This is a genomic window from Nostoc sp. ChiQUE01b, from assembly GCF_034531255.1.
Lineage (GTDB): Bacteria > Cyanobacteriota > Cyanobacteriia > Cyanobacteriales > Nostocaceae > Nostoc.
The window spans coordinates 82,078-123,739 of record NZ_JAVRBM010000009.1 but is presented as its reverse complement, the minus strand read 5'-3'; the positions used below and the strand labels follow the sequence as shown (position 1 = coordinate 123,739).

The following is a 41,662-nucleotide window of genomic DNA, read 5'->3' as shown; positions in this document are numbered from 1 at the left end:
AGCGCTGATAATCAGGTTGCCAGTACCTTGTCTGCTTCAGCAGGGTCAAATTCAAAAGGGAATGCGGGTAATTTGAGCATTACAACTAATACCTTGCTAGTGCAAGATGGAGCTGGAATAACCGTGGGGAGTTTGGGAACAGGAACCGCAGGTATCATGACATTAAATTCTCGCTCCATTCGTTTAGATAACAACGCCTTACTTAGCAGTAACACACAAAGCGCTATTGACCCTAATGGGGAGCAGGCGACAATTAACATTAACTCACGAGATTTGTTAATGAGTCGCAATAGCAAGATCTTCACCAACGCCAGAGGCGAAAACGTCATCGGCGGCAACATCAACATTAACACTGATTTCCTCATTGGTTTTGAAAATAGTGATATCAGAGCCGATTCTACTAACTTCCGTGGCGGAAATGTGCGAATCAATGCCCAAGGTATCTTTGGTATACAGTTCCGAGACGTAGAATCTGATACAACAAGTGACATCACTGCAACAGGAGCAAGTTCTGAGTTAAGTGGTAATGTAGAACTTAACACGCCGGATATTGACCCTAACAGTGGCTTAGTTAACTTGCCAACCGTACCAGTTGATACGCAAGTAGCACAGACTTGTCAAGCTGGTGGAACTTTAGCTAAGAGCAGTTTTACTATAACTGGTCGAGGTGGCTTGCCCCCTAATCCAGATGAAGCTCTTAACACTGATGCAGTGCAGGTAGATTTAGTGACTCTCAATCCAAACGGTGATAACCGCGATCGCTCCTTTGTTCCCAGCAAAATAACTACTCCCGCACCAGAACGTATCATAGAAGCTACTGGTTTGGCGCTAAACGAAAAAGGGGAAGTCGTTCTGACAGCAAATCTTCCCACCACTACGCCCCATAGTCCTTGGTTGAAGTCTGCATCTTGTAGAGCAATTCGTAATTCGTAATTCGTAATTTCACAAAGTCAGATTGCAATCTGGTTTTTTTCATCGATCTGCAATTCGATTGTATCGGCTGACAATGCCATTGTTTTGACTAACAATTCGATTGTATCGGCTGACAATGCCATTGTTTTGACTAACAATTCGATTGTATCGGCTGACAATGCGATCGCATCGATTTACAATGCGATTGTATCGCCTGACAATGCCATTGCCTCGGCTTGCATAATTTACAGGAGTTTTCATGTTTTTAGACCACACTCTTGATTCCTCTGTGCGCCTGGAGCGGCTTTGCGTGAGATAAAAAAGATGTAGTACATTTACCCGAAAATAGCTGTAAAAGTCTCCTGTTCGCTTTAGAGTTGTAATGGGCATATTAAATGTATACTTTATTACGGTATACATCTATGCCTATCCAAGATACAACACGCCGTTTGCCTCCTCAATCAATTAGTCAAGATATTACTTCATTGCACGGTTTTCAAACCATCAGCACCTATGAAACAACCCGTGCTGATGCCTCTGCTGCAAACTTACAGCAAGCTTATCAAACTATGTTGAGTTTTCAACAAGCCGAAATCGAGAAACTAACTTTATACCGTGCTGCCTCTGATGCTGCGCGATTAGCAGAATGGGAATTTCACAATGCTGTATTAGCGATGAAAGAAGTTGTGCGCGGGCAATATGGGTCAGACAGCGATCAAGCTCAAGCAGTTGGACTAAAGAAAAAATCAGAGCGCAAGCGTTCTAACCGTAAAAAGTCAGTTGCGGCTGCAAGTTAATCAACTTAACCATTAAGTAAGCATAGAGCATCGCTGACTTTTCTCCAAAGGCGATCGCTCTTCACTGCTAATTCTGGCGTTGCTCCCGTTGCGGGATTTATCTGGCGCAAAGGCGCAAAGACAAGGCAGTGCGCCCTTGCAGTTCTGCCGACAGCCAAGCAACTGCGGTGCAAAGGAAACTCTATAAAATCATCCCACATTTATGCAACGCCCTAATTCTCTAAATTGCAGCACTCCACCCTTGGTTCAGTTATAAAATTATTCAAACCAACAGCTTGCAACAACGCCGTCCAAGAAGGATCTTGCAAATTGGGGCGACGCAATTCACTAGCAGCACTCAGCGCTTCATACCAAATACCATTAGCCGCATAAAGGTTTACTTGCTGGCGTAGTGTTGCTTTTTCTAATTGAGTTTTTAAAGCAAGCTTTAGTTGCTCTCGTTTTACATAACCTTCAACATTAGCAATAATTTGGTTATCCTTCTGACAGTAAATGTTGAAATACCAACGATACCGCTTACCTGTCTCTAAAGGTGCTGCTTTTGAGGGCAAACGAAAGCTAACTATTCCTGGTGTCTCCCTTAAAGAAATTTTATAAGTAGTTTGATGTTCTGCTTCATCTTCTAGCACAAACTCTCCAGATGTAAAGTCCGATGCATAAGGAACATAAAATAAGAAACTAGGATGCTCTCTGATCGTTGTTCCAAAGACCAATTCTGAGTTTGAATAAATAGGTACTAAAGCTGTGAGCCGCTTTTGAGAAGAAGTCATGCGCTTATTTATATCCTGACCACAGCCACGGCTACCTGCTTCCCCTCGCTTGCCTGGTTCCCCGATGTCTGATGGTGGGGGCGGCGCAGCGAAAATCAGTGATTGATTTAATTGTCCTTTGGGGTTTTCAGGCTGTGCCTGCACTTGTGTACAGCTAAGGAGTGTTAAACCCATGACGAGGAAAAGTTGAATCCTTTGTACAAACAATTTCATTTGTTTTATACCTCAAGTTGTAGAAATCAGTTGTCGCTGACCAAAGAAAAAAGGATACAGAGCCAATGAATTTATTTATGGAAAAGAAAAAATGCAAAGCAACATTAATTCAAGCCCCCGGATTTATCCTGGTCGTGCTTCAATGCGTGAATTTTGAATTTTGAATTTTGAATTCCCCGCAGGGGTTGACCTTGTTGTGTAGATAGATAAATCGCTACTGTGCCACCAGTAAGCACTAAAACTAAGGTTGACGGAACTAGGGGAACCCAAATGCCCTGATAAAAGAGAATTAAGCAAAGAATGTATAAGCCTCCAAGTACACCTCCTGCTGTTAGCAATAGATATAGTCTCGAACGATAGCGCCAAGTAACTGTCTGCGACACGGCGTAGCCGATCGCACCTCCAACCACAGACCAACTCCAAACCCATAACACTTCAACCCAAACAGGCAAAACTGATATCAAAGGTCGGCCATCAAGCACAGCACTCACCAGCTGACTCACCATTTGCGCTTGCAGAATCACTCCTGGTACTTCCTGAGAAAAACCCTGTTCAGTGATGTAGGGAGTAGGACTATAATCACGGAAGCTTTGGGCAGTAGTACCAATGAGGATAATTCGGTCTTTAACTTGTTCGGGGTTGACCTTTCCTCTAAGAACATCTGTGAGTGTGACTTGAGGGGCAATTTCTAAAGGTGAACCTTGGAAAGAGCGGTAATTCAGCAATATTTGATAGCCCCCGATATCTACTTTTTGATAGCCGCCCATCTGCGATTCTGTTTTAGAGCCATTTCGCGATCGCAAACGTTTGAAAACGATCTTACCTAGCTGTAAATCTCCTTGGGGCGTGTATTTCGCAAAAATCCCTTTTTTCTCCAAATAGTGGAATGCCAGTTGGGCATTAAGGGCGTAGCGTGCAGTACAAGGAGACGTTGGGTTAGCTGGCTGCATTGCTAATAAATGACGACGCAAAACATTATCTGAGTCGGGAACAATATCACTAAATCCTTGGCGTTCTGGTGGTACTCCTTTTGGAGGTGAAACTCCGGGATAGTTTTGGGTGCGATCGCTAACTTTGCAAATTGCAAAGAAATTCTCATCAGTTTTCCAACGAGTAGTTAAAGAAGCCTGGTTAGGTTGTACTGGTTCAGCACGATAAATATCCAAGCCAATGGTTCGCGCTTGGAACTGTGCAAGTTTATCTAATAGTCGCGCCAGTGCAAGATTTGACAATGAGCCACTTCTTTGCTTCTGCTCTGGGAGGTAAAGATCGTCTTCAGTGACAGTGACGATCAATAGGCGCGAATCTTGCTTTTCCTGTGGACGCGATCGCATAAATTGGTCATATAAGAGCAACTCCCATGTTTGCAATCCTCCTTGATGTCTTACCCCCATTACACCAACAGTTATCAGCAGGCTCAACAATAGCAAGGTTCCAAGGCGACGAATGTTGGGAATTCGAGACTTTGCCCAAGTCATTGGCACTACGGCAGGATGTTCGCTAATTACTGGCAACCAACTTGCACCTGGATATTCCTTTTCTATTCCTTTGAGCCTTTGTCTGGCAGTACGAACCGCAGCATATATAGATTGTCCTGCTGAAAAAACCTCTAGAAAATGCTTTAAAAATTTTTGAGCTACCTTATCTGGTACTGGTTCCCGCATGACAATAATTTGCGGAATCTGTAAATCTTGTAGTTCTTGCGCTAATCCTAATCCATCACAAGAGTTGAAAATCGCCAATTGTAACCCGTTGGCAACAGCATTTCTCAAGGCATATCTGAGTTCATCAATTGTTAATTTATCTGTTTTATTAATATAGATACAACTAGCTTCACCCTCACTCTTGCTATGACCAGCAAAAAATAAGATATTCCAAGGTTGTTGCCACAATTTGTCGTCGATGTCTGAATATTCAGGTTCTACTAAAAAAGTTGTAATGGCATCAGGTAATTTCTCTAGTAACTGGCGGTCTTGCTCTACATCAATACCGTCACTATTGCCTAAAATTGCCAAAATTCTAATTTTATTTCTACTTATGGATGTCTGCAATGCGGCTGTTACTGGTTCTGATTCTGGAACACTGAAAACAACTTCAGCTTTGAGGTAATCTCGATCTATCAAATCCCACAAATGCCAGGGAAGTTTTTTGAGTTGCAAACAATGAGTGCGAATCAACACCCGTACTTCTTCATCTGGCATCAAGTGTTTGAGCCATTTTTCCCGCACGGGACGAAAAGACTCTGATAGCAACCAGTTATTCAGATGCTCCCGTACCTCACTAGCTTTTGTATTGCACTCCTGACGTCGCTGGGAAATAGAACCATCGTAAATAATTTTTTTGGCTTTGATGCGGGTAAATTTCCACAAGCTGCGATATGTGGACTGCCATTGGTCAATTGCTATTGCCATATCTGGATTGGAGGGTAGCTTGCCAGTAATTTCTGTAGTCGGGCGTTTGCCCTCTTCTCCAATCTCCAGCGTTACCTGCACGCCTAAGTGCAAATCGCCATCTAGCTTCAGCACAACTAACTTTCTCATTGGCAGCACCCCTGCTGTTGTTTTTAACAAATGACAAAATTTTCTGTGATGCTGATATCTCCCAGAACAAGTTTAACGCTGAAACGTTCTCCCACTTCACAACTAAATTCCAATTGAATATTCTTATTGCTGCTTCTTGTTTGAGCTTCCATCACAGATGCTCCCTCAAAATCCAGCACCATTAGATGGAGATTTGGTGGCAGATAATTTTGTCCATTTGTCGGATGTACTTCTACAATAATGTCCATTTCTTCCTCGTTGTCCGCAGGTAAGGTAACAACTAAAACCACTGCTTGAGCAGTTAAAAGTTTTCCTAAATCAATTAGCTTACCCCTGCTAAGAAAAGCGCCTGCTTTACTTCTCATACTCCAAGCTGGATTGACACCTTGAGTGCCTAAAAGAGTCTCAACCTCTTGCCACCCAGCTTCAAAAATATTCTCTAACCATTGCTTCAAATTAACTAAATTATGATTATAGTCCAGCGAATTATCAGCTATTTCAGCAACCTGTAATTGAGAAAGTTCTTCTAAATACTCTAAGAGATTGTCTAAAGGTTGCAATTGGTTAATGGGTAATAAATCAGTTTGTACTTGCTTGATAAATCCCAGTAGAGTTGCTTCTCTAAATGATTTGCCAATTTGCACAGCTACATAGCCAATTCGATTTGACTGTACTTCCGGCGGCACATAAACAAATTGTGCATTTTCTAATACTGGACGACATTCTAATAAGCCCAAGTTTTTTAGCGACAAATCAGCAATATCCATAAGTGTCTGTTGGATGACATTCCAACTATCACTTTTATTCAAGTCTGTCTCAAATCCCATGCAACATAGATAATAATTTACGAAAGACACAGACAAAGTATTGAGATAAACTTGTTCACCTTTTGCTTGTGTGGCTTGTTGTCTGCGTAACTCTTCTGCTCGATGCCTTCCATTCACAGGGATCGGGGCTGAAAATGTTAAACTGTTGATGATTTTGCTCATATTTTTGCCTAACTGATTAGATGAAATTAAACATTAAATATATAAATATTCATGGAATTTAGTAGCAAATTTTTTCAAACTACGTTGGTAAAAATTATGGAGAGATGTAATTCCAATACCCCATTCTGCTGAAATCTCTTTCCAGGAAACGCCAGAACATCTTCTTTTAGCTATAGCTTGAAAATTTGCCTCTGGATGACCTTTGATGTGTTCATTACAAAAAATTAATTCTGGGTCAGTTTCTATACATTCTCTTACTTGTTCAAATAAAGACATAGGTTGAGATGAAGGTATATTTTCTAGATGAGAGTTTTCGAGATTTATTTCATTTTCTTTCCCGATAACTTTGGGGATAGCCTCTGGAAAAAAACGTTTATTTAATAGCATATTTACCCAAGTCATCACTTCGCCACGTTCTGGGTCGTACTTATTAATATTGTTGTCTTGACAAAGATAGAAAAATAAATTTTGTACTGCTTCATCATAGATATCTTGATAAAGTAGTTGAAATTGACCTTTATAAGGATGAACAAGCTTACCTGACTGCCAAATAGCATTAATCAAACGTGTTAAGGCTATCCGCTTTTCCTTCGTTAGGTGTGTGTATTGTTGGGCTGCGATCGCTAAGTCTTTAAGTTGTTCATCTAGTTGTTTTCTCCAGTCATTACTCATAAAAGACCTCGAATCAGAACGCACCAAGTTGCAAATTCATCTATATCTCAATGTATTGAGCGCAACTTTTACACAAACCAGCCACAATTGTTACAAAACTTTGTGCTTATGCATTGAACTGAGGACTGAGAAGATTTGGCTAGACGACAGGCGGCGTTATAAATTAATAAGTGTATCTGCAATACCGGACTTGTTCTGGCTTAGTCTCAATAGCAAAGGTTTGGAGATGTTCACTTTATCAGAAACTTCTATCCTGGCGGCAATCCTACTGGTAGCTTTAGGCATTCTAGGCTGGGGCTTTTATCGCGCCAGACCTTTTGGTAAGCTGGGAATCTTAGCCTGGTTACAGTCGGTAGTATTGATGACTCCTTGGCTCTTGTTTTTTGGATTGTTTGCCGCAGGGATTTACATCAATATAGCGGGTATATTGTTCTTAGTGGTGACATCCGCCGGATTGTACGTCTATTTGGGCAGACAGTTACGCGCAGCTGGGCAAGATGCCATCCTCAAGCAACGCGCAACCGAAAGACTTGCTGCTGCTGACTCACTTGAAGCAAATTCCCCACAATTAGCAGTCGCAGAATTGAAGGCGGAGATACCGCCGATACCAGAAGAGGACTTGAATGCAATTAAAGGCATTTTTGGTATCGATACATTTTTTGCCACAGAAACCATCGCCTACCAAGATGGAGCCATTTTCAAAGGCAATTTACGGGGAGAACCAGAAGAGACTCACAACCGTCTAACTGCAAGTTTACAGCAACGCCTTGGCGATCGCTATCGCCTGTTTTTAGTGGAAAACACAGACGGCAAACCTGTGGTGGTTGTCCTACCGAGCCGTAACGATCCCCGGCCGATGTTGTTATCGCAAAAAGCCTTTGCAGGTATTCTGTTGATAGCAACTATTGCCACAAATCTAGAAGCTGGGGGCTTATTGCTGAATTTTGATTTTTTTGGCAATCCAGGGCGGTTTCAAGAAGCTTTGCCCATAGGCGCTGGCATATTTTCGATTTTAGTAGCTCACGAAATTGGTCATTGGTTACTTGCCCAGCGTCACCAAATTCGCCTTAGCTGGCCCTTTTTTCTACCCGCAGTGCAAATTGGCTCTTTTGGTGCAATTACCCGCTTTGAGTCTCTCTTACCCAACCGCAAGGTATTATTTGATATCGCCTTAGCTGGGCCAGCCGCAGGTGGTATTGTCTCTTTGGTAATGTTGGTAACGGGCTTGCTGCTTTCTCATCCAGGTAGTTTATTTCAATTACCCAATCAGTTTTTCCAAGGGTCGATTTTGGTGGGAAGTTTGGCGCGAGTTGTCCTTGGTTCGGCGTTGCAGTCACCGTTGGTAAGTGTTCATCCTCTAGTGGTGATTGGTTGGTTGGGGTTAGTAATTACCGCTTTAAACTTGATGCCCGCAGGACAACTAGATGGTGGGCGGATTGTTCAGGCGATTTATGGACGCAAAACCGCAAAACTGGCAACGATCGCAACTTTAATTTTACTGGCAGTAGTATCTCTCGGTAATATAATTGCCATGTACTGGGCGATCGTCATTTTCGTTTTGCAACGGGATCAAGAACGCCCTAGCTTGAATGAAGTCACTGAACCTGATGATGCTAGAGCCGCTTTGGGGCTTTTGGCTCTATTCTTGATGATTACCACGCTTCTACCCCTAACTCCCGCCTTGGCTGGGCGTTTGGGAATAGGATAGTGCCTATGGAGCCAACACCCGAATAAGCACATAAAGGAGGATATGGAACCAACACCACAGCAGCTAAGAACGGTGTATATAGCCTGCTACTGGCTAACAAAAATGTATTTACCCGTCTATCTTGTAACGCTTGATTCTAGAAACACGAGAATAGTAATCATCGCGGGTGAAGAGTCAGTAATTGTCATTAATAAGCAAGGAGAATTGAGCTATGACCAGCCCGAATTATGAAGCAATGACCACAAAGGAGTTGCGGGCTTATGTTTTAGCACACCGAGATGATCAAAACGCCATCAACGCTCTAGCAAACCGAGTTGAAACAAATGGAGTAAAGTTAGATTTTCCAGAACAACTGCCAGATGTAATACGTAGACATCAAGAACAGCAAGAGTAAAACTAAATCCAAATCTTTAATAAAGTGTTGTGCTGCAAACACAACGCTTTGTGTACAGAACATAGAGCAAGCTTGATGGACTTCGTTCAAAAGTATCAGCAAAACCAGAGATGACAAAACCTAACTTTCAACAAATGCCTTTAGAGTAGTTAAGAGCTTATATTTTGGAGCATCGCAACGACGATGAAGCATTCCATGTCTATATTGACAGGAGACGTGCCCAATCTCCAAAACAGGTTCCAATGACAATTGAGGAAGCGGAGGCTGATTTCCAGAGACGGTTTGGACAGCAAGCTAGTTAAAATACCATGATAGATTTTTAAGTGATTGTCGATGAACATTCACTGAAATTAAGCGATGTGTTCACCGACAGTTTGTGAAGAAAATTAACTGAACGGCTTCCAACCTGCTAGCAAATTCGGGTAAGCTGTTGGTGTGGGGAAAATTTTCTGGAACCCAGTTTGACGATCTTGTGGCTTTTCTTTGCTCATATTCCAAAGGGTTTCATAGAAAAAGAAAGAAACTCCAGCGAAATTGCGATCGCGTACTTTTTGCACTTGTGTTTGAATCTGTTGTATCGGTACAGATTTGTTTTTCAACCCAGCCAAAATGCCTACACTCACGGGAATATGGCTTTTTGCTGCTTTCACTTCTGGGTATTCTAATTCGCTGATAAACACATTTAAGTCATCCCGATAGATTTGCAAAACTAAGTCTTCAACAATTCCTAGCCGTTCCCACTTCTGCCAATCTGCTAAAAAGAACTCATAGGAAAAACGTTGAGGATTGGGTGCAACGGAGACTATACAATCTTTTTTAGTGGCTTTGATAGCTGTGAAAACCCGTTTCATAAACTCGGTGATTTTGTTAGCTCTCCAACGTACCCATTCTGGATCTTTAGAGTTTTTGGAGGGAGCTTTACCCCGGTGTTCTTTTTTGTAAAGTGCCACTGTATAAGCATCGTAGCCTAATTCTGATGGTAAGCCAAAATGATCGTCAAATTGAATACCATCGATATTGTAGTTTCTAACAATTTCAACAATTAAATCTTGGATGAACTGTTGCACTTCTGGGCGAAAGGGATTTAGCCAAACGCGATTATGTGTGCCTTCTTTGACAATCCGAGTCCCATCACTGCGACTAGTGAGCCATTGGGGACGATTTTTAGCTAATAGAGAATCCGCTGGTGCCATGAAGCCAAATTCAAACCAGGGAATCACTGTTAACCCTTTTTGATGTCCCACATCAACAATTTCTTTGAGAATATCTCGCCCTTTGAGTCCGGGAGTGGGATCGAGCGATCGCCCGATAACCTTGGCTGCAACTTTGCTAGGATACAATGTATACCCCCAATTCCAAACCGCCGGATATATGGTGTTAAAATTGAGTTCATCAAGGCGTTGCAAAGATCCCTTGAGGCGATCGCGCTCAAATAACACATCACTATCAATATTTGTTAACCACACTCCCCTTAACTCAGATGCTGACGCTAGCGGCAGATTTATTTGAGCTTTCAATGGGAACGACAACATCAACGTAGCGATCGCACTCAAGGTAAGCATAACGACAAACAAAAGAGACTTTCTACTTTGGCGAATATTCCACCAAGAAGAAAACTCAACACACCACTTTACAAACCTTTTCATCATTATTTAAAATGTCTATGTCACTGAAGGAAATATCGGCATGATAACTAATATTAATGCTTAACCTTTATTTCCTGCTCTAAAAACAGATTGCCAATATCAAATAAAAGTTGCATAGTACCTCGATAGCCAACCTTGGTGAACTGACCATAATCTAAGCGGTCAAAAATGGGAATCCCTTGACGGTAGAGAGGAATTTGTAAGCGTTGAGCGATCGCTACTCCATGAGAGTTGGTAATTAGTAAATCAGATCCAACTGCCAATTGCTCAAAGTCTTCCAAATCGCCGATAGTAACGCTAGGAATCGGAAGTTTTTCCAAAAGAGGAAAGCGTGTTGTTGTCACTGCTGAGTGAATCTCAACTCCTAGCGATCGCAAAAAAGAAACTGTTGACCAAAGTAAATCAGGTTCCAGCGCCAAAGAAACTCGCTTGCAACCAAAGTAAAAATGATTCTCCAACATTACATATTGTAACTGACGGCGTTGACGGCGGTATTTCTCTGGTACGTTGACACCACTGATATCCGCCAATGCTTGCAAGAATTTATCTACTGCTGCTAGCCCCGTCAGTTCATCAAATACCTCATAAGGTATATTGAATCTCTGCTCCAAAATTTGCGCCCCAGCCCGCATACTATCACCTAGTGCCAAAGTGAATACAGAACTACCAATTGAGCGCAACTTTGCCAAAGACGTGCCATTAGTTGTAATGGCACTACAAGAATCTTCTATATGACCATCTACTGAGCCAGAAAGGTCAGGTACAACAATAGGTACGAGTCCAAAAGAGGTGACAATCTCTTTGATTTCCTGTATATCCCCTGGTGTGAAGGCAGAACTAGCCAAAATAGTAATTTGTGTGCCACAAGCGTCTTGCTTAGAGCTTTTTTGAGGAATTTCCCTGACTATACTCTCAACTGCACCAGCAAAGCCATCTTGTAATGTACCTTTGAAATCAGGTGTAGAGACAAGTACAATTGGTAAATAATCCAATTCTGGGTGACGGTGGCGAATCTCCTTGACAAAGCGTCCCATATCATCGCCTCTAGTTTCCACCAATCCAGTGCTACAAAGACCGATAATTTCTGGTTTGGATCTCTGCACTAAAGTCAAGATTGCTTGTTCAACTCTTTCCTCGCCACCCAAAATGGTTGCAACTTCAGTCATTGCTGTACTAGAAAGGGGAATCGTCTGACGGAAGTGCTGTACCAATACTGCCTTAGTTAAAGCAGTACAGCCTTGAGAACCGTGTAATAAAGGCATCATTCCCTTCAACCCCAAAAAGGCTAAAACTGCACCCACAGTTTGACTTTGCTTCAGGGGATTAACTGCAACAGATGTACTCGTAACGCTAATAATTGCCATTAGATGTCCTCCTCTAAAGAAGATGAGGGGGATGAGGGGGATGAGGGAGAATTTACTTCCCCATCTCCCCCATCCTCTGACCACGGGGCTGGCTGGTATACTTGCTGCCACACAGGGTTGTAAAAAGCGGCATACAGTTCTCGTGCTACCTCTAAGATTCCTATATAGCCTGCATAGGCATGATTGCGTTCTTGATTAATATCTAGGAATGAAATTCTAGCTGTGAGAGAGGTATCTTGATAGTGTTTATCAGCAATTAACATATCAGCTTGATTTTCGTTAATTATCTGTAAAATTTCTTGAGGAGTATTTTGCTCTAGAATTATGCCATCTTGACCCAACAAACTTTTGATTCTAATTTTGTCCTCTTCAGTATTATTCTTAGTACTAATAGCAATAACTTCCATTCCCAATTTCTTAGTAGCAAAGATAATCAACCAACTCTTGAAACTTCCAATAGAAAGGATAATGCGCTTACCTTGCAATCGGGTAATATACAGAGCGAGTTTTTCATCTATTGCAGCAGTTTCTTCTACAATTAACTTTTCTGTACGTTCCTGCAAATCAGGATTACCTAACTTTGCAGCAATATTCCTTAGACATTGATTGATTGACTCTATACCATAGATAGACTCTTCAATATAGGGAATGCCATATTTTTTTTCCATCCCTTTTGCCACGTTGATTAGTGCTTTGGAGGAGAGTATGACGTTAAGTTGGGCACGATGAGCATAGCGAACTTCTTTGTAGACAGCATCGCCTGTAATTTTTGCCAAAACTCTGATACCTAATTTCTCCAATAACGGTAGAATATTCCATATTGCACCTGCAATATTATGTTCACCAATTAGGTTGATGTCATAGAGTGTACTAGTCTCTGGTTCAGCTGTTCCAATAACGTGTTCTAGCAACGCTTCACCAGCAACACGGTTGCCCAAATTTTGGTTTCCAATGAATCCAGGACAATGTACAGGGATAGTAGGTATTCCTGTTTTGTCGGTGGCATCTTTGCAAACTCCCTCAATGTCATCTCCAATCAGGGCGGTGATGCAAGTGGAGTAAACAAATACCGCCGCCGGTTTGTAGCGTCTTGTTAATTCTAAAATACCTTTATACAGCTTTTTGGCTCCACCAAAGATGATATCGTTCTCATCAATGTCGCTGGTAAAACGTGTCTTGTACAGCATCGAACCAGAGGAGAGACTACTGTAACTTCCCCAAATACTGGCAGCACAGCCACTTGGCCCGTGAACTACATGAGCAGCATCGGTGATTGGTACTAGGGTAATCATTGCACTATCAAAAGCGCAACTCCCTTGAGTAGTTCCAGGTTGGGGTAATTGTGTGGAGGACTTTTTTTTATGCAGTTTCTGCTGCTGAGGAGCATCTTCAGAATTGGAGTCACTGAGCGAATCGTTAATTTTTCCTGGGGTGGGATTCATTGGTTTGGTGACAATAGGTAGAAGTTATTAGGTGTTAAGTGAATGTCAAAAAGCTTTCATAGGATTTTCATTTATTAACCGTGTATCTAAAGAATGGAATAAAAGGGAATGAGAAAGATAATTTTTCATCCCCTAAAATATAAACACCAACTAGGTTAGAGAAGGAGAAAACAAAAACACGAACTAGACTATTAAAGTATTAATGTTGCTGTGTAGACCTTGAAAGATTAGTGTTAGCACGGTGAATTTGAAACAAACAAAAGTTAAGATTGGCTATTCGATTACCTCCATTTTAAAGGATTTTTCAGGAGTGATGAGTGCTGAGTCCTGAGTAAGAAGTAATGAATAAGTAGTATTAATGAATCTTCCCATTCTTAGCCGAGGTATTCGCTACTCAAAACTAATTTGATGCTTAGTCAGTCTAATTTTACTTTTTACTCAGCACGGGCTAAACCTTAGCTATCCGCTAATGTTACTCAGCACTCAGAACTGTTTTGGTGAGAGGGTGGGCTATTTTTTCCCACCTGATATTTACTCTGGATTTAGCACCTGAATCTAAATAAGAACCTTACTTCTTCTCACTAGCAGAAACTATTTCTACGTTTCCTTTTTTCAGCGCTTCTAGTGCTTCGCCTTGAGCATCTTCTAGCTTCTTCTCACCATCTGCTTGAGCGTTGGCGGCACCTATCAGTTTTGCAGCATTTTCTTCGCTTTCGAGAATACCAAATTCAATCAACAAATCTTCTAGCTCGTCCATCTCAATAGGTGTGGGAACGGCAAGATTTGTATTGTTGATAATCTTGTCCGCTAATGTCCGGTATTGATTAGCTTGATTGCTATCGGGTGCGTACTCGTTGACAGTCATCCGACGTAATTCGGCGTGTTGCACGATATTGTCACGGGGGACGAAGTGAATCATCTGAGTACTTAATCTAGCTGCTAGAGTGCTAATCAGTTCGTCTTCTCTGTCAGTATTACGACTATTACAAATTAGACCTCCCAAGCGCACGCCGCCAGTATGGGCGTACTTGAGAACACCGCGAGAGATGTTATTAGCAGCAAACATCGCCATCATTTCACCGGAGGTAACAATGTAGATTTCTTGGGCTTTACCTTCACGGATTGGCATAGCGAAACCACCGCACACAACGTCGCCCAATACGTCGTAGGATACGAAATCTACATCTGAGTAAGCGCCGTTTTCTTCGAGGAAGTTGATGGCGGTGATGATACCGCGACCGGCGCAACCTACACCAGGTTCAGGGCCACCAGATTCCACACATTTGATATCTCGGAAACCATTGATAACCACTTCTTCAAGTTCGATATCTTCCACAGCACCTCGTTCAGCAGCGAGGTGCAACACGGTAGTTTGAGCTTTACAGTGCAGAATCAAACGCGTAGAGTCAGCTTTCGGGTCACATCCCACAATCAAAATCCGCTTACCCACTTCTGCCATAGCAGCAAGGGTATTTTGGGAAGTGGTAGATTTACCGATACCGCCTTTACCGTAGAAAGCAATTTGTCTAATTTTTTCGTCGGACATGATGATTGATCCTGCAATTATTTGTTTGGTGGGTCTGTCGGTTTATCAGGCGATTGTGCTGTCAAGTTACAGCAGTTACCATCTGTAGAACGTCGTTGGAGGCGCTCGTTCTACAGCAAAAAGAGTCCGAAGAAAGAACATATTCAAGTTTTGGTCAGTTTTTGTTGGCCATTAGTCATTGTTTTTTCTGACTAATGGCTAGAGCGATAAGATATCACTCAAGGGATATTGCGAGTATTACCATCCGCTCACTCAAATGATTTCTCTGGCGGTAATAATACCAATTAGAAAAAAGAAAGCTACAGATTCTAAACTCGAAATCCCAATTACGAATTACGAATTACGAATTACGAATTATCAAAGGTTGCTCATACCTAAAGAGTGGTTGCAGCAGGATTTAAATTTACGCCAAGTTTTCCTTTAACCACACAACCAACCATTGCAATCCACTCTAAACAGTCGCTACAACTTCCCCAATCTTGCTGATATCGTAACCGCCGAGAATTTCAAATTGTGAGTGAACCATCCGATGTCCCAACGTACTGAGCAACTGCTGTACAGGTGCTTCTTCTAAATATTCCTTGAGAATCACCAAATCATATCGTGACTGATTTAAAGGGATAAATCCCAGCCCAAAAGCGGTAGCTACAGATCCCGTACTCATACCAGCATCTGCAATTCCTCCTACTACAGCTTGGGCAACATCTTGGTGACTTTTGAGTATATTGTCAAAGCCCTGAACAGCATCGAACGGTATCTGCTCTTTTTGGAGTGTTTGTTCCAAAAGCATCCGACTACCGGAACCTATTTCGCGGTTGACAATAGTCACTCCCCCTGCAACTAAGTCAGTAACTGTTCTAATTCCCATTGGGTTCCCTGACTTCAATAAAAGTCCCTCCTCCCAGACACCAAGGGTAATCAGAACTGCTTCCCTGCCAGCCAGAACATCTCGAACAAAGGGAGTATTATACTGACCAGTCTCAGGATCGTACAAATGCATTCCAGCGATGTGCGCCTCACCTCTGCATAGACTGTGCAATGCAGCCATACTATTGGCGAAGTTATATTGAACTCGCAGTTGGGGATGCCAGCGTTCGGTGGCTCTTGCCCATAGTGAAATCACAGGGGCACAACCAGCAATCACAACAGTGTTGTGAAGTGTATCGAGATTATCGTCTAGTAACCTGACTCGAATTTTATTTGTACCTGTGCAAGTCTCACCCTCACCATCAGCCGGAATCATATCTTGGCGAAAAGCATCCTTACCAATCAAGGGATAAGCTATCCATTGTCCTCCCACACGAGCCATACTAACTCGCAGTTGCTGACCATTAGGAACAGGTTTGGCAAGAACGGCTTCTATTTCAGGTAAATCCCGCTCTAACCAGAATAGATCCTCAACTTGACAGCCAAGCGCTTTGGCCAAGCGAAGTGTTATGGCTACTGAGGGAGCATATAGTCCCGACTCTACACCACTAATAGTCTGACGAGTCACATTAGCGATGTTAGCCAAATCTTGTTGGCTCATGCCTAAGCGAGTTCTAATCGACTTCAAGTTATTACGGAGGTCACTATCCTGCTTCATTGGCTTTGTCTCTTAGTTTCAAAAAGCCGTAGCGGATTTAAACATTGCATCTGCCAAGGCGAAAGTCTTGTCTTTGAGTTTATATCATTTCTCTTTGAAGACTTTTTGTGCTCTCGCTGTCTTGATTCCCCATATAAAAAGACTATCACAGAAATTGCCAATTTGCTTGCGAAGTGCAAATTATTTTTGCGGATGTTTGCTTTTTACTTGCTATCTTGGCTTAAAAGCTCTAAATTCCAAGAAACAGAGCATTTATTTAGCAGCTAGTTTTTACCAACTAAATTGGTAAATAGTAGCGTTTAATACAGTTTTAGAGATTAGTTTCAGCTTTGATGCTTGATAGACGAGTAATACAAACAGTAGAAAACATACCAACCAATGAGAGTTATTTGGGGTAAATTTTGCCCTGACGAAAAATTACCTATTTGACTAAAGTGAATATGCACATAGCATCAGCAAAGAATTGCTGTTTTAAGTTTTTGCACAATCAATTAGGTATTTACCAAAGTATGCGATCGCAACAAAGCAATGGAGAGAGTAATGATTACTGAAGAAGACTTAGCCCAGCAATTTAACGTAATTATTGAACACACTCATCCACGGGTATGGAAACTGTTAAGCCAATGTTATGTGAAGATAATCAATCCTCATCCTCACTTAACAAGAGTGAATATAAAAACATGCATCCGTCAGTCAAAATACATTGGTATTTATTGCCCTGACAGACTAATTAGTGCGGTAGTCGAACAAAAAAACTTACTCAAAGAAGTAGCAGAATACTTGGGGCTAGTTGAAGTTGTTTGCTTGAATGCCAATAACTTGATGCGCGATCCACTTTCAAATATCAAGCAAGCTTATCCCCAGTTGTGGTTAGACTTGTTGTGGATTGTTACTCAAGAAAAATAATCTATCAAACTCGATTTTTCTGCAATATTCAATCTGCAAAAAATCAAAAGTACCAATCTTCACCGCAGCTTCGTTACTTTTGAAGCTTGCCAAAACCTTATGAATCAACCATGCTTACATCCAGACGATTTGCCTTCACCTCAAACAATTAAGCTGAGTGAAATACTATTCAGACAGCTTGAAGAAGCAACTAAAAAAAGCTTTTTCTTAGCGTGCGATCGCATGACACGGATTTTGTTATCGGGTTGTCATTGGTATTTCCAAATCAATAGTGGCGTTTTGACGTTGATTGTGATTTGTAATAATATGGAAAGTTATCGCAATATCATGAAAACTGTTCCTCAATTTGCCGATCGCTTAAAACAGTTTGCCAATAGAGCTAAAATTACTGTCAGTTCTCCAATTGACAAAGGTATACCGTGGGTACTCAGCATAGATAATGTCTTACCTGAAGGGGATTTGCCCAGTACCTGAGAGATAAACCAGAAAAATCGCGATCGCCTCTTTTCTTGAACATTGGCGATCGCACCGAAAAATTCCGTCAATCTTGTCCCAAACCAGGACAAGGTGTTTAAGCGCTTTGTATCTGCTTATTTGCCTGATTAAGAGGATAGGGATGAAAATACTTTAGGAAAAACAACTTGAGCTAGAAAGAGCCATATTTATTGGTATCTAATCCTTGTGATTCCAGTTGTGAGATGTTGGAGAAATATTTGGGGTAAAACTGGGGTAATGTAAAGGGGTCAAGATGTTTACAAAGCAGCTGTGTTAAACAAAAATTATGTCGTCCGATCAAAGTAGATTTTATCCCAAGACGACGATGGTCTTCTAAATAAGCATTAGCTTCTATAATTGCCATTTGACACACGGGTGTAGATCCGTTAACGGGTTTTGCGCTCCCTTGTACCCTATATTGTCAAGTTAGGCGCTTATATCTTGCATATAGATAACTTTTACCCTCACGACTGGAGAGCAAAATCTTGGGCATAGAATTACGCAGTTTCGTATTTCTCGACAGCCTGCAACCTCAACATGCAGCATATATGGGAACAGTAGCCCAAGGCTTCTTACCATTACCAGGAGATACATCACTGTGGATTGAAATCTCTCCTGGTATCGAAATTAATAAGATTACGGATATAGCCCTGAAATCTGCCTCTGTCCGTCCGGGAGTACAGGTAGTTGAACGATTATACGGACTGTTGGAAGTTCATTCTAGCTCCCAAGGCGAAACCAGAGCTGCTGGTCAAGCTATTTTGGCGGCACTGGGAGTCAAAAGAGAGGAATGTCTGAAACCGCGTGTTATTTCTAGTCAGATTATCCGCAACATTGATGCTTATCAAACACAACTGATTAATCGCACCCGCCGGGGACAGCTACTACTAGCAGGTCAAACGCTGTATGTATTAGAAGTGGAGCCTGCTGCTTACGCCGCACTGGCTGCCAATGAAGCGGAGAAAGCAGCGAGGATTAACATTCTTGAAGTTCAAGCTGTAGGTAGTTTTGGACGGCTTTACTTAGGTGGACAAGAACAGGATATTCTAGCAGGAGCAGCCGGAGCATTAACGGCGATTGAAAGTGTCGCTGGTCGGATAAATTCTCTGGGTGGGCGTCAGGAGTAAAGGAGAGAAAATGGCAAATCGAGAGCATCTAACTTTACTCAAAGCAGGTGCAGTTAAATGGATTGAGTGGAGAAAGAAAAATCCGCAGATTGAACCAGACCTCAGCGCCGCTAATTTGCAAGGCGATAACCTTAGAGGCGCAAACCTCCAAGGGGTAAACTTGAGAAAAGTTGATTTGGGTAATGCTTTACTTGTGCGGGCAAACCTCAGTGGTGCTGACCTCAGTAGTGCCAACCTCTATAAAGCCTTCCTGAATGAAGCTAACCTGAGTGCGGCTAACTTCAGTGTTGCTAACTTGAGTGGCGCTATACTTACGCAGGCAGATTTGAGTTATGCTAATTTGATTGGAGCTGACTTAAGTCAAGTGGATCTTAGAGGTGCTGCGATCGCATCTGCTAATCTAATTGGCACTGACTTAAGAGACGCTAACTTGAGAGATGCCGATTTAGGTACAGCGAAGTTGATTCGCGCTAACCTCACTTTTGCCAACCTGATTGAAGCTAACTTGATTGCGGCTGACCTCAGTGAGGCGAGTTTGTACAAAGCAGAAGTTTTAGGGGCTTATCTTTACAAAGCTGACCTATACAAAGCTAATCTGACCAAAGCTCACCTCAGTGGTGCATACCTATTGCGGGCTAACCTAAGTGAAGCTGACTTGAGCCAAGCTGACTTAAGTTGGACTAACCTTAGAGGCGCAAATCTGGCAGGGGCGAATCTCAGAGGAACTAACCTTAGAGGAGCCGACATTCGGGGAGCTAACCTCAGCGGCGTAAATCTTCAAGAAACAATTATGCCTAACACTTCAACACACCATTAGTTTACAAGAACAAGGAATTAACGTTTAGATTCATTTTTTGGGGCATTTCTTTCCACAAGAACTATAGCAAAGTGCTGAGTGCTGAGTGCTGTTAGCGGTAGCGGGGCGTTTAGCCCGTGCTGAGTAGAAACTCAGTATTATCAAAGGTTTCAGCAACCAACATAGTCCTAACCTATGCTTCGACTGCTATATATAAAATTTATGTAAAGCTTAACTGTTATTCATCTGAAAATGTTTTGGATAATCTATCAATTTAACTTATGTATTTTCAGATGTATTTCCTTAATAGAAAAAGTATTTTTTTTCCAAACTAAAATTGATATTGAAACCTAACTTAACGAAAATATCGTATTTAGCTAAAAAATCTTGTAGTTTTTACTAAAAAAATACTAGATTTTCACAAAAATTAATTAAAGGTTACAAATCTTTTTAAAATTATTAAAAATTAAAGAATTTGCATTTTTAATATTTGGTAAAGGATTTGACGTAACCTTTCACTCATGATAATAAATAATTATAATGGAGAGTTGAAAATCAAAAAGTCTGGTGAAAATAAGTAATTAAATATAAATTAATTTTGAACCAATTACTTATCATTAATCGCATAATCAACTAACCAAATCAATAACTAGTATTTTCTCAGTGTATTACTATTAATTAGGTTAGCCAAGCCATCTGTATTTAAACTTACGGTTGTAATTAATCAATATTGAACTTATGAAGGGTTCTTTACAAAATTAACTGACTATTTTATCCAAAAAATCATGAATAACACTAAATTATCTAACTACATGAAAGGCAAGTTTATCAGTAAGTTTGCTACTAAAACGCTGTTATTTACAATAACACTGTTATTGACAATAGTTTTATTAAATCATAGCACTACTGGAGTAAATATTCTACCAAAAACCCTGCGTCCTGATATTAAGGTTCGCAATATTATTAATACATTATCAGTCTCTCCTTCTGTTCGGATTGTAAAAGATCCACGAAACAATACCCTTTATTACCTCAAACGAAATGGTGAGATTTATCAAGTCGATTTAGATTCTTCTACTAAAACACTTGCGTACAATTCTAGTAATCATAATTTAAGTGAAACTCAAGGTATGGCCATTGGCCCTAACGGCACAATTTATTTAGTTGGCAATGCAGACCTTGTGAATAACCAAACTAAAGCAATTATTGTTAAAGGTGTAATTAATTCGAGTACAGGAAAGCGTATCTGGTCTATTTTAGCTAAAAGTGCAGGCTATCCCAAAAGCAAAACAGCTTATGACCATCGGTTCAACGGTGTAGTTGTTAGCCTGGATGGTAACTTTATCTATGTGAATAGCGGTTCTCGTACCGATCATGGTGAAGTTCAGTCTGTTGATGGTCTATATCCCAATACTCGCGAAGTCGGATTAACCGCCTGTATACTTCGTCTTCCTAGTAATGGTAACAATCTCTTGCTGGCAAACAATCGAGCAACTTTAAAGACATCTGGCTATATTTTTGCAGAAGGAATACGCAATACTTTCGATATGGCTTTTGCGCCCAATGGGGATTTATTTGGCACAGAAAATGGCCCAGATCGCGACATGTCAGAAGAATTAAATTGGCTACGTTTAGGTGGTAATTATGGCTTTCCCTGGCGTATTGGTGGGACAGACAATCCACAGCAATTTCCCAATTATAATCCTGCCACTGACCGATTGTTAAGTCCTCAATTTAATGCCGTCCAAAAAGGTTACTATCGTAACGATCCAACCTTTCCTATTCGACCTACTGAAAATTTGATTGAACCAATTCCTAATTTTGGCCCGGACGCAGATAAGTACCGCGATCCTGTAGATGGAAAAATCAAAGATGCTAGTGTTCTTGGACAAAGTTTGAGCACTTTTACAACACACCGTTCTCCTTTAGGATTAGTTTTTGATGCACAAGGAGTAATGAGTCGAGAATTCAACAGAGATGGATTTATGTTGAGTTGGACAGCAGGCGACCCTACTGGCGAAACACTAGTAGGCCCTTTTAAAGATGCTAGCCAAGACTTACTGCATTTAAAGTTAACTAAAGTAGGAAATACTAACTATAAACTTAACGCTACGCGCCTTGTCACAGGTTTTAGTAATCCCATTGATGCTGAGATTATTGGCAATAAGATTTATGTTCTGGAATATGGTGGAAATCAAGGAATTTGGGAAGTCTCTATGCCTACCAAGTAAAAGAAATTAGGTAGCATGAAAGCTAGGAATAGTAATAGTTTTACCTGCTGCCTTCTGCCTCCTGACTTGAAAGTGCAGGGGGAGCAGGGGAGGCAGGGGAAGCAGGGGAAGCAGGGGGAGAAAGAGACTTTCATGCTTGCCGGTGAAACTTGTTTCATTGGGACTGCCTCCTGCCTCCTGCTATAAAATGTCCAACCCACAAAAAATGTCTACAATTTCAACTTTTCACCGCGAATCGAATAATCTAACAACTCCATCGGGTGAATAACTGAAATCTTCTTACCTTGCAACTGCAAATGTTTCGTAATTTGCAAAGTACACCCAGGATTAGCAGAAGCAATTAACTCAGCACCAGTATTCAACAAATTCTGCACTTTTTGTTGACCCAATTCTTCAGAAACTTCTGGTTGCAGCATATTATAAACCCCGGCACTGCCACAACACAAAGCTGCATCTATTGGTTCTCTCAACTTCACTCCTGGAATTTGTCGCAATACCTGACGCGGTTGGACGCTAATCTTTTGTCCGTGCAATAAATGACAAGCATCTTGATAAACTAAATTCAATGGTTTATCAGTCAGTGGCGATAGTTTTGCTGTTAACCCAACAGTTGCTAAAAACTCTTGAGCATCTTTAACCTTAGCTGCAAAATCCTTTGCCTTTTCCCGATATTCTAGGTCATCTTCTAAAATATGACCGTACTCTTTTAAAGTATGACCGCAACCAGCAGCATTAATAATCACGAAATCTACATCTGTTTTAGCAAAACTATCAATCATTTGTCTTGCTAAAGCTTTCGCCTGTTCTGTTTGTCCTTGGTGTTCGGGAAGTGCTGCACAACAACCTTGAGATTTGGGAATCACAACTTCACAACCATTCGCTGTTAAAACGCGAACTGTCGCTTCATTCACGGGTGAGAAAAACAGCCGTTGGACGCAACCCAAAATCACCCCAACGCGATACCGCTTTTCACCTTTAGCAGGAATCACAGTAGGCAAATTATCTTGAAAAGATTTGAGAGTAATTTCTGGCAGAATTGATTCCATTGCTGCCAAACGGGGCGATATTTTATTCAGTAAACCTGTAGCCCGAAAGAATTTAGGCAACCCCAACTTTTGATAAACCAATAATGGAACTAATAAAACTCGTAAAAGATTGGGATAGGGAAACAGAGAAAATATCAGTTGACGAAAAAATTGATCTGGCAAACTGCGGGGATAATTTCGTTCAATTTGATGACGAGTTGTAGAAATTAATTTGTCGTACTGCACACCAGAAGGACAGGTACTCACACAAGCAAGACACCCTAAACAAGAATCAAAATGTTCTACTGTTGCCGTATTGAGAGCAATTTCACCCTCATTAATTGCATCCATTAAATAGATGCGTCCTCTAGGAGAATCCATCTCCTTGCCAAGTACTCGATAACTAGGACAAGTCGAGAGACAAAATCCACAATGGACACAACTATCAATCAACTTCGGGTCAGGTGGATGATTAACATCAAACCCTTTTAAATTTTTTAAACTAGCTGTATTATTAACAGAATTTTTTGAAACTTGCATATTTTTCCCTTTCCCCTCTCTATCTCAGCGTCCTCTGTGTCTCTGCGGTTTGTTTCTTAAATTCCACCCACAAACCGACCAGGACTTAAAATATTCTTACTATCAAACTGTTCCTTAATACGGCGCATCAACGGCAAAGCATTCCCCGTATAACCCCAAACATCTATGTGTTCTTTAACCACAACTGGTGCTGACAGAATTGTTAAAAAACCTATATTAGCTTGAGTGCGTAGGCGCAGCCCGCTGTAGGCATCGCTTCCAGCAGAGCCTAGCTGATCGCGGATTTGCAAAACTTGATTTTTACTCTCTAATTGTAACAAACCTAAACCACTACTAATATGAATTAAACCTAACTCCACCTGAGTCAAAATCTCCACAGCAGCAGTAGGTAACACTCCTATTTTGCAGGTAATTACTGTTTCTGTAGCAGTAGTATGTATTCGTTTTTGCAATCTCTGCCATAGATTAGCTTCATCACCATCAGCAAAAATTGCCCCCTCTAAACCCAACTTTTGCCCAACTTCCAAAACTCGGTTTGATTGTTCCTTAACACTTTCACTAATACTTTGAAAGCGGGCAATTAATCCCAGTCCTTGACCCAATCCTAAACTAGACACCAATTTAGTTGATAGTAAATCAGCCTGCACTGGTGTTAACGCCGAACCTCGAAGGATATCAGCCGCCTGAGATACAGCCTCAGCTTTACCAGTTAGTACCACCGTCCCCGATGCCTCTGCTAGCGGATACACGCGAAAAGTTAGTTGACTAATAACTCCTAATGTGCCATAAGACCCTGTAAGCAACTTCATCAAGTCATATCCGGCGACATTTTTAACTACTCTTCCCCCAGCTTTGGCGATTTGTCCATCAGCACGGACAAAGGTAATACCTAGTAACTGGTCGCGCACACTACCATAGCGTTGCCGCAAAGAACCTGTATCACCTGTGGCAACAATACCGCCAATGGTTGCTGACTCTGGTGCTGTGGGATCGACGGCAAGAAATTGCCGCGATTTTGCCAAAAGTGCTTGCAAATCGGAGAACTTCATGCCAGCTTCTACTGTGACAGTCAAATCGCCAACAGCGTGTTCAATCAGTTGGTTGATGCGTTCTGTACTAACTACAACATCAATGCCTTTAACTAAACCGCCCCAGGTGAGTTTACTACCACTACCACAGGGGAGGACACGCCAGTTTTTTGTGTGAGCTGTGGTAATGACTGTGGCTAGCTGTTCTTGGCTGCGGGGATAGACAATACAACTGGGTGAATTTCCAGAAGCTATAGCCTGTTGGATACGTTTTTGCTGACCAAGTTCGATATTTTCCCAAAGACAAATAGCATTTTCTTCACCGACGATAGATGCAAGTTCAGAAGCGCAGACGCCTTGTGGCTTGTCGTTAGACATCGCTTTCATTGAGTTTATTTTTTTACGCCCTACTTCTAATTTACTGGCTAACCTGACCAAAAAAATGACCAAGCCACTAGGATACTACACGGCTGTGATTACCAAAATCGAAATCAACGGTCGATTGCCATCTAATCCCAACAGATGATTGATTCTGGGCAAATTCCAGGAGGGAAGCGCATCCTAATTGACGGGCCGCAATCTGTCCCTGTTGCTTATGTGATTGCCCATAAATTAGCCCACTTGTATCAACTCGTCCGATGGTAAAAGCTTTGGCTGAAATGTTAATTTATTTAACGAAGTATTGAATAAATTTAACCCAGTATTTTTGGCGATCAAAACGCTGTTTTAGGGAATAATATCACGTAATTATGATCTTTTCTTCTCTATATCGTGAATCTAACTGTCCAATCTAAAGAATGGACTATTATTCTACCTATGACGAACCAAGTCTACACTGCCATCACGTTTGCACCTGTTCAAGGATTTATCGAAAAATCTCGAAAGTTGCGGGACTTATATGGAAGCTCTTATCTGCTTTCCTATTTGTCGTGGGTTATTTGCAATGATGCAAAAAGCAAGCATTGTGAAGTCATCTCTCCAGCTTCGCCAAACGTTACTCAGGGAATGCCCAACCAGATAATAATTAAGGGAGATTACAAGAAAAAGGATGCCGAAGCTGCTTTTAATACAGCTTGGAAATGCATAACACACACTTGTCGAGAGTGGATTGAAAAAGAGATTAAAGATGGATGGGAGTATAAATTTTGGAAAAGAGATTGGGGATCGTGGACAAAGTATGCTTGGGAGTTTTTCTGGGTTCAAAGTGATGCAGTTGCAGACGATCTAGGTAAAGGTATTAACAATGTTCGTCAACGTTTGAATGAGGAAAAACGCTCTCGTGCTTGGACTGGAATTAACTGGCAAGGAGAGAGTTCTACACTCTCTGGTGCAGATGGTATTGCTTACCCTTACCAAAGCGATCGCCAAATAGAAAAAGCATACGAACCCAAGAAATACAATTACCAGATTGAAAAAACTACTGTTGACAAGTTTTACGAACAGCTGAGTCAGAAATTAGGGGAAAGTTTTATCGATTCAAATGAGCAATTGAGCATTCCTGAATTAATCAAGCGGTTAATTACCCATGAAGTAATTACAGAAAAGCTCAAGCAGTGTTTAGAGGATAATTTCTCAAATGTTACTCAACTAATTGAGCAATTGACAAAATTATCAAAAGACCTGAATCCCAGATCGTTTAAGTATTTAAGCCGACAGGATGAAGAAAAATATTGGACATGCTGGTTTCAAGGGGATGGAGACAAAGCAGGTGATTATCTCCAAAAATATCCAGAGAGAACCTACGAGTTCAGTAAAATGATGCGGGAATGGGGTGAAAAATTTCAAAACCAAAATAAGTCACCTTTTTGTCGTGTGATTTATGCAGGCGGCGATGATTTTTTGGGTGTCTTTTATGACGTAAAATCAGAAAGAGAACTCAAATCAAACTATTGTGTTAGTCAGTTTTCTAAATTTAAATCTGAGATTTGGAACGAGTCAGGAAAAGAACCAAAACCGATTACTGCTAGCGTTGGTTTTGTTTGGGCTGCACCTGGTATCCCGCAACGCGATGTATTGCAACATTGCCGGGAAGCGGAGAAATCTGCCAAAAATAATGGGCGCGATCGCATTGCCTTCCGCGTTCTATTTAACAACGGTAATCACTTAGAATGGGTTTGTCCTTGGTGGCTTTTAGAAGCAGGGCTGCTTTCTAGTTATGGCGATCGCGAAGGAAAACAAAACTGGACGCATATATACAATGATGTCGCGGTTCTAGAATCACGCCATGCTTTGAACAAAGAAAGCACCAAAATAGCGTTAGGGCTGTTGGAGATTTATTTTCCAACGCAGATGTCCATCATACAACAACAGGACAACAGGTGGAATATTTATGATGCAGACAAAAAACTCATCAAAACAGGAATATTAGGCGATCGCCAGAATTACTACACAGATGACACCACAGAAATAGATATTACCAAAGTCAATAAAGCACTCAACGACTGGATTATTAACCTTGCCAAAGTGGGATTTCACCTATGTCAACAATAGAAACGTCGAGTTCTGCCCCACAATCAGAACAGTCTCATCGTCCGCCATTCAAATATTTGATAATCATTGAACCTCTGGGACTTCTCTACGGTAGTGCCGGAAAATTTCTCTCACCAGAAAATTTAGTGGGGCGTTCTGGCAGTTATTTTCCTCCTAGTACTGCAACTTTATCAGGTTTATTTGCAGCCTCCTACAAAGATGCAGAAATTCGTGATTTACTTTTGGCTGGCCCTTTCTGGGGAATAATAGATGAGTTGAAGCCAACTGAACAAAACTTTTATGTTCCCACTCCACGTAACTATTTAGTTAAAGATGGCAAAATCAAGTGCCAACTAACTTGGAAAAAATATTATCAGGAGGGGAAGGAATCTTACGGTTGGCGAGATGGAGATCGGGAACCTCCGAATGACAAATTTGAGAGTAACACTTGGTTAGCCATCAATCAGTGGGATGAAGCCAAAGAAGTTAAAAAAAATCCTTGGAAGTTTTTACCTCACTTACATCCCCGTTTGGAATTAGATGAACGGCGTGTTGTGAGAAAGAATGAGAACCAAGAAGCACCCCAGGGAAGCTTATTTCTGGAGAACTCCGTGCAGATGGAACCCGGTAGTTGCTTGGTTTATCTTTCTAACACCAAACTTGAGTCTGGTTGGTATCGCTTTGGTGGTGAGGGACACATGGTAGATGTCAGCTGTCAAGAAATAGCTCAAAATGTCACCACTTTACTCACTCGCACGATTGCAAAGAGTTTTGCCTTAATTACCCCGGCGATTTGGGGTTCTAATCGTCTATCCTATCGAGAGCCTGTTTATTTACAAAAGGGCGATCAACAAAAATACTCTAAACCAGATCCAGAAAGCGACGAACGGAAAGTTTGGTCATTAGAAGCCCTTTTGACTGAACGTCCTATACCCTTTCGTTACCGCTTGGGAAATCGTGAAAATCAGCAATCGCAAGCACAACAGCAGGAAACTGACAAGAAACAGCATTCTCAAACACCAAAACTCCTGTCTCGTGGACGTTATGCCGTTCCTGCGGGTAGTGTCTACGTTGTCACAGAAGCAATAAATCAATCTTGGCAAGAATGGCCTGATGAATGGTTTCCCAAAGAAGGCCCATCCCTCAAACGCTGGGGATGCGGACTAGCGCTACCGTTACCTAGTGCGATCGCCTAAAACTCCTCTGTGGGTGAACTTTCATTTCAACATCAATCATGGAGTAATATAAATGTACCAAAAAGCCTACGGCATCATCGAAACTCTGGCTCCTTTGCATATAGGTGCAAGTGCAGGAGAAGAAACTGGCAATCTTAACTTAATCTTCCGTGACCAGTTTACCCTGACTGGGATTATTCCTGGTAGCTCAATTCGTGGTCGGTTTCGTGCAGATATGCGTCTAGAAGAAAAAGCTCAAGCAAAAAATGGTAATGCATCTGAACAAGATGATCAGCAAGAAACTCAAGAAAAACTTAGTTTAGTTGAATATTGGTATGGAAAAGATGCAAAACCAGGAAAAGCTGATAGCACAAGTGAAGGTCTGGTCAAAATAGAATATGCTTCTCTTCTTTGGCTTCCTATTTATTGTCCAGGTCAGCCTGTTGTTCTGGTAACTTGCCCAGCTTTACTCAAAAGATATCAAAAGTTAGCTGGAAAATCCATACAGAAAATTGAACCTTATAGCTATTATGTACCTCGTGGTATTAAAAAGCCTGAACGTCCTGCTTTGTTTTTTAACTTAGGTTGTTTACCTTTGAAAAAAGAAGAAGCCAAACTGGAAGAATATACTAAAGAAGTTGAATCTATTCAAGAGTATTTGGTATTTGTGGTCAAAGATACCGAAATGGCAACCATTCATGATATGGGACTCTATCGTCAAAGTCGGGTAGCCCTAAAACCAGATGAAAAAACTGTCGCAGGAACATCATTTTTTAACGTAGAGGCACTTCCAGAAGGAAGTATTTTAGTTTTTCCCATAGCTTTGCGAACTAGCACTACAGATAGTAATCCTTGGGATAAATTTGTCAACGATTCCCAAATCAATTCGAGCAAAGAGCTTTATTTTGGAGGATTAGAATCTGTAGGTTTTGGTCGCACTAATGTCATTTTAAAGAAAACAACATAAACGCCCTCAAAGGAGCAAAAAGCATGACTCAAGCAGAATCAAATCAACCTCAAGAATTAAAGGAATGGCAGTCTTATAATTTAGACCACTATGCTCAAAAGCTAGTCAGTGATTTTCGAGACAAAAAAAATGTATTAAATGAATCACATAGAATGCGAATGACTGTTGCGTATGGTCTAGAGCGCTTTTGGGGGGAACATTTACGCTTTGAACGAGAGAGCAAGCAAGAAATTAAAGAGAAGGGAAAATATTGGAAAAAAGTTTGGGATACTTTGGCTAACGATATACTCAAGCCAATAGGAATTAGCTTGCCAAATGAAAAGCTGACATTTGAGGATACTAAGAAAATTCAAGAAATGACCGATAGGATTTGGAATATGACACAAGAAGACAGAACTATAGTTTTAATGGTACTAACTCAGTTTTGTGATTCTTTAGTTTGGTGGACTCAGAGATACAGGAAGAAAGATGAGAATTGAATATTTAGGAACTAAAAAATATGAGTTTTGCTAAAGCATTTCAAAGAGCATCGCAAGAGCAGGGACAAAATATGGGAGTACCGGAAATAATCGAAACCGATCCACAACTCGTTCCTCACATGTATCGCGCTCAAGTACAACCTCGGTGTAGCTTGCAGTTTGCAGGCGATCGCACTCATCGAGATATATGGATCGAACAGTGGGTAAATCCAAGAGAAGAGGACGGAAAACCTACTTATCAATACCCAGAAACCCAAAATGTTTTAGAAGAAGGCTATTTTTGCCGCTTTCGTGTCAAATTTCCTTATAGATTGTTTAGTAATTGCGGACAGGATAGCATTTTTCGTCCCATGCTAGGTAAAAATGGAATTCCTTTTATTCCCGGTAGCGGGGTAAAAGGAGTTTTTCTGCGGTACTGTAAAAAGAGCGATCGCGCTCTAGCTATTAGATACTGTGGAGATAAAGAACCTCTAACTCAAGGCATTTTGCGGTTTCATGGAGCATATCCTGTAGGAGATTGGGCTGGTACTGCGGTTAAAGAAGAGAAAAACTACTATCGCATAGTAGACGTAGTACATCCTCAAGAAAAAAGACAAATTGGGATAGAGGAAAAATCTACTAGCGCTTTCGCTTTGATTAGTTTCTACCAACCAGAGTTAGTTTTTGAAATTAGTAGCACTGAATTACTATCTCAAGAAGAATGGAGAAACATATCAGGGAAATTAAAGAGTGCTTTGGTACAAGGTTTAGGAGGAAAAACTAGTACTGGCTACGGTCTACCTTTTATTACTAAGAACCAATATGATATAAATTTATCTTTACATGGAGTGGGAATAACGCCAGTTTTGCTGTCAGGAGAACCAGAATTTCGCCCCAATGTTTTTAAAGCAACTTTAAGAGGTCATGCTAAACGTCTTTTGGGAGGATGTTGTCAAAATCAGCAAGATAACCAGCGAGTAGAGAAAAAAATTGGCGAACTATTTGGTAACACTCAAGCCCCTGGTAAAGTAGAGATTTATTGGGAGTTGCGAAACCCTTCATCAAACACAGATTGGCAACCTACTTATGATATCAGAGGAAATCTGCATATTAGCGCCCCTAATGCTGATGTAAATTTTATCAAATATTTGATTAAATTTGCTTACACAATGGGTGGTTTTGGCAAATCTTGGCGCAGAGTATGGCACAAGAATTTTTATCATCAAAATCTTCGTTATGATAAGTTAATTGGCTGTCATTGGGAATGCAAAGATTCAGGCTGGAAAAATGATATTTCTGAGTGGGTAGATGATATCAGAACTCCAGAACAGCTAGATAATTTTCTCAAAAATTTAGAGAATGAATGTAAGAAATATTTTCAGGTTAAAGAACCTCAATCTTTAAACTGGCGAGAAGCTTGGTATAAAAAACGTGTTGCTGTTTACAGTAAACCTGTTAGTCAATCTCAAGTTATTGAATTGTTTCACAAGCGGATTTATAAACAAACTCAAGCCATTGGTGGAAGAAAAACAATAATAAGACAAAAAAATGGCAGAGAGGAAGAAACAGAAGTTTTAGTAGTTAGTTCTGTCTGGCATAGAATGTTACCTATTGAGGGAAATAAATATTTAGAAATTGTCACAGTGTTTCATGGCGATCGCACACCCAATTCGCCTTGGCAGCACCGAACTGAGGGAGACCAACTTCAACCATTCATTCAAAACTTAGAGAATGCACAATTAAAGTTAACTTGGGGAACCCGACCAGTTTTTAATACTTGAGAATCCGCTCTCCCTTGGAAATCTCTGTTTCCACTGCTATGTGATACTGCAATCACAAACAGTAATTACATAGCAGTTTGGAGCAGATGATGATGAAGAAAGTCAACAAAACAACCATCACTTCACAAGCAGCAGAGTCGGGAATTTTAAACTTTCATCCCTCTCTAGTCAAAATTTTAGTTGAAAATTTTCTCTGGCATCTGCTGCTAATTCTTCTATTTTGGACAATTCTACCTCTGCCTTATTTTTATTGGAAATATATTCAGATTCGCTCCACCAGTTATATTTTAACTACCCAAAGGTTAATTACCAAATCTGGTGTTTTTTGGAAGGAAGTCAATTTTATTGAACTTTATCGTGTGCTGGATATTCAGGTAGAAAGAGGGCCGCTATACCAATTGTTAGATTTTGGGAGAACCTGCTTAGGTAGGAAACCGCTTTTATTAGGAGATATTCGGGTATTCTCTAGTGATTATTCTCATGCAAAACTTTTTCTCTATACTATTCCTAACGCTCTCGGAGTTGCTGAAAAGATTAGAAAAGCCTTCAATGATGATAAAAATATCAAACGAGTCATGCGTCGAGATTAAAATAATTCGTAATGTGTAATGACGCTATCTACTTTCGCTTTCTCGTGTCGCAGACAGACGCTCTTGCCAGCAAGATCCCTGGAAAGCTACGCAACTGAATTCTGAATGCTGATTGGATAAACAATGTTTAAATAGGAGAAAATTATGCCAAGTGATACATCTTTCGGTTTTAATTTTAATTCAAGTAATGAATCTACCACTGAAGAAAGCTTAGAGCGGATCGAGGAGCAATGCGATCGCCAAACTGAAAATTACCTTTGGGGTGCATATAAAGTTGAAAATGTAGACTGTCCCGAACCCGATTCTAGTGATGAAGAATTAGATCCAGATGATGATGATGATTTCGATGACGATTGATTGCTGATAATTCTCGCAAAAGTCAAAAATCTAACCCTCAATATGATAAATTAGGACTTTTGTCAGAGAAATTACAAGATGCGATGGGTTTCGCCTGGGTTAGGGTGATACCTTCTGTCAGCGTAGATCGCAACTAAAGATAAAATATTTCTTATCTTCACCCTATTTTCCAAAATATCATGCATCAAGTTATTATTTCTAGCATTGGTACCAGTTTATTAACCAATCAAATCAACCGAGCTAATCCTGACGAAAAAGATTGGTATTCGCGCTTGCGAGATACAGCAAATCTGAATGAAGAGAAAACACCAGAGGATGTCAAGCAGATTATTGCAATTCTCAAACAAAGAGCCGACGAACAACTTTTAGGTGCTAAAATTTCCCAGATTCGTCGTGCTAGTGCAGAGTTGAATGGAATTTATGGCATTTATCAAGATAATTTAAGTCAGGGAAAAGAAGATATTCACTTTCTCATTGTTACTGATACAGCCCAAGGTAAAACTACTGCTAAAATTGTTGAAGATTTTCTCAGAAAACAAGGATTAAATAATGCTAGTACTTTTGCTCCTAGTGGGCTTTCTACTGCTAGTACTGAAGCTTTTTCTCTGGGAATTGATGCGTTAATTGTTTGGTTAGAAAATACCATACCACAATTGAAACGGGATAAATACAAAATTTATTTTAATTTGGTTGGTAGTTTCAAGAGTTTACAAGGTTATCTCAATACCATTGGGATGTTTTATGCTGATGAAATAATTTATATTTTTGAAGGTGAAAAATCTGATTTAATTACGATTCCGCGCTTACCTATAGCTGTAGATGTTTCGTTAATTAAACCTTATGCACGTCAACTGGCATTATTGGATGCTGGTGCTGGACTTTCTGCAAGTGAAACAGTCGGAATTCCTGAAGCTATGCTTGCAGAAATTGACGGGAAAATGACACTTTCGACTTGGGGACAGCTAATTTGGAATCAGTGTAAAGATGATTTGCTCTCAGAAGGTTTACTCCCCTTCTTGAATTTAGAGTATCAAGATTCCTTTGAAGCTGACTACAAAAAGGTAAAGGAGAAGCAATCAAGGGTAAAGTTACAAGAGACTTTAGCTAAAGTTTCTTATCTCTTAGAAGATTATGATGGTGATACTGCTATTCTCAAAAAGCATGGGGGATTGCAGTATGATAAGTATACTAATATGGGAGATATTGACCACTTTCGCGTGACTCAAGGAGTGCGGGTTAGTTGTCGTTCTTCTCAAGGGAAATTAATTCTATATCGCTATGGTAAAGAGGAAGAAGTTAATAAAAATCCTTAAATAAGCGAATAATTACCAATCGTTGTTTGATTAAATATTTTATTATCATTAAAAATTACCTCCTGTTCCCAGTTACGGATACAGGAGGTTTTTCATTGTTTTCAACTAATCCGATTTAACCCAATCGGTAGGGGTTACATAGGTAACCAACAGTTCAACGGCATTGCTGTTACTGTTTCCAACTAATCCGATTTAACCCAATCGGTAGGGTTGTTTCAACTTTTCTTAAAGGATATGAAAGATTACTCACTTGAACGTTTTCAACTAATCCGATTTAACCCAATCGGTAGGGTTTTATATGGAGGAGGATTAGGAATCGGGTATACAACGTTTTCAACTAATCCGATTTAACCCAATCGGTAGGGTCTCAGTATGACAATCTGGTAAAAAACGGCCAACTATACGGTTTTCAACTAATCCGATTTAACCCAATCGGTAGGGTACTGACGACAGCAGAGTATTGCAAGCAAGGATCGCTAAAAGTTTTCAACTAATCCGATTTAACCCAATCGGTAGGGATGCTCAAGGTGGAACCATCAATCTTCACCCTAACGTTTTCAACTAATCCGATTTAACCCAATCGGTAGGGCTGGAAACCGTAACGAAGTTGAAGCACTCAAGGTTTTGTTTTCAACTAATCCGATTTAACCCAATCGGTAGGGCTTTGAGGAATTTTCATTATGTCCCTTCTCAAAGTTTTCAACTAATCCGATTTAACCCAATCGGTAGGGAGTTCGTCTAGGAGCCTTTACCCAGTAAGGGTTTCAGCCGCCAAATCGACACCAGTCTAAAAATCATTATACACGTCGCTCGAAATTGAGCCAAACACATACCTCAAACCCGCTCCCTGTAAGCAATCGACACCCCTCAACGAAAAACATAGGGTTTGGGCGATTCCGGGAGTGGTGTCGATGAAGCTGATACAAAACTCCTACAATTTGCCTCAAACCTAGATATAACAATACTTTTAGTGAAATCGAGTAAAATATTCACCGATCGCCATCATCTGTAAACTTAAATAGTAAGTATAAATATAGACTTTGATAAAAATTTACTTAGTTTGTCTCTCCGCGAAACTGCTGCTTGAGAGTAATTTTAATGGGATTGAGAGAATAACCACTAGGTTGTCCATTTTTAGATTCAGCTGGGGTGTATTGCAAGGGACTTTGTACAGACAACGAAGCAAGTACCATTCCTACACTACCTTGGGCAGTCATGCCAGTAAAATCAGCGATCGCATCTTCTATTGTCCATCCTGGAGGGAGATTTTTGTAGATTTTTTTCACAACTTGATAGAATTCTAGAGGATCGTAGATATCGTTAACCACAATTGGTTCTGCGATTTTTAACTTAGGAAAATCCTGTTTTAACTTTTTGGCTAAATCAAGAGACTGGGAAGAACAAATTAACCAACAATATTCTAGTTCTGGCAGATGATATTCTATTGCTTTCTTACAAGGTTCATCCCGGCTGACTAACAATATTAGTCCTTTGTGTTTTTTGGGAGGCAATTTACCTAAATCGATTTCAGGCGATCGTATTTTGCTTAATGACTTAGCCAAAAACCACACTGAAAACATAAAAATCAATACAGAACCGAAAGCAATTCCCACAGCAGCAGTTGTGGTAGTGCCAAAAACATTAAACAATATTTGGGTGAGAGCATTCCCCAAAACAGATAAAAAAATCGTGCCGATAATGAAAGGAACGAGGGTTTCCGGGTTAAAAAATATCTTAGCGGCTTGAAAAAAGTAGTTTTTCATGAGGATTGGGGATTGGGTAAAAGAGTGCTGAGTTAGGAGTTAGGAGTTAGGAGTTAGGAGTTTGGAATTAGGAGTTAGGAGTTAGGAGTGAGGAGTTAGGAGTGAGGAGTTAGGAATATTAAATTTTTTTCCCCTGCTCCCCCTGCTCCCCCTGCTCCCCCTGCTCCCCCTGCTCCCCCTGCTTCCTCATTCCCCTCCACCCCTCTGCCCCTCCGCTCCCCAGGCGCGGTCTTCTTGCCAGATGCGAAAGGCAGCTTGATAGTTAGCACGAGCTTGGCTAATCCGTTCTTCGCATTGCTGTTTGAGGCTATTATATCTGCCTGCAATTAATTGAACTTCGTCATCGCAGATTGCTTCTCGTTTCCTGGTTTCTTGCTCTTGATATTGTTGAATTTTATCCCGTACCATATAATCTGGCCCGACTAAGCTGATAGCCAATTCAGGCGGTTTGTCCGTTTTAATTTCTTGTATCTCTTCTTGCAACTGAAGCTTTCGCTGACGAATATGCCTTTCTTTTTCTTGTTCTAATTCTTGCTGGCGAGACACAAAAAAATCTATCTCACTTTGAGAGTCAACCATGCTAAAGTTCTTCAGAGGATTGTGGGGGTCATTTTCGGAAATCCACTTGAGACGAGCATCAATGATCTGTTCTTTGTAGTCTCGTTCATCAGGAATTATTTGCAGTGTAAATACAGATTCTAGGCTAATTTTTTCAGGATGATTCTTGAACTGTTCCATAATATTTTTCTACTAATTCGTCGTAAGCTTCTGGTAATTCTACTTTCTCGGCATTGTAGTTAGCGATCGCCCAAAGCAAAGCTACAGGAAATAAGCTGACCATTGAAGCAATAAAAACACCAGCCGAGGCAATCATATAAAAGGCAACTGCTGCTTCAATAATACTGAGGGATACACTAATAATAAGTGCCTCTTTCTCAGGTTTACTATCATGAATTCCCTCGATTTCATTAAGCCTTTCACTTTGACTTTGAGTATATACGTCTTCAGGGGTTTCCTCAAAATGATTAAAATTCTCTTCTAGCATAAAATATCCTTACTTTTTGTTATCTAAAATGGCTTTACGAGTATTTTGGGTGCTGTTTTTCAGCTTAATTCCTGTTAACACTTTAGTTGCATTACTATGAGCATAAAAGCTGGCTAATCCGCCGCCTAACAAACCCGCCGATATTGCCCAAGGGCCTCTTCCTGCCTGTTTTGCAAGTAATTGAGGGGCTACAGAAAAAGTCAAAGACCCTGCCAAAATAACAATAAATTGGGTAATCTGTCGGTGATTACGTGATAAACGGCGAGAGCGCACGGCATCATATTTAGCAATTTGCGATTTCGCTAAATTATATTTGGCATATTCTTGAATTGCTGCTATGATATTTGCTTTATCAAAGTCTGGCATTCTGAAGAAAATTCTTGGTGTAATTTTCAGCCAGCGCTCAAGTCTATCTTTGCGTTTTGGTGGGATTTCAGGTATCATTTCTCTGTTCCTACAACTACTAAAATCATCTTAATCACTACTAGGAAAGGTCTATTTCCGCGCGATTTGGAATAGCCAATCGAGACAAGCTTGACTGTCAGAGTAGGTACAAATTTGAGTATTTTTAACCGAACTAAGCTCGTGGCTCAATTGGTTCTGTAAATCGATATCCGGGCCAATAATCGCTACTGCACCACCTTTGTGGATAATGGCCTCAATCTTTGATTTAATCACAGTAAAATCTTGTTGTTGGTGATTAACAAGTTCGGCAGCTTGGATAACGACTACCGCCGCCACAGGTCGAGTATTACCTTGGTTTTGTTGGTGTCCAATCTCCGTTTCTAAACGAGAGAGCGCGTCAACTAACGATGTTCCTGGAATTCGACCAATTCCTGATGGTTGCATGGTAATCTGTTTGCATTGGTTTTGTATCGACAGGCGATCGCGCTCTTGAAACTCCTGATTGTTCAATATTTGTACCCGATCTGCAAACTTCCCTAAAATACGGATATCACCCTCCACCAAATGCTCAACATATTGGCGACAAAGCGCCTCTAAGGAAGTTTGGTAAGGTTGGTTTGACCGAGATACATCCATGAACAAGGCACTATTTACCCGATGGGTTAAGCCGTCCATAAGCAGAGGAACTCCAATCAGCAACGCACTACTACTAGCGCAAAGCCAAATTAACGGAGATTTCCACAAAGGTGGTTCTTGCTGCACCTGCTCAACAGAGACAGGAGAACGTTCTTTTGATTGTTTATGCAAAGAGTATTTCAAAATTGCTATCTCCTAAACTTTGAGAATTCTGAATTATTCTTCAACTTTGACATCCTCTAGGAAACAGGAATTTCCATCACCAATCAGAAGAATTCTCTGCAAAAAGTAATTTGTACAACTCGATTTGTCCTTATTCAAAAGCTTCTAATTGCTTAACAATTCGTCTTAATTCTTCTACAAGCCTGGAATCTGTCAATGTTTGTGCCACTGCTATAACTGAGCGATAAAACCAAAGAGTTCTCTGGCGTTGTTCTTTATTCCAAGCTTTATCTCCATAAAGATCCCATTCAATCAAATTTGAGCGTGCGTTGTGTACTTTGTCAGCGAGTGCTACCCTGAGAACTTCTGGTGAACCCTGAGAAATGTTTTCAAGATATTTTTGTTTACGTTCTTTCCATGAGGGTTGAGGAACAACATCAGATTCAGTGCAACTTTCAACAATATCTGCTACTTTGTCGCCAAACTTTTGACGAATAATTTCACCAGTTATTCTCCCTCCTTGATCTTCTATGGCATCATGTAGTAAGGCTGCGATCGCTTCATCTTCACTTCCCCCATCTTCTATAACCAATGCAGTAACACTGAGCAAATGACTAACGTAAGGAACACCGCTAATTCTTCTCACTTGTTGAGCATGAAGTTGAGTTGCATACACTAATGCTTCTTCAAAACGAGTAGTTAGCTTTGGTTTGTTAATAGAATTCAAATTCATCTCTCTAGCCTCTTACCTGTACATATTATCTATTTCTCTTGATACTGTTTCATCATAGATTCAATCTCTTGAAAGATTTTGTCTTTCAACTCAAAAGGTAAAATAACCTTGACATTTTTACCCCAACTTAAAAGTCGCAAAAAAACATCAATATCATCTTCGTAATAATTGGCTATACAAAAGACATATTTTTCACTTATCTGTCCCCGCAAAGACTGTAAGATTAGGGTAATCTCTTTGTTATTAAAAAAATTATCTAAATCGCTATTAAGTTCCTGAAAATTTTTGAAATTAATTTCTTTAAATATTTTCTGCCGCGAAGTATCCTGGATATAATTTCTATAATGATTGCGTTCAAATCTCACAAACATCATTTTTTGAATTTTCCAAAAGGCATAACCCAAAGTATCTGCATATAAAGAATCTTCCACTTCTTCAGGAGTGGGTAGTTCATTTTCATCCTTGAGTTCGCGTAACTTTACTGGAATCTGTTCATTATCCCAATCTAATATTTCCACATCCAGAATTCGATCTAAGCGATAACCTTCCCAGTAGTATCTTGGCTCCTCAAATTCTGTTGTACGAATGGCATAAAGGTAAGGGCCGCGTTTGATGTAGTAAAAAATTACCGGAAAAATGATAGTTGTGATTACTGGAGAGGTTTGAAATTTCTTGTAGGTTATCTTTAAAGGCTTGACGCAATCAGATTTAGACCAATTCAATTCTAATGTGTTAATCAGAGCATTATATTTTTGCTTTTTAATACTTGCTGGCATAATAAACTCAGCTGCAAAAAGCAGTCTTTTTTGAGTACCTTTGGCAAATTTATTAATAAAATCTGCAAGTTCTTCATTAGTTATATATTCAGAATTGACTTCGCCATTGAATCCTTGATTATTATTTTGCTCTAATGATTCAGGAATTAGTTGTAACCAAGAATTGACCTTACAATAATTTCCTGTTAGTTTTTGATTAGAATCAGAAATTGGTTGAAGCCAATGAGTTTTTTGAGCATTAGCCAGACTATTTTGGAAGTCTAACCGATAAAGACGAGTCTGATTTGTGAAATTGCCGCCTTGACTATCGAAAGGACGAAGCTGTAATAATTGCTGAATTTCTGTCTCTGAAGTTTTGTAGAAATATTTAAAATCATCGATCCATTTGTCTCGTTCTTCTTGGCGATAAAAAATCTGTTGCCAAATATCTTCAATAGTAAGTTGTTGCAGTAAATCGATATTTTCTTTTGCCTTCTCTCGTTCTTCTGCTTTTTGTTGCTTTTTAATAGAATTACTGTTTTCCTTAGACTTATTAAGCTGCTTTGGTATTTGATTTGATAAGCAAATATCAAGCTGGCTCAACCAGTCTAAAAAACTAAACTCATAACTGGCATTTTTCCCAGCCAAGTGCGAGTTAATATATTTATCATTTCCTAAAGTAATACCAACACCATATATAGTTTTTAAATATATGTATATTCTCCAGGTTTTCTTCAAAGCATTTTCTTCTAATAAAACTGCTTTGGAAGGTAAAAAACTCCTTAGTAATTCCACGGTTGGAGGTATGTCAAAAAATTGAGTAGATTCAGCAGACATAAATCTTACACCTAAATGTTGTCATCGCTATATCTAGTATCACCAATAGAGGAAAGGCGATCTTCCATCATCTCGGTATCGTCTCAATAATAAATCCAGTCAGTTAACTAAGTTAAGGAACTAAGCAATGACACTTAAGCTGATTTGCGAGTATGATGCACAGAAGCAACCTTACCAAAAGATTCAAATTCCCCATAACAATCAACTTCCAGCAGAAGTACTAAAAGAGTTGGAGTTACCAGAAGGGATAGACTTTAATTATGGAGTAGTCATTGATGGTAAAGCTCCTAACTGGCTCTACAGCTACTTAGCTTATCAATGCCGGAATGCTGTTTGGATAGGATGCTACTATCCTCAGCTTGAAGGCGCAATAGTCGTACATAGTCAGACACCGACAGTAGAAGTAGGACAAATTCAAGGCTCTACTAAGAACAATTTGCTCAACGGTAATTTAGAATTAAAAGTCAATGAAGTAATTACAGTTGATGGCGATCGCTATCAGTGTTTATTAATTCATGCTGTTGATATTTCCCCTCAAGCTTTAAATTCACTGACTCTACCTAGTGATTTGAACTGGAATAGAGAGATAGTTTTATGGGGACAAGCCCCAGTATGGCTTTATACTCACTTAGTTATGCGTTGTCAACAAGCCTCATGGATAGCTTGCTACAACATCAGAACTACTGAAGCGGTAGTTGTTGTTAGTCAGTGTCCAGAACTTGTCCCAGGTGATAAATTTAAGTTAGTACCTAAATCACCTTGTCCTGCGATCGTATTTGGTGGCCCTCCTAATAGTGGTAAAAGCCTTTTAGCTTACACCTTAAAAAAAACCCTAGTTAACATGGGTTGGAATAATAAAGTTTATTTACATCGAGTCACATGGGATGGTGAAGGAGATTGGTTTGCCCAGATGATGCATACAAATCCAGAACTAGCCAATAAACTATCAGAAATTGCTGGACGCTGGAAAAAACCTGAGAATCCAGCAGAATATTTTTCTCAACAAGCTGAAGTAATCAAAGAAATTCGCAGATATACAGATTTAGTGTTAGTTGATCTAGGCGGTATGCCGAAAGAAGCTGATAAAATCTTGTTGCCTAGTTGTAGTCACTACATTATTATTAGTAACTCTTTAGAGCGTGTGGCAGAATGGTGGGAATTCTTCAAAATACTAAACACTGACACTCAAGAGGAATTAATTCCTTTAACAGTAATCCACAGCGTTGAAGAGAACAACTTAACAATCCTCAATAGAGAACCATACTTAGAAATGATAGCAGGGCCTTGGCGTTATGGTGAAACTGAAACTGTACCACAAGAATTAGTAGAAGAGGTGATAAAATTAATTAGAGAATAAAATCTATCTCTTCTTAATACGGTTCGGTTAAGATTTTTTGATGGAAATTATAGATCACAAAGATGGGATAAATCGCCGTCAACAGGAAAGACTGATTATTGTAGAGACGGCGATTTATCGCGTCTCTTGCTTT

42 protein-coding genes and 1 CRISPR repeat array are annotated in these 41,662 nt (G+C 40.3%); of the genes, 21 read left to right on the top strand and 21 right to left on the bottom strand.

Going from position 1 to position 41,662, the window contains the following annotated elements; all coding sequences use genetic code 11:
• Positions 1-933 (top strand): S-layer family protein (locus RMY63_RS08945; RefSeq protein ID WP_322728367.1); only part of this gene is annotated, 933 nt, incomplete at its 5' end.
• A 39-nt stretch (positions 934-972) separates the two neighbouring features.
• On the opposite strand, the gene RMY63_RS08940 is transcribed toward RMY63_RS08945, so the two are convergent.
• Positions 973-1,173 (bottom strand): hypothetical protein, encoded by a 201-nt coding sequence (locus tag RMY63_RS08940; RefSeq protein WP_322728366.1) that lies wholly within the window; start codon positions 1,171-1,173, stop codon positions 973-975.
• Between the two features lie 161 nt (positions 1,174-1,334).
• Here RMY63_RS08940 and RMY63_RS08935 point away from each other — a divergent pair, with 161 nt between their 5' ends.
• Positions 1,335-1,709 carry a hypothetical protein gene (locus RMY63_RS08935; RefSeq protein ID WP_322728365.1) on the top strand — a complete coding sequence of 125 codons (375 nt, stop codon included), beginning with the start codon at positions 1,335-1,337 and terminating at the stop codon, positions 1,707-1,709.
• 5 nt (positions 1,710-1,714) lie between these two features.
• Here RMY63_RS08935 and RMY63_RS08930 read toward each other — a convergent pair whose 3' ends face one another.
• The 5 genes from RMY63_RS08930 to RMY63_RS08910 all read right to left on the bottom strand — a co-directional run bounded on the left by RMY63_RS08930 (position 1,715) and on the right by RMY63_RS08910 (position 6,893).
• Positions 1,715-1,909, bottom strand: a complete 195-nt coding sequence (locus RMY63_RS08930; protein WP_322728364.1) for a hypothetical protein — start codon at positions 1,907-1,909, stop codon at positions 1,715-1,717.
• Between the two features lie 12 nt (positions 1,910-1,921).
• The gene (locus tag RMY63_RS08925; protein ID WP_322728363.1) at positions 1,922-2,692 is read right to left on the bottom strand and encodes a DUF928 domain-containing protein; all 771 of its coding nucleotides are present in this window, start codon (positions 2,690-2,692) and stop codon (positions 1,922-1,924) included.
• 104 nt (positions 2,693-2,796) lie between these two features.
• Positions 2,797-5,232, bottom strand: coding sequence for a CHASE2 domain-containing protein (locus tag RMY63_RS08920; protein WP_322728362.1), 2,436 nt, complete (start codon positions 5,230-5,232; stop codon positions 2,797-2,799).
• Between the two features lie 23 nt (positions 5,233-5,255).
• The gene (locus RMY63_RS08915; RefSeq protein WP_322728361.1) at positions 5,256-6,221 is read right to left on the bottom strand and encodes a DUF1822 family protein; all 966 of its coding nucleotides are present in this window, start codon (positions 6,219-6,221) and stop codon (positions 5,256-5,258) included.
• A 33-nt stretch (positions 6,222-6,254) separates the two neighbouring features.
• Positions 6,255-6,893 (bottom strand): sigma-70 family RNA polymerase sigma factor, encoded by a 639-nt coding sequence (locus tag RMY63_RS08910; protein WP_322728360.1) that lies wholly within the window; start codon positions 6,891-6,893, stop codon positions 6,255-6,257.
• 226 nt (positions 6,894-7,119) lie between these two features.
• On the opposite strand from RMY63_RS08910, the gene RMY63_RS08905 reads away from it, so the two are divergent.
• The 4 genes from RMY63_RS08905 (at position 7,120) to RMY63_RS41720 (ending at position 9,297) form a co-directional block, all read left to right on the top strand.
• Entirely contained in the window at positions 7,120-8,601 is a 1,482-nt protein-coding gene (locus RMY63_RS08905) for a site-2 protease family protein (protein WP_322728359.1), read from the top strand.
• A gap of 42 nt (positions 8,602-8,643) precedes the next feature.
• The gene (locus tag RMY63_RS41725; protein ID WP_416212494.1) at positions 8,644-8,832 is read left to right on the top strand and encodes a DUF6888 family protein; all 189 of its coding nucleotides are present in this window, start codon (positions 8,644-8,646) and stop codon (positions 8,830-8,832) included.
• Entirely contained in the window at positions 8,813-8,995 is a 183-nt protein-coding gene (locus tag RMY63_RS08900) for a DUF6887 family protein (protein ID WP_322728358.1), read from the top strand. Before RMY63_RS41725 ends, RMY63_RS08900 begins: the two co-directional genes overlap by 20 nt.
• 161 nt (positions 8,996-9,156) lie before the next feature.
• A complete protein-coding gene (locus RMY63_RS41720; protein ID WP_416212496.1) occupies positions 9,157-9,297 on the top strand; it encodes a DUF6887 family protein in 141 nt (46 codons plus the stop codon).
• A gap of 84 nt (positions 9,298-9,381) precedes the next feature.
• On the opposite strand, the gene RMY63_RS08895 is transcribed toward RMY63_RS41720, so the two are convergent.
• From RMY63_RS08895 to RMY63_RS08875, 5 genes are all read right to left on the bottom strand, one after another.
• A complete protein-coding gene (locus tag RMY63_RS08895; protein WP_322728398.1) occupies positions 9,382-10,641 on the bottom strand; it encodes a glycoside hydrolase family 10 protein in 1,260 nt (419 codons plus the stop codon).
• 53 nt (positions 10,642-10,694) lie between these two features.
• Entirely contained in the window at positions 10,695-12,005 is a 1,311-nt protein-coding gene (nifN, locus tag RMY63_RS08890) for a nitrogenase iron-molybdenum cofactor biosynthesis protein NifN (RefSeq protein WP_322728357.1), read from the bottom strand.
• The gene (gene nifE / locus RMY63_RS08885; RefSeq protein ID WP_322728356.1) at positions 12,005-13,447 is read right to left on the bottom strand and encodes a nitrogenase iron-molybdenum cofactor biosynthesis protein NifE; all 1,443 of its coding nucleotides are present in this window, start codon (positions 13,445-13,447) and stop codon (positions 12,005-12,007) included. Before nifE ends, nifN begins: the two co-directional genes overlap by 1 nt.
• Positions 13,448-14,015: 568 nt before the next feature.
• Positions 14,016-14,993, bottom strand: coding sequence for a nitrogenase iron protein (gene nifH / locus RMY63_RS08880; protein ID WP_322728355.1), 978 nt, complete (start codon positions 14,991-14,993; stop codon positions 14,016-14,018).
• A gap of 451 nt (positions 14,994-15,444) precedes the next feature.
• A complete protein-coding gene (locus tag RMY63_RS08875; RefSeq protein ID WP_322728354.1) occupies positions 15,445-16,578 on the bottom strand; it encodes a substrate-binding domain-containing protein in 1,134 nt (377 codons plus the stop codon).
• 540 nt (positions 16,579-17,118) lie between these two features.
• Between RMY63_RS08875 and RMY63_RS08870 the strand changes: the two genes are divergently transcribed.
• Positions 17,119-17,484: a hypothetical protein gene (locus tag RMY63_RS08870; protein ID WP_322728353.1), complete on the top strand. Its 366-nt coding sequence runs from the start codon at positions 17,119-17,121 to the stop codon at positions 17,482-17,484.
• Between the two features lie 99 nt (positions 17,485-17,583).
• Positions 17,584-17,958 carry a hypothetical protein gene (locus tag RMY63_RS08865; RefSeq protein WP_322728352.1) on the top strand — a complete coding sequence of 125 codons (375 nt, stop codon included), beginning with the start codon at positions 17,584-17,586 and terminating at the stop codon, positions 17,956-17,958.
• A gap of 172 nt (positions 17,959-18,130) precedes the next feature.
• Here RMY63_RS08865 and RMY63_RS08860 read toward each other — a convergent pair whose 3' ends face one another.
• The gene (locus tag RMY63_RS08860) at positions 18,131-18,343 is read right to left on the bottom strand and encodes a hypothetical protein (RefSeq protein WP_322728351.1); all 213 of its coding nucleotides are present in this window, start codon (positions 18,341-18,343) and stop codon (positions 18,131-18,133) included.
• A gap of 121 nt (positions 18,344-18,464) precedes the next feature.
• Here RMY63_RS08860 and RMY63_RS08855 point away from each other — a divergent pair, with 121 nt between their 5' ends.
• From RMY63_RS08855 to RMY63_RS08845, 3 genes are all read left to right on the top strand, one after another.
• A complete protein-coding gene (locus tag RMY63_RS08855; protein WP_322728350.1) occupies positions 18,465-19,106 on the top strand; it encodes a hypothetical protein in 642 nt (213 codons plus the stop codon).
• 10 nt (positions 19,107-19,116) lie between these two features.
• Positions 19,117-19,923, top strand: coding sequence for a pentapeptide repeat-containing protein (locus RMY63_RS08850; RefSeq protein WP_322728349.1), 807 nt, complete (start codon positions 19,117-19,119; stop codon positions 19,921-19,923).
• Between the two features lie 764 nt (positions 19,924-20,687).
• On the top strand, positions 20,688-22,133 hold the full coding sequence (locus RMY63_RS08845; RefSeq protein WP_322728348.1) for a PQQ-dependent sugar dehydrogenase: 1,446 nt from the start codon (positions 20,688-20,690) through the stop codon (positions 22,131-22,133).
• Between the two features lie 209 nt (positions 22,134-22,342).
• Here the strand turns inward: RMY63_RS08845 and RMY63_RS08840 are convergent, their stop codons facing one another.
• Positions 22,343-23,698, bottom strand: coding sequence for a (Fe-S)-binding protein (locus tag RMY63_RS08840; protein WP_322728347.1), 1,356 nt, complete (start codon positions 23,696-23,698; stop codon positions 22,343-22,345).
• Positions 23,699-23,754: 56 nt separating this feature from the next.
• Positions 23,755-25,113, bottom strand: coding sequence for an FAD-binding oxidoreductase (locus tag RMY63_RS08835; RefSeq protein ID WP_322728346.1), 1,359 nt, complete (start codon positions 25,111-25,113; stop codon positions 23,755-23,757).
• A 135-nt stretch (positions 25,114-25,248) separates the two neighbouring features.
• Between RMY63_RS08835 and RMY63_RS08830 the strand changes: the two genes are divergently transcribed.
• The 9 genes from RMY63_RS08830 to RMY63_RS08790 all read left to right on the top strand — a co-directional run bounded on the left by RMY63_RS08830 (position 25,249) and on the right by RMY63_RS08790 (position 33,836).
• On the top strand, positions 25,249-25,371 hold the full coding sequence (locus RMY63_RS08830; protein ID WP_322728345.1) for a hypothetical protein: 123 nt from the start codon (positions 25,249-25,251) through the stop codon (positions 25,369-25,371).
• Positions 25,372-25,542: 171 nt separating this feature from the next.
• Positions 25,543-27,216: a Cas10/Cmr2 second palm domain-containing protein gene (locus tag RMY63_RS08825; protein ID WP_322728344.1), complete on the top strand. Its 1,674-nt coding sequence runs from the start codon at positions 25,543-25,545 to the stop codon at positions 27,214-27,216.
• On the top strand, positions 27,204-28,391 hold the full coding sequence (locus RMY63_RS08820; protein WP_322728343.1) for a type III-B CRISPR module-associated Cmr3 family protein: 1,188 nt from the start codon (positions 27,204-27,206) through the stop codon (positions 28,389-28,391). Before RMY63_RS08825 ends, RMY63_RS08820 begins: the two co-directional genes overlap by 13 nt.
• A 52-nt stretch (positions 28,392-28,443) precedes the next feature.
• Positions 28,444-29,337, top strand: a complete 894-nt coding sequence (locus RMY63_RS08815; protein WP_322728342.1) for an RAMP superfamily CRISPR-associated protein — start codon at positions 28,444-28,446, stop codon at positions 29,335-29,337.
• 23 nt (positions 29,338-29,360) lie between these two features.
• Positions 29,361-29,816, top strand: a complete 456-nt coding sequence (locus tag RMY63_RS08810) for a hypothetical protein (protein WP_322728341.1) — start codon at positions 29,361-29,363, stop codon at positions 29,814-29,816.
• Positions 29,817-29,836: 20 nt separating this feature from the next.
• On the top strand, positions 29,837-31,576 hold the full coding sequence (locus tag RMY63_RS08805) for an RAMP superfamily CRISPR-associated protein (protein WP_322728340.1): 1,740 nt from the start codon (positions 29,837-29,839) through the stop codon (positions 31,574-31,576).
• A gap of 86 nt (positions 31,577-31,662) precedes the next feature.
• Complete coding sequence (locus RMY63_RS08800) at positions 31,663-32,166, top strand: PH domain-containing protein (RefSeq protein ID WP_322728339.1); 504 nt, start codon at positions 31,663-31,665, stop codon at positions 32,164-32,166.
• Between the two features lie 144 nt (positions 32,167-32,310).
• Positions 32,311-32,523 carry a hypothetical protein gene (locus RMY63_RS08795; protein WP_322728338.1) on the top strand — a complete coding sequence of 71 codons (213 nt, stop codon included), beginning with the start codon at positions 32,311-32,313 and terminating at the stop codon, positions 32,521-32,523.
• A 179-nt stretch (positions 32,524-32,702) separates the two neighbouring features.
• Entirely contained in the window at positions 32,703-33,836 is a 1,134-nt protein-coding gene (locus RMY63_RS08790) for a CRISPR-associated protein (protein WP_322728337.1), read from the top strand.
• A 97-nt stretch (positions 33,837-33,933) separates the two neighbouring features.
• Positions 33,934-34,567: a CRISPR direct-repeat array (repeat unit 36 nt; unit sequence GTTTTCAACTAATCCGATTTAACCCAATCGGTAGGG).
• A gap of 324 nt (positions 34,568-34,891) precedes the next feature.
• Here the strand turns inward: RMY63_RS08790 and RMY63_RS08785 are convergent.
• The 7 genes from RMY63_RS08785 to RMY63_RS08755 all read right to left on the bottom strand — a co-directional run bounded on the left by RMY63_RS08785 (position 34,892) and on the right by RMY63_RS08755 (position 40,172).
• Positions 34,892-35,599 (bottom strand): CRISPR-associated protein, encoded by a 708-nt coding sequence (locus RMY63_RS08785; RefSeq protein ID WP_322728336.1) that lies wholly within the window; start codon positions 35,597-35,599, stop codon positions 34,892-34,894.
• Positions 35,600-35,785: 186 nt separating this feature from the next.
• Positions 35,786-36,337 (bottom strand): hypothetical protein, encoded by a 552-nt coding sequence (locus RMY63_RS08780; protein ID WP_322728335.1) that lies wholly within the window; start codon positions 36,335-36,337, stop codon positions 35,786-35,788.
• Positions 36,312-36,644: a hypothetical protein gene (locus RMY63_RS08775; RefSeq protein ID WP_322728334.1), complete on the bottom strand. Its 333-nt coding sequence runs from the start codon at positions 36,642-36,644 to the stop codon at positions 36,312-36,314. The genes RMY63_RS08780 and RMY63_RS08775 overlap by 26 nt, the downstream gene beginning before the upstream one ends.
• Positions 36,645-36,653: 9 nt before the next feature.
• Positions 36,654-37,088, bottom strand: coding sequence for a hypothetical protein (locus tag RMY63_RS08770; RefSeq protein WP_322728333.1), 435 nt, complete (start codon positions 37,086-37,088; stop codon positions 36,654-36,656).
• Positions 37,089-37,139: 51 nt separating this feature from the next.
• Positions 37,140-37,868, bottom strand: a complete 729-nt coding sequence (locus RMY63_RS08765) for a hypothetical protein (protein ID WP_322728332.1) — start codon at positions 37,866-37,868, stop codon at positions 37,140-37,142.
• 130 nt (positions 37,869-37,998) lie between these two features.
• Positions 37,999-38,580 carry an HD domain-containing protein gene (locus RMY63_RS08760; protein WP_322728331.1) on the bottom strand — a complete coding sequence of 194 codons (582 nt, stop codon included), beginning with the start codon at positions 38,578-38,580 and terminating at the stop codon, positions 37,999-38,001.
• Positions 38,581-38,609: 29 nt separating this feature from the next.
• On the bottom strand, positions 38,610-40,172 hold the full coding sequence (locus RMY63_RS08755) for a TIGR03985 family CRISPR-associated protein (RefSeq protein ID WP_322728330.1): 1,563 nt from the start codon (positions 40,170-40,172) through the stop codon (positions 38,610-38,612).
• 127 nt (positions 40,173-40,299) lie between these two features.
• Between RMY63_RS08755 and crn3 the strand changes: the two genes are divergently transcribed.
• Positions 40,300-41,529 (top strand): CRISPR-associated ring nuclease Crn3/Csx3, encoded by a 1,230-nt coding sequence (gene crn3, locus RMY63_RS08750; protein WP_322728329.1) that lies wholly within the window; start codon positions 40,300-40,302, stop codon positions 41,527-41,529.
• Positions 41,530-41,662: the final 133 nt, after the last annotated feature.

Coding starts and splice junctions, on each gene's coding strand:
- RMY63_RS08825 (WP_322728344.1), top strand. CDS start 25,543: ATGACGAACCAAGTCTACACTGCCATCACGTTTGCACCTGTTCAAGGA.
- RMY63_RS08755 (WP_322728330.1), bottom strand. CDS start 40,172: ATGTCTGCTGAATCTACTCAATTTTTTGACATACCTCCAACCGTGGAA.
- RMY63_RS08810 (WP_322728341.1), top strand. CDS start 29,361: ATGACTCAAGCAGAATCAAATCAACCTCAAGAATTAAAGGAATGGCAG.
- RMY63_RS08835 (WP_322728346.1), bottom strand. CDS start 25,113: ATGAAAGCGATGTCTAACGACAAGCCACAAGGCGTCTGCGCTTCTGAA.
- RMY63_RS08905 (WP_322728359.1), top strand. CDS start 7,120: ATGTTCACTTTATCAGAAACTTCTATCCTGGCGGCAATCCTACTGGTA.
- RMY63_RS08870 (WP_322728353.1), top strand. CDS start 17,119: ATGATTACTGAAGAAGACTTAGCCCAGCAATTTAACGTAATTATTGAA.
- nifH (WP_322728355.1), bottom strand. CDS start 14,993: ATGTCCGACGAAAAAATTAGACAAATTGCTTTCTACGGTAAAGGCGGT.
- RMY63_RS08830 (WP_322728345.1), top strand. CDS start 25,249: ATGATTGATTCTGGGCAAATTCCAGGAGGGAAGCGCATCCTAATTGAC.
- crn3 (WP_322728329.1), top strand. CDS start 40,300: ATGACACTTAAGCTGATTTGCGAGTATGATGCACAGAAGCAACCTTAC.
- RMY63_RS08775 (WP_322728334.1), bottom strand. CDS start 36,644: ATGCTAGAAGAGAATTTTAATCATTTTGAGGAAACCCCTGAAGACGTA.
- RMY63_RS08850 (WP_322728349.1), top strand. CDS start 19,117: ATGGCAAATCGAGAGCATCTAACTTTACTCAAAGCAGGTGCAGTTAAA.
- RMY63_RS08845 (WP_322728348.1), top strand. CDS start 20,688: ATGAATAACACTAAATTATCTAACTACATGAAAGGCAAGTTTATCAGT.
- RMY63_RS08780 (WP_322728335.1), bottom strand. CDS start 36,337: ATGGAACAGTTCAAGAATCATCCTGAAAAAATTAGCCTAGAATCTGTA.
- RMY63_RS08920 (WP_322728362.1), bottom strand. CDS start 5,232: ATGAGAAAGTTAGTTGTGCTGAAGCTAGATGGCGATTTGCACTTAGGC.
- nifE (WP_322728356.1), bottom strand. CDS start 13,447: ATGAATCCCACCCCAGGAAAAATTAACGATTCGCTCAGTGACTCCAAT.
- RMY63_RS08840 (WP_322728347.1), bottom strand. CDS start 23,698: ATGCAAGTTTCAAAAAATTCTGTTAATAATACAGCTAGTTTAAAAAAT.
- RMY63_RS08805 (WP_322728340.1), top strand. CDS start 29,837: ATGAGTTTTGCTAAAGCATTTCAAAGAGCATCGCAAGAGCAGGGACAA.
- RMY63_RS08900 (WP_322728358.1), top strand. CDS start 8,813: ATGACCAGCCCGAATTATGAAGCAATGACCACAAAGGAGTTGCGGGCT.
- RMY63_RS08795 (WP_322728338.1), top strand. CDS start 32,311: ATGCCAAGTGATACATCTTTCGGTTTTAATTTTAATTCAAGTAATGAA.
- RMY63_RS08760 (WP_322728331.1), bottom strand. CDS start 38,580: ATGAATTTGAATTCTATTAACAAACCAAAGCTAACTACTCGTTTTGAA.
- RMY63_RS08875 (WP_322728354.1), bottom strand. CDS start 16,578: ATGAAGCAGGATAGTGACCTCCGTAATAACTTGAAGTCGATTAGAACT.
- RMY63_RS08915 (WP_322728361.1), bottom strand. CDS start 6,221: ATGAGCAAAATCATCAACAGTTTAACATTTTCAGCCCCGATCCCTGTG.
- RMY63_RS08860 (WP_322728351.1), bottom strand. CDS start 18,343: ATGGCAATTATAGAAGCTAATGCTTATTTAGAAGACCATCGTCGTCTT.
- RMY63_RS08940 (WP_322728366.1), bottom strand. CDS start 1,173: ATGAAAACTCCTGTAAATTATGCAAGCCGAGGCAATGGCATTGTCAGG.
- RMY63_RS08895 (WP_322728398.1), bottom strand. CDS start 10,641: ATGAAAAGGTTTGTAAAGTGGTGTGTTGAGTTTTCTTCTTGGTGGAAT.
- RMY63_RS08910 (WP_322728360.1), bottom strand. CDS start 6,893: ATGAGTAATGACTGGAGAAAACAACTAGATGAACAACTTAAAGACTTA.
- RMY63_RS08820 (WP_322728343.1), top strand. CDS start 27,204: ATGTCAACAATAGAAACGTCGAGTTCTGCCCCACAATCAGAACAGTCT.
- nifN (WP_322728357.1), bottom strand. CDS start 12,005: ATGGCAATTATTAGCGTTACGAGTACATCTGTTGCAGTTAATCCCCTG.
- RMY63_RS08785 (WP_322728336.1), bottom strand. CDS start 35,599: ATGAAAAACTACTTTTTTCAAGCCGCTAAGATATTTTTTAACCCGGAA.
- RMY63_RS08930 (WP_322728364.1), bottom strand. CDS start 1,909: ATGTGGGATGATTTTATAGAGTTTCCTTTGCACCGCAGTTGCTTGGCT.
- RMY63_RS08865 (WP_322728352.1), top strand. CDS start 17,584: ATGAATCAACCATGCTTACATCCAGACGATTTGCCTTCACCTCAAACA.
- RMY63_RS08800 (WP_322728339.1), top strand. CDS start 31,663: ATGATGATGAAGAAAGTCAACAAAACAACCATCACTTCACAAGCAGCA.
- RMY63_RS08770 (WP_322728333.1), bottom strand. CDS start 37,088: ATGATACCTGAAATCCCACCAAAACGCAAAGATAGACTTGAGCGCTGG.
- RMY63_RS08790 (WP_322728337.1), top strand. CDS start 32,703: ATGCATCAAGTTATTATTTCTAGCATTGGTACCAGTTTATTAACCAAT.
- RMY63_RS08925 (WP_322728363.1), bottom strand. CDS start 2,692: ATGAAATTGTTTGTACAAAGGATTCAACTTTTCCTCGTCATGGGTTTA.
- RMY63_RS08815 (WP_322728342.1), top strand. CDS start 28,444: ATGTACCAAAAAGCCTACGGCATCATCGAAACTCTGGCTCCTTTGCAT.
- RMY63_RS41725 (WP_416212494.1), top strand. CDS start 8,644: ATGGAACCAACACCACAGCAGCTAAGAACGGTGTATATAGCCTGCTAC.
- RMY63_RS08935 (WP_322728365.1), top strand. CDS start 1,335: ATGCCTATCCAAGATACAACACGCCGTTTGCCTCCTCAATCAATTAGT.